Raw genomic sequence first — 40,527 nt, forward strand, 5'->3', positions numbered from 1 at the left:
AGCGAGTTGACCGCGTTGATGCAGGTCGCCCGCGACAAACTCGACGAGGGTCAGGAGGAACTCGACCTGGGGCTGGATGCGCTCGCCGGCCCCGGTGGCGGCCCGTCGGTGATCACCGCGAAGCGGTCCCGCTGGCTGATCGAGACGATCGCCATAGCGTGGTCCCGACTGGGGTTCGACGTTGTCGACGACGAGGCGTTCTTCCAACTGGTCCTCGGCCGACTCGTGGAGCCGACCTCGATGAGCGACACCGCCCGCGTCGTCAGCGAGATCGGCTTGACACCGGCGCACCGCAACACCTACGCCAATGCACTTACGCGTTGCACCACAAGTGATTACCGGAATCGGGTCGCGACGAAATGCTTCGAACACGCGGCGGCGACCGGCGGGCTGTCGCTGGTGCTCTACGACGTCACCACCTTGTACTTCGAGGCGGAGAAGGAAGACGAACTCCGCAAAGTCGGCTACTCGAAGGAGCGGCGGGTCGACCCGCAGATCGTGGTCGGCCTGCTCGTCGACCGGACCGGGTTTCCGCTGGAGATCGGCTGTTTCGAGGGAAACAAGGCCGAAACCCACACCATTGTGCCCATGATCCGGCAGTTCCAAGACCGCCATGACATTGCCGGTATCGAGATGGTGATCGCCGCCGACGCCGGGATGCTCTCCGCTGGCAACCTCACTGCCCTCGACGAGGCCGGGCTCAAGTTCATCGTAGGGTCCCGCGTCACGAAAGCCCCAGCCGATCTGGCGAACCATTTCCATTGGAACGGAGACTCTTTCGCCGACGGGCAGATCATCGACACTCCTCACCCCGAGGCACGCGAAGAGCGCCGTCAACGATGTGCGCCACCGCACCGAACCCATCTGGGACGCGGCCGGACACCCGAAGTCATGGCGGGCGGTCTGGCAGTACTCGAAACGCCGCGCCGTCCGCGACAACCAAACACTCAACGCGCAAGAAACTCGGGCCCGAGACGTCGTCGACGGCGGCAAGGCACCGAAGTCGACACGGTTCGTCCGTGTCCACCGCAAACGGTCGGAGCCTCGACACCGCAAGCATCGATCGGGCCCGGTCACTGATCGGGCTGAAGGGCTACGTCACCAATCTTCCCGCGTCGATCATGGGACCAGGCGAGGTCATCGCGAAGTACCACGATCTCTGGCAGGTCGAGCAGTCGTTCCGCATGTCGAAAACCGACCTGAGGGCGCGGCCGATGTTCCATCACACCCGCGACGCCATCGAAGCCCACCTCACCGTCGTGTTCACCGCACTTGCCGTTGCCCGCTACCTGCAGACCGAGACCGGGACCTCGATCCGCTCCCTGGTCCGGACCCTGCGTCCGCTGCAAGAAATCACCATGACCATCGCTGGCCACCCTCACATCGCCGCCGACCCACTCACCCCAGACGCAGTCCGCATCCTCACCACGCTGAACCTACCGACCCGCTGACCGGGGCACTAAACCTGTGCAGTCAGGTGGGCCCGTAGGTCACGCCGGTGAGCCGCTCGATCACGATCGCGACCCGGCCCAGTGTCCACACCCCGGTGGCGAAGCCATTCGCTTGGGGTCCCTTGAGTAATTCCTCTCGGATCACCTCGATCTGGGCGTCGTCGAGACGCGGCCGGCGTCCCGCCCGACCTGCGCCTTCGAGTGCCTCGCGACCTCCGGCTGTCCACTTCCTGTGCCAACGGGACGCGGTCTGCTGAGATATCTCCAACTCGACCGCGACATCGATCTGCCGCCGGCCCGCGGCGAACATCTCCGCGGCTCGCATGCGTCGGTCACGCAATGCGTCGAAATCTCGACGAGTACCGGGCTGCTTGACTTTCCGGGTGTCGGACTTCTCGCCGGAGTTGGTCTTCTTTCCTGCCACTCGTCAATGATCAAGCAGCGCGGCGCGAATCACGTGTATTGACACGCCCTATTACCGAAATATCAGTAATCATGTGTTTTATGGAATAGACAGTGCTCGCCTTGGGTTTTCGATCGTTATGCACTCGATCTCTTCATAGGAGAAACCCAGGCGGACCATCAGGGGAACCACATTCTTGATAATGTGCCCATACCCGGGCCCACCAAAACGGCGAAGGTCACTCTTCTGGGCAGTATCCTGCGAGATGAGAATGCGTTCGATGTGTCCCGCCTCGATCAATTTTCGCACATAGTAGAGACGGCGAGCATCATTTGGCCAGCGTGGATCCGCAGCCATGGAGGAATGCGAAGATTCTCTGCCGAAAAGGTCCAGTTCCAGATATGTCCCCAGCTCGGCAAAGTCGAGGAAAGATCGTTCCTCGAAAAATCGTGCATCTAGGTGAGCCATCACAATTCGGTCGGGGCGCACCCCTACGGTCATCGACTCCGTCACGGCCGTCGCGGGCGCATTTGCAGATCCTCCTGGATGAATGAGGAGCGGAGTTCCGGTTTGCATTTGCGCTCGGCTGGCCGCCCGCAGCACCTTCAGTTCGTCAGGATCGGTTGGCCACCCCAAGCCGATCTCGCCGATAACTCCGGACTTGACCGGCGTACCGTCGGCGCCAATCACAATGTCTTCGACGATTCTACGAGTTATTTCATCCTCGGCGGCGGCGGCGACAAAAGGCGTATGAAATCCCTTGCTGTAGTACCCCGCACCCATGACTATGTGTACGCCGGAGCGCCGCGAAAGTCGCGCCAATCCCTCTGGGTCGCGTCCTAACCCGATCGGGGTGGCATCCACAATTGCGCTTCCGCCCGCGGAGCGATAATCAGTCAGCTCGTCGGCGATGGTAATTTCGTCGGTCAGCTGCAGGTTTTCATTGTGCAGGATCGTCTTGCGAATTTCGTATCTGTTCTCGAGGGTGATCGGCGTCTGCATTCTCGAACGAGCGGTGGCCGACAGTTCTTCGCGCGGCGGTTGAACACCGAGGGATGCCGATGAGAGATCACATAGGAGATGCTCATGGGGTTGCGTATGCCCGATAAGTGATGAGTCAACCGGACCCAAGACAGTCATGATCTGCGGTGACATTTGATTATTCCTTACTGTGTCGAATTCAGCGACACCGGATTGCCGGCAATTGACTCCGATGGCTCACCTCGGGGTCGGTTGAACAACACATACGTACATCGCACGCCCACCTGAGTGGCTGAGGATTTTGGGCCACTCGGTGCCGTGCAGGTCAGGCCAGGATGCCGTCGGCAAGTGCCGACCTCCGCCGGAGCAGATGTCTACAGCAGGTGAGCAATCCAAAGCAGAGCCGCGACATCGCCAGGCGTCTAAGGAATCAGTTCTGCACAATGCGATTCTGGAAGAGTTCTCGCTCTGGTCATCCGGCAACTTTTGCAATCTTGCACCTGGAAAGGTTGAGGCGCTGCGGCGAGAATACCGGCGCCGATATCAGTGGCGGACGCCTCGGGTCGCCATTCTTTCGGTCGCGGGAAATTACGTGGACTTCTCAGCCGGCAAGGGCTTCCTGGGCGTATCGCAGGAATTCCTCGGGAGCTTGTCGAAGGTAGAAATGACTCCCTGTCGGCCGTCGCAGCTCGAACGTCGGCTGGGTCACGCGCATCCGCGCGACGATCTCCTCGTCAAGGAATGCGCTTTCGGACGCCCACAGTACGGTGATTGGTGCCTGAATCTGCTCCCAGCTTTCCCACAGGCGTGGATTTCCCTCGACCCACTCGGTCTGCACCATCCACAGGATCTCTGGATCAGCCCTATAGATGAACTTCCCGATCCAGTTCCGGCGATACTCGTGGCGGAGAGAAATCTGATGAAATTCATCGCGCCAGTCAGGGTGCGCTTCGCGGAGAGCGGCCAACACGCCATGTTCGGAATCGTAACTCGGCATACCCTGCATGCTGGCCTTGCACAGTAGCTGTGCTGTTTCTTGAGACAGTTCGGGACCAGCGTCGGAGAGCAGGACATGTCCGACCTGACCTGACCACATAGCAGCCAGCATAATCGCGACCCGAGCGCCTACCGAATGGCCCACGATTTGAATCTCGGCGATATTCAAATGCGCAAGCAAGGCGCTGAGGTCGTCAACGAAACTCTCCAGGGCATAGCCCTCTTTGCTCCAGTCGCTCAAGCCATGGCCTCGCAAATCGACACAGATTACACGCCGGGTTCTAGCCAGCTCTGCAGCGACCGAGTCCCAAACGTGAAGTTCCTTGCCGAGTCCATGGATGAGCAGCGTCGTATTTTCTGTCGAAGAATTCCAGTCGGTGTAATGCAATTTCAGGCCGTTGACCTCGACGAATGTGTCAGTGGGGGCGTTAGTGCACGTCATGAATTTCCTCACTTTGGTGATGTGTGTCACTTCAATCCGACGCAGGATAGCACCACCTGCCTGTCCTTCGTCCGCGCGTGTTTGTGGGCGGAGAGCTTGCTCTCCTCGCGCGAGGTTTGTGGCTTGTTTCGATCTGGAGGCCCATCGTCATCCCGCGTCCATCGGTCGACGGACCGGCCACACATCGGTGCGTTTTCAGCGGTCGGCGGCGCTGGATCGTGATGGCTGCGAGCCGCGGGGTGTGATCCGCGCTCGCGAGGCCGAGCGGATCGGCGGCGGATGACGGGCCGAGTGGTCTCGGTCGCAGAAGGTCGCGGCGCACGTTCACCGTGATCAGACGACCGCAAAGCGAATATTAGACTGTCGATTGACTTTTCGACCGTGGGGCGAGAAACTGAGATTCATCGCCCAAGGAGACGAGGAGGGGTTGTCCGTGATCACCGACAGTTCACGTGGGCTTGCCGAGTGGGCGCGACGGAGCCCACACCAGGTTTCGCAGGAAGTGAGCGTCCGATGACGAGCGACTTCAGGATCCACATTCGTGAGTGGTTGCGTGAGCACGGACCCCACGCGCCGCCGGACCCCCACGCCCTACCTGCAGGTGCAGACCTCGAGCCGGCCAAGGCCTGGCAGTTGGCGTGCTATGAGGCCGGACTGGTCGGCACAAACTGGCCGAAGGCGTACGGTGGCCACGGCCTCGGCGAGGCCGAGCGACGCATCGTCCTCGAGGAGTCGGCCCCCTACAACCTGGGGGAGGGGACCTTCACCGTTGCCGTGGGTATGGCGGGTCCGACGATTCTGGACATCGGCACCGAGGCCCAGAAGCTGCGCTACATCCGTCCGCTGCTGCGCGGCGACGAGCTGTGGTGCCAGCTGTACTCCGAGCCGGCGGCCGGATCCGACGTGGCGGGCATCCGCACGTCGGCCCGCCAGATGCCTGACGGGTCCTGGCGGATCAATGGACAGAAGGTCTGGACGTCGGGCGCGCAGCACGCCGACGTGGGCGTCATCATCACGCGCACGGACCCGAGCGTCCCCAAGCACCGCGGTCTGACGAAATTCATCATCGACATGCGCCAGCCGGGTATCGAAGTGCGGCCGCTACGTGTGGCCAGTGGCGAGACCCCCTTCAACGAGGTCTTCTTCGACGACGCGGTCGTCGAAGAAGACGCGGTGCTGGGTGAGGTCAACGGCGGCTGGGCCGCGGTTGTGGCGATGCTGCGCCACGAGCGCATGGCCATCGCCGAGCTGGGACTGCCGCAGAACCGATTGCTGTCACCCGCCAACCTGGCGCAGGAGGCGCGGCGTCGAGGACGCGGCGACGATCCGCGTGTCGTGGCGGAGATCGTCGACCTGTTCGTGCGCGAGAAGGCCCTGACCGCCGTCCTACTGCGCCTCGACGCGGAGCTGGAAGCGGGCATCGACAGTGGGCCGGTCGACTCGATCGCGAAGATCGCAGCGAACCAGCTCAACGAGCGGGCGGGCGAGTTGGCCATCGAACTGATGGGCCCGGAGGTCCTGACGCCCACGACCCCGGGCGTCACCGACCTGTTCCGGGTCCACCTGGACTCGATCGGTCACGCCATTGGCGGAGGCACCAGCCAGGTGCAGAAGAACATCATCGCCGAGCGTCGTCACCGACTCCCCAAGGATCCCAGCCCGGATCGCCGCACTCCTTTCAACGAACTCCCCTCCAGCCCGAAGGCCGCACCATGAACATGGTCCTGTCCGATGAGCAACGGACCCTTCAAGAGGTGTGCCGAGACTTCGCCGAGAAGCACGCCCCGCGTGATCAGGCGAGAGTCGCGCTGACCGACTACCGCAACACCGACCGCAAGTTGTGGTCGCGGATTGCCACCGAACTGGGCATCGCCGGTCTCCTGATCGACGAGGAATTCGGCGGTAGCTCTGCGACGATCGCGGACGTCGCCGTCGTGATGACAGAGTTCGGCCGTGGACTCGTGACCGGCCCGATGCTGAGCACGGGTGTCGTGGCACCGCTGCTCTTGCGTCACTACCCCGGTGATGTCGCCACACGGCTGTTGACCGGCATCGCCGCGGGCGACGTCGTCGTGGCGGTAGCGGGTCTCGACGCGCCGAACTTCGACGCGTCGGAGGGCGGCGTCTCCGGTACCGACGGCTCCGTGTTGCACGCCACGACCGCCGACACCCTGCTGATACGCGTGTCCGACGAGCTGGGCGAGGGCCTTTACGAGGTCGACGCGACGGCCGAGGGCGTGGCGATTGAGATCCAGGAGCCACTGTCAGCCACCCACCCGGTGGCGGTCGTGACCCTGGACGGCGTCGCCGCGACGCGTCTGGGTGACATCGAGCCCGCCCTCCGGGAAGCGCAGCCCGAGATCGACGTGGCGGTCGCCGCGGAGCAGGCGGGCGGCCTGGCCGCGTGTATCGACCTCGTCGCTTCCTACGCACGGGAGCGCTTCGCGTTCGGCATGCCCATCGGGACCTTCCAGGGTGTCAAGCACCCAATCGCCGAGATGACCGCGGACGCCGAGCTCGGTGACGCGCTCGTCCGGTGGGCCACCCAGACCGGCCGTGGCCAACTCATGGGAACCGCCGGCATGGTGGCCCGTCGGCACCTCGACAGCTCTTACGCGTCGGCGGCTCGGCGTGTGATCCAGCTGCACGGAGGCATCGGCTTCACCTGGGAGCACGACGCCCACCTCTTCTACCGCCACGCCCTCGCGTGCACCCACGCGTTCGGGTCGGCGGCCCAGCGGGACGCCGAGCTGACGTCCCGACTGCTGCCCTGATCCACCCACCGCACCCCCAACCCGCGCGGCCGGCCCGCTCGCCGGGCCCCGCCGAGTCACCTCATCAAAGGAGATACGAATGACCGCTGCAATCGTGGGACTGGGGGTCACCCAGCAGGGCCGCGTGCCCGGAGTGACCTCGTTGGAGCTGAGGCTGGAGGGCCTCCAGCTTGCGGTCGAGGACGCCGGCCTGAAGATGACCGACATCGAGGGCTACATCTACCAGCCGGGCATCGTGGAGATGGACGTCTTCGGCCTGGGCGGCTACGTGCCGAAGCTGCTGGGCACGCGGCCCCGCCTGGTCTGGCAGACCCAGAGTGGTGGAGTCAGCGCGATCCAGGCCCTGACCACTGCGGTCGGCCTCGTCGAACGTGGCGAGTGCGACTACGTCGCGGTCGGCTACGGCGACACTGCGCTCAGCGCGAACACCCTGGTGGGCGATGCCGGGATGTTCGCTGCGCACCGCGGCGACACCCCCGGCGTCTACGGCATGTACTCGCCCGGTGCGGACCACGCGCTCGCCGCGCGGCGGCACATGGCCGAGTTCGGGACGACGAAGGAGCAGCTCGGCGCCGTCTCCCTCAATGCTCGCGCCTACGCCAACATGCGTCCCGACGCCTACATGCACGGTCGCACGATGACGATGGACGACTACCTGGGCGCCCGTCCGATCGCCGACCCGCTCGGCAAGTTCGACTACTGCCTCGTGGCCGACGGCGGATGCGCCTTCATCGTCACGACGGAGGAGCGCGCCAAGGACTGCCCCGGTCCCACCGTGCTGATCGAGGGCCTCGGCTTCGGCCACTCGCTGCAGGACAGCTACGAGCAGGATGCCTACCTGACCTCCGGCATCACGCACGCGGCCAAGTCTGCGTTCGCCCGCGCCAAGATGTCGCCGAGCGATATCGACGTCGCGGAGATCTACGACTGCTTCACCATCACGGTGCTGATGGCCCTCGAAGGCCTCGGCTTCTGCGGGCGCGGCGAGTCCGGCCCGTTCGTCGCCGACGGCAACCTGTGGCTGGACGGGGTGATCCCGACCAACACCGCTGGCGGCGAGCTCTCCTGGAGCTACATGCAGGGCTTCACGCCGGTGGTCGAGGCCATCCGTCAGGTCCGCGGCGATGCCGGGCCGACCCAGGTTGCCGGTGCGGAGACGTGTGTCGTCACCGGGCATGGAGGAACCACTACTGATCAGGGATACATGGAGTACGGCGACGCCTGCATGATCCTGCGGAAGGGATGAACCAATGACCGCGACCGAGACTCTTGTGCCCAAGGCACGGCCGATGATCAACAAGATCAACAAGCCGTTCTGGGATGGCTGCCTCGAGAACCGTCTTCTGCTCCAGTTCTGCGCCTCGTGCGACCGCTACCAGTTCGTCCCGATCGAGGGATGCAGCCGCTGCAACGGGCCGGTCGAGTGGCGTGAGGCGTCGGGGCGGGGAACGCTGTACACCTACACCGTCATCCGGACGCTGTACCACCCCGCCTTCGCGGACGAGCTTCCATACAACGTGAGCGTCATCGCGCTGGAGGAGGGCCCGCAGATCCTCGCCAACGTCGTCGACATCGACAACGACGACCTGAAGGTCGGTATGGCTCTAGAGGTCGTGTTCGACAGCGTCGATCCGGACCTGACCGTCCCCCGGTTCAAGCGGGCCGGTTCATGAGCGCCGAGGCGACCCCGGCGGACGAGCACCTGCTCGTCGAGCGTAGGGGCTCCATCCTGCTTGTCACGCTGAACCGTCCGGAGGTCAAGAACGCGATCACGCGGGCGATGGCCGATCGGCTTCATGTCGTGACTCGAGAATTCCAGTCTGACAAGGACCTGCACGTCCTGGTCCTGACGGGCGCTGGCGACTCGGCGTTCTGCGCGGGCGCCGATCTCGGCGGCGACGCCGTCGGTGACAGTCCGACCAGCCTGCGCGACGCGTTTCCAGATCCCGGCAAGCGCTTCTTCTCCGATGTCACCAAGCCGGTCATCGCCGCGGTGAACGGCGTGTGCGTAGCCGGTGGTATGGAGTTAATGCTCGGTAGCGACATCCGTGTCGTCGCGGAGCGCGCCAAGTTCGGCGTCCCCGAGGCGCGGTGGGCGCTGATGCCGGTGGGCGGAGGCGTCGTGCGTCTGGCGCGGCAGTTGCCCTGGGCCAAGGCGATGGAGTTGCTACTTGTAGCCAACACCATGACCGCCAGCGAGGCGCTAGACCTCGGCCTGGTCAACCGCGTCGTCCCGACGGAGGACGTGCTATCCACCGCGTTGGAGCTTGCGGATCGGATTCAGCGCAACGGACCGCTCGCGGTCCGACGCATCAAGGAGGCGGTACTCCAGGCTTCCGGCGTACCGCTCTACGAAGCGCTGTACACCGAGCTCCTGTTGGGGTCGGAGGTCTTCCGGAGCAACGACGCTCAGGAAGGGCCCCAGGCGTTCATGGAGAAGCGCCAGCCTGTCTACCGCGGCGACTGACATGAGCAGCCCGCTAGCCACACGTGGTGCTCCGGTGTCCCCGAGAGTCTGCGGCCGGGTGGCGGGCCGCTCCGGCGTCGTGTCAAGGTGGTCAGCGTGAATCACGCTGACCACGCAGGTGCGACGATCCGTGAGGTCTGCCGTGGCTGACGTCCAGGATGCGACCACGCGCAAGGACCGCCGTCGGGGGCGTCGCCGGGATGAGATCCTCGCGGTGGCTGCCGCCAAGTTCACGAGTCAGGGTTACGAGGCGACGACACTGGAGCAGATCGCCGACGAGCTGGAGCTCGCGAAAGCGAGTCTCTATTACTACGTGAGCAACAAGGAGGAGCTACTCCTTCGGATCGCAATTCGGCATACCCAGGAGATCGCCGGGGCGGGGATGTCCGCGGCCGGAGAGACCGGTGAGGCACACGAGCGGCTGTGGCGCCTGATCGCGGCCCACGTCGAGGCGGCCTGCCTCCAGCCGCACACCGAGCTGCTCGACGTCAACTCGCGGATTCTGCGGCGACGAGCCGAAGACGGTCCCGGTGTGGAGCTGCGCGAGATCATCGGCGCCTACGACCGTTTCGTCCTGTCCCTCGTCGAGGAGGGTGTCGCGCGCGGCACGTTCGCGGCGGAGCCCCAGACAGCGAGCCCTATGATCATGGCCGCGGCCAATGCCATGGCCCGTTGGTCGGTCAGCCAGCGGGTAGTGAGCGCCGCAGACCGTGGCGTGTCGGCCGCGCAGTTGATCGTCGGTGGGTTGATGTCGCCGATGCTCCGTCCGCCCCCCTCGTAGCGACGACGACCCGTCGGGGCGCCTACTGGGGACTCACAGCCAGGGTGTGGGCATACTCGGAACAGTTGTTCGTGGTGCCCGTATGATGCTGATCATCACGATCCGCTGGCCGGGGCACCAAACCTGTGTACGTCAGGTCTGACCGCCCTTCGCACGAAGGCAACCCGCTTCAGCTCCGTCGGCGGCGCACCTCTATCTATTCGTCGAACCGTCTAGAGTCGAATGCGGGGGGTGTTGATCTTTGGTCGGCATCCGGCTTCTTGGGTTCCCTGCCGGCGAGTGGGAGAAACCCAGGGCGGTGACGTTCGAGTTGGGCGACTCGCGCGGTGGGGATATGCATGCATCGCTCGAGTCGAGCCCAGGGTTCGACTGCAAGTTGACCGACCGTCCGCCGGTTGACAAGATGACGGAGTAGTCGTCGAGGGCAGGAGGATCAGCAGTGACCGCTGGCGAAAGTAGTGGCTGGATCACCATCGCTGTTGCTTCTTCTCGCGTGCGGGTCGATGGATCGGCGACACGGCGGTCGGCGGATCGGTCGTGACCAAATCGGGGTCATTGGCCAGGGCCGCCCGCAGTAGCGACACGGCGCTCGAGGCAGAAGAGAATCGGAGCGAGAGTAGAGCGGACCGTAGGCGTGGTCGGCGGCGCGATGAGATCCTTGCGATCGCAGCGGAGAAGTTCGCCGTGAAGGGGTACGAGGCCACCAGCCTGGAAGAGATTGCCGACGAACTGGAACTCGCCAAGGCAAGCCTTTACCACTACGTCGAGAACAAAGAAGAGCTTCTCGTCCGGATTGCCCTACGTCACACCCAGGAGATCGCCGCTGCCGGCATGACCGCGGCTGGATCCGAGGGGCCTGCCAATGAACGGCTCTGGCGATTGGTCGCGGCGCACGTCGAGATCGCGTGCGCTCAGCCGCACACCGAGTTGCTGGACCTCAACTCGACACTACTCAGAAAGCCCGCCGACAGCGCGCCAGCGCGGGAGTTGCGTGCAACGATCGCAACTTACGATGCCTTCACTCGAAACCTGATAGGGGAGGGTATCGAGAGCGGAATCTTCGCTCCAGCGGATCTGAACGCTGCTGGATACATGGTGATGGCTGCCGCGAACTCTATGGCGCGCTGGTCAGTCCGTGACCGCGTCGCGAGTGCCCATGTTCGTGGAGTTGCGGCCGCGGAACTCTTGGTCGGCGGTTTGATGTCACCGATGCGCAGACCCGTCGGTGTGTAGGGTCTGGTTCGGGGCTATCCGTACAGCACCGGAGAGACAAGAATACTGCCTTGATGCCAGTCGGTGGTGACTACGTTCCCAGTGCCATCCACAGTCTCAACGGGCCGGACACTTGAGCCTCGGAACCCGAAGTGAAGTGGCGCCGTCCGAGAAGGGGCGATAAGTAGATGAGTAGCTGCACGAGCGGATCTGACCGACTGCCTGGGCATACCTCGCCGACCGGCGAGTCGCTGCGTGTGTCACACAGCGCCTGACGAAGTCCGCAGAGCGCTGAACAAGCAACAGGTGGTCGGCTACCGCATCTACCACTGCGAGCCAGCCTCGGCTGGAGAGGTTTCCTGATTGGTGTGATGCGCCGGTTGGTGGATGAGTCGACTCCTCGGCCGGTACCGAGTGCATTACGGGAAGTGCAAAAGTGCTGACTGCATCGCATTCCGTCCTCGATCCTCAAGGTCGAATCGATTGTAGGAAAACAAAGTTCACTCAAATCCCTTTCGTCGACAGTCATGAAGCTACGTCGGCGAGTTGGCCCCGCGCACTACAGGGCGGGTTGGCGTGAACCGTAGTCGGCGATAAAAACGCCCCGCAGAAAGATCGCCAAAGGAGCGGCTTTACTCGACATCGTTGAATGGCGAGGTGTGCCTGGATCGGACGGTCGTGTCGATGTCGAGGCGTGCTGTCGCGTCAGCTCGAAGCGGTCGAATGTCGAGCGGACGCGCCTCGTCCGCGTGCGCCGTAACGATCAGCGCCGTTGCGTACCTGACTCTGAAACGAGAATCTCCCGCTTCCCGGCCTGTTGACGATATGAGACTAAATGCTAATGTGTCTTACATGGAGGAGTTGCGTGAGGCGCCCAACGGGCTATCGAAAGAGCAGATTCGAAGGCGTCTGGAGGCAGCTGATCATCGTGTGCTGCTGATGAGTCTGTTCCATATGACAGGCGACGAAAAGTGGCTTCAAGAGCCCTATAGCCCTGTCCGGGATGCTCGCCTGGTGCCCGACCCGTCTGCCGGATTGTCGACTGAAGTTCGCGAAGAGATCCGAGACGCGATAGCGAAGCATCTCGTCGATCCTGAAGTCGGGACCGCGATCGATGACCCCGGCGACCAACTGATGGCGCGAATGATGTCAGTATGCACCGGGCAGGCTGTACCTCCCGAGTACGCCGACATGTTCCGCGAAGACATGGGTTTCCAACCTGATCGGCTGAATTCTCAGCTGGACCTTGATGACCCGGTTAGCCACGACGTTCTCGTCGTGGGTGCCGGGGTGAGCGGGCTCGTCCTCGGCGCAGCACTCAAACGTGCGGGCGTGCCTTTCACTATTGTCGACCGCAACAACGAGGTGGGTGGAACCTGGCTGGAGAACCGCTATCCGGGCGTCGGCGTCGACACTCCCAGCCACGCGTACTGCTATCGGGATGCGAAACGCCCTCAGTGGAGCCGATATTTCTCCCTTGGAGAGGAAGTCCAGAGCTACCTCGTGGCATGTTCACAGGAGTTCGGGCTGCGCGACAGAATTGAGTTCTCCACCACCCTCATAAGTGCGCAGTGGAACGACACGGACCGCCGCTGGCACGTCATTCTCGAAGGCCCGAGGGGTAGGGAGGAGCGAACCACCTCCGTCCTGGTCAGTGCCATCGGAATCTTCAACGCTCCGAGCACGCCAAACATCCCGGGCCTGGACCAGTTTGCAGGGAGCATCGTGCACTCAGCGCGATGGCCACAGAATCTAGACCTCACTGGTCGACGAGTGGCGGTGATCGGCACAGGTGCGTCGGCGGTTCAGATTGTTCCCCAGCTCTCGCAAGCAGTATCAGCCTTGCACATCTTCCAACGCAGTCCGCAGTGGATCAGGCCGATCGAAGGATATCGAGATAGGCTGCCGCAGGGAACCCAATGGCTCTTCAAGAACGTGCCCCACTACGAAGACTGGTTCCGATTCTCGATGTTCTGGCGCTACGGTGACGGTCTGCTTCCATCCCTGCGAAAGGACCCCGAGTGGCCGCACGCAGAGCGATCCGTCAACGTCAGGAATGACCGGCACCGACAGGAACTGACCGACTACATCGAAAAGAAGCTCAGCACGCGTCCCAATCTGATCGAGGCGTGTACACCCGCGTACCCGCCATACGGCAAGCGCATTCTCTTGGACACCGGTTGGTACGACACTCTTCTGGAAGACCACGTGCATCTTCTCGACACACCCATCGAGCGGGTTGATGCCGGAGGAGTCGTCACCGTGGACGGCGAGCGGCACGAAGTTGACGACATCGTGCTGGCTACCGGCTTTGACGTGACCAAGTTGGCTGCTTCCCTAAACGTCACTGGACGTGACGGACGCTCGCTCTCGAAGGTCTGGCACGGCGACAACCCAACTGGCTACCTGGGCATCACAGTGCCGGGATTCCCCAACTTCTTCTGCATGCTGGGTCCCAACACAGGGCTTGGTCATGGCGGAAGTGCTGTCTTCCAGAGCGAATCGCAAGCACGATACATTCTCGACTGCCTCACGCAACTGTCCTGTCGGGGTGTGGCGGCTCTAGACGTCAAGCAGGACGTCCACGACGAGTATGTCCGACGAGTCGACGAAGAGCACTCCCAACTGATTTGGACCAACCCGGCGATGTCGACCTACTACCGCAATTCACGTGGACGGGTAGTTACCGTCATGCCCTGGAGGATCGTCGACTATTGGCGTATGACGCACGATGTTTCGATGAGCGACTACGAGGTGATCCCATGGTGACCACGGCACGCCAGGGTGGACACATCGCGAGCAGTCACGCCGATGGGACAGCAACCATCGTCATCGATCGTCCCGAGGCTCGAAACGCTTTCACCTCCGAGCTGTACACGCAGCTCAAGGCAGCGGTTCGTCGTGCCGGCGACGATCCAACGGTGGACGTCGCGGTGATCACCGGAGCCGGGGGGAGCTTCTCGTCTGGCGCCGATTTGCATGCAGCCTTCACCGGTCTCGCCGAGGAGGGACCGTCGTCGGGTTACGCCTGGTGGGATGAGCTACCCTGGCCCACTTTGCTCGATTGTCCGATCCCGGTGATCGCCGCGGTCGAAGGACCGTGCATCGGCGCAGGGCTGTTGATCGCCCTCGCAGCCGACACCGTCGTGGCTGCCGATACGGCACAGTTTGCGTTCGCGGAGGCGCGGGTCGGGATCGCCGATCGCTGGGCTCCTGCTCTAATGGACGGGCGCGTACCGAGGCACATCGCTCGCGAGTTGCTGTTGACCGGACGTACCGTTGGCGCTGACGAAGCGTGCCGAATCGGGTTGGTGCACGAGGTTGTCAGCCACGATGCACTCGGAGAAGTCGTCGCTGAGAAGATCATCGCCTTCAGGCGCACCAGCCCCCATGCCCGAGCACTCTACAAACGTTACCTGGCTGATCTCGTGGACAGACCTACCGAGCCAGGAATCCGTGCTGCACTGGAGCATTCGGATGCCGCGGAGGGAATGCGTGCGGTCCTGGAACGACGAGTTCCCGCTTGGAGCCCGCGATGACCACTCCACTCACCCCGCTGGCGTTTCTTGAGCGATCGCGGCGAGTCTCGGGCACACGTACGGCTGTCGTAGACGGACCGCGAAGGTTCACCTACGCCGAGTTCGGCGAACGTTGTGACCGCGCAGCCGGTGGACTGCAGGGACTTGGCGTCGAACCTGGTGATCGCGTCGCCGTGCTGGCACCCAACTCCGTCATGGCCCTTGAAGCCCACTATGCGGTACCGCAGTGCGGGGGCGTCCTCGTCATGCTGAACACGCGGCTGTCCTCAAGCGAGCTCGGCGACCTTATCGATCACTCTGGCGCCCGAATTCTGCTCGTGGACAAAGAACTGAAAGAGCTCGGCGGTACCGCTGTGGAACATGCCGGCGGTGCGGTGGACATAGTTTCCAGTGACGACTACGAGCAGCTCGTCGCCACCGCAGAACCATACTCGAGACTGCCAGGAAGCGAGCTGGATCTACTCGCCATCAACTACACCAGCGGCACGACAGGTCGCCCGAAGGGCGTCATGTACAACCATCGCGGTGCGTACCTACAGGCACTCGCAATGAATGTGCACCACCAGTTCTCACCGCGCACCCGTTACCTGTGGACGCTACCGATGTTCCACTGCAATGGCTGGTGCATGACGTGGGCCGTGACTGCATCCGGAGGAACCCACATATGTATACGCAAACCGCGACCGGACACGGTCTGGGAAGCACTCCGATCAGAGGGCGTGACCAATCTCAGCGCGGCGCCAACAGTGCTGACGGATCTCGTCGATGACGTCACGGGAAGGCTCGACGATCGGGTACAAGTGTCAACCGGTGGTGCCCCGCCGTGGCCGGATCTCCTGGAGCGTCTCGAGCGAGCGGGGTTCGATGTCACTCACCTATACGGCCTGACAGAGTCCTATGGTCCTGCTGTCATCGGAGAATGGGCTGACGAGTGGGACGCACTGCCGGCCGATCAGCGTGCCCGTCTCAAGGCGCGTCAAGGTGTCGCAAATGTCGGCGGCACTCCCGTGCGGGTGGTGACCGATGATGAATCTGACGCCCCGGCCGACGGGATCACTGTCGGCGAAGTCTGGTTGCGAGGCAACAACGTCACATATGGGTACTACCGCGACCCTGAGAGCACCGCAGGAGCATTTGTCGATGGGTGGTTTCGAACCGGCGACCTCGGCGTAATGCATTCCGATGGATTTCTCGAACTCCGTGATCGGTCGAAGGACGTCATCATCTCGGGAGGAGAGAACATCGCTTCGATCGAGGTTGAGCAGGTGCTGGCCTCCCATCCCGGGGTGGCCGAGTGTGCCGTGGTCGCAGCGCCCGACGATCGCTGGGGAGAGATCCCTGTCGCCTACGTGGAAGCGACTGCCGGAATGGATCCCACTGCGGAAGAGCTGATCGGCTATGTGCGCGGTCGCCTTGCTCACTTCAAGGCACCCAAAGTGGTCTACTTTGCCGAAATCCCGAGAACGAGTACAGGAAAAGCGCGCAAGCATGAGCTTCGGCAAAAGTTGAAGGAGCAGGGGGCTCTGACCAACCCCTGAAGCACCGTGTTCCGGCTGCAGGCCCTGCGGGGATCCACTCGAACGCGGGTGATTGGGTTCAGGGAGACTCGACGCCCCGATCGGCACGGTCGCCACACCGCCGGCGCTCATCGGCTTCCGGGCCCTCGATTGCGGGATTCACCACAGGTGGGCGCGAGAATCGCCGACGGACTGGTAGACCTCCCATCGTGCTCGCCCGGCCTCCAGTGAGGACGCAATGACCGCGGACTGGACGCATCTGACGCAACGAGGTGCTCGAGCGGATCTCCACACCAATTGCCAGCGAGATCGCAGAGTCGATCGGTCATTCTCGACGTGACCTGCAAGTTGTCGAGAACCAGCGATTCGCTGAAACGTGCGGGCGTCGGGCCTGATGCGGTGCCCCGTGTGTTCTCGAGAATTGGGCTATGTCCAGCGAAAGGACAAGAGTCACAGGTATGCCCAGAGTCGGCTGCAGATCGCGAACAGGTGAAGTCGGAGTGTAGAAGGCAGGAGTCGCTCCGCCGCCGGCGAGCTTGGCCGGGCGGAGATTCGACCGCAGCACAGACGATCCGATCCTGTGCAGTCTGCCGCGCGACGGCCAATTGGTTAAAGTTGGCGGCCAGCGCCTCTGTCACGGTCCACACGGTGGCCGCCACCGGCCTACGTCCACCAGCTGAGTTACTGGTGGACCCTCTACTATGCTCGCATGGTGCAGTCCGAGCGAGCGATAACCCGTGTGGCATTGCTGGACGCCGCGAGGAGTCGTTGGCTCCGCGGCCAGCGGCTTGATCTCAATTCTCTTGCCGTGGAGCACGGGATCAGCCGCGCGACGGCATATCGTTGGTTCGGAAGTAACGACCGCTTGGCCGGAGAGGTAATCGCGTCGATGGTTGCGCGCGTCTTTCAGGAAAATCGCGAAGCAACGATCGGAAATGGCGCCGCGCGAGTAGTGGCGATTCTGCGCGGACAATTGTCGATCACCCAGGAATCGACTGCGATGAAGACGTATATCGAGCGTGATCCACGGACCGCACTCGAAGTACTGACCACACATAAGTATCCCGTTCAGCGGACCTTGATCCAGCTCATAGAAGGATTGATTGTCGAGGAAGTGGAGCGTGGGAATCTCGCACTCCGCATCGAACCGAGCACCCTGGCCTACGCCCTGACACGTCTGATGGAAGCGTTCGCGTATGCGGATGTAGTCACAGGCCGAACCGCAAGTCTCGAAGAATCCACCAATGTGTTCGCCAGCCTGTTGGCATAGGAGAATGATGCCTGATCCGATCAGTTGGGCACCTGCGCCCGCAGGCCGGGCAGCGTTCGTTGTGGAGGCGGTCCGGAATGCTCAGTTGGCGGGACGTGGCTCCGTCGCCGCGGGAGTACGCCGTCGGCGCAGACATACGTGGGAGGTTCTGTGAGGCGGGAGCCGCCACGGAAACGGATAGCGAGAGTCCGAACCGCAGACCGTGACGCTACGACTGGCAAGGGAAAGGCTGCGGGTTCTCAGCCGCGAAAAGTGCGGGCTTTGGCAACGGAGGCATCTCTCGTTCGCTCGGCGCGAGAGATTTTCGAACGCGACGGGTTCGTCAGCGCTCGTATTGTCGACATAGCTGAGAATGCGGGAGTGGCCTACGGCAGCTTCTACACCTATTTCGACTCGAAAGAGGAGATTTTCCGCGCTGTTGCTCTTGCTGTGGCAGAGGATATGTACAGCAACGCCTACCCTCACCAGGCCGATGACGGGCAGCAGACGACACTCAGTCGCATCGAGGACGCGAATCGTCGCTACCTACAGGCATATGCCCGAAACGCGAAGACGTGGGCAGTGATCCATCAGGTTGCGACGTTCGACGATTTCGCCCGCGAATTGTTGCGTGAGATTCGGCTCCGTTTTGTGGGCCGGGCCGCGCAAGCTCTGAGACGACGGCAGGAAGAAGGTCTGGCGCCGAGCGGCATCGATCCAGAACTCGCCGCCGATCTTCTCGGTGGGATGATCGAGAACTACGCCTACCTGCACCTTGCGTTGGACGATTCGGTCGCGCCGTCCGAGCTCGAGCGAGTTGTCGCAGAGACAACGCGAATCTGGGCGCGAGCCATCGAGCTTCGGCCCTGAGTTTCTTCGCCCACTGAGTTGCAGCCCCTCGCAGTGCAGGGCGTGCCGCCGGGGCGGACGAGGGCCGGCACGGCTCCGCGGACGCCATCGATCTTGTTCACGGCAAGCGCGGGACCTCTGGAGATCCTTCATCTTGGTCCAGGTCGTTGGTCGAGATTCGCGGCGCCCGGGCCGAGAAGCGAATGCGGCCCCCTTTGGGTATGCCAGTTCATTCCGAAGGCCTGAGTCCGTGTGCCTGCCGGTAAGGCGCTGACCAGCCGCGCGCCGCTTCTAAATGATTTTGACGTCAAAGTCATTGACATTGGCATCATCGAACCGCGACAATGTTGTCGACGGAGACTCCCGAGTCCGACCCGGGAACTGGACAGAAGAGCGACAGCCCTCCAGTCGAGTTGGTAGCGGGAGTAGTCCCGTCGCCGCCACTCGCGATTCGTTCGAGCGCCGTCGAGATGAACCGACATGTAATCCGTTCCGACCAATCCGATGCGGGGACAATCTCCATCCCTTCAAGCCCGGATTTGCGAAAGGCCCTTATCGAGATGCCATACATCGAAGAATTAGCGCCGGGCACGACTTTCGTCACGCCCGGACGGACCATCTATCTCCACGACATAACGAGCTTCGCGGAACTGACCGGAGACTGGCACGAAGTACACACGAACGAGTCCTGGGCAGCGTCATCGGTGCAGGGCAAGGTCGTCGCCCACGGGCTGCTTGTTCTCAGCTATGCAGCCGGACTGATGCAGCGCGGCGGCGTCTTTGACGACAAAGCCATCGCCTTTCTCGACCTGCAGTGGAAGATTCTCGAACCGGTGTTTCCAGGAGACACAATCTGGGTGACTGTTGAGGTCGCAGATTCGCGCCGGAGCGCGAGCAAGCCGGATCGGGGCGTTGCGACCTTGGCGCTGTCCGTTCGCAATCAGCATGATGCCGTGGTCGCGACAGCGAACTGGACGAACATGTTCCGGTCGCGGGATAACGTCGCCGACGGCACAGTGCAGCTGGGTGGCGACAATGAGTAGCGGTGAGGCAATCCAGATCGCTGCCGTCGGCGTTGGCGAGACCGAGTACGTGCGGCGAGGAGCGGCCCCGCTGGCCGAACTTGTGGTCGAAGCGTGTTCGCGGGCCCTCACCGATGCCGGTCTGTCGCCTTCAGACGTCGACGGCATCGTCACCGAGGCAAACTCGATGCCCCAACAGGCCCCCGCGGACATGGTGCAGACCGCGCTGGGAATCAAGGAACGCCGCTTCACCGCTCACTCTGGCGTATGGGGGGCTGGCATCGTCGGTGCCGCCCAAATGGCTCGGCTCGCGATTCAATCAGGTCAGGCCGACGTTGTTCTCACATACTTCGGTGTCGACTTCGGATCAAGCCCCGGCGGCCCGTACGCGTTGCACGCAGTCGACCCACTCAAAGCGTCACTCGAGATGCCGGTAGGCTGGTATGGGCAACCGCTGTACTTTGCATCGATCGCTCAGCGCTACGCCTACGAGTACGGACTGCGACCAGAACAGCTGGGAGAGTTGGCGATAGCCGCCCGGAAACACGCAGCCTTGACACCGGGCGCACTACGTCCACAGGCTCTCGACCTCGAGGGCTACCTTGCCAGCCCGATGATCGCCGAGCCACTCCGTGCTGCGGACTGCTGCCTCGTGAACGACGGTGCCGCTGCCGTCGTCTACACGAGCCTTGAGCGCGCCCGAGACTTGGCAAAGGACCCGGTCGTGGTGGCGGGGGTCGGAACCGCCTCGGCTCCGATCTCTCAGTCGTCGTACTTTACGCAGCACCGAAACTACCTCGGCACACCGGCGACACTATCGTCGCAGAAGGCTTTCGGGGAGGCCGGACTCAGCATCGACGAAGTCGACTTTGCCGAGATCTACGACTGCTTCACCATCACCGACATCATGCAGATCGAGGATCTCGGTTTCTGCGGCAAAGGCGAAGGCGCAGCCTTCGTCGAAGGTGGCCGTACTGGCCCAGGAGGTGCAATGCCGATCAATACTCACGGAGGCTCACTTGCTCACAGCTATCTATTGGGGGCAAACCACGTCGTCGAGGCGGTCCGACAGCTGCGCCATGAGCGCGGATCGGGACAAGTTGCGAAGGCAGAGGTCGGTCTGGTCGCCGGCCTGGGTGTTCCCGACCACACAACCCTACTCCTGACGGTGGACCGATGAACCAAATCGACTATTCCAGCCCGGACCTATTGCGCTTCCCGCCCCCGGCGTACAAGGCCAACGCAGAGAACTTCTGGATCGGACTCGGCGAGGGTGAGATTCGATTGCCGTACTGCCAAGCCTGTGACCGATGGACTTGGTATCCCGCGCCGCGCTGCACGACGTGCGGCCGCGCGTCTCTCGAATGGCGTTCAGCGCCAACGATTGGGTCGATCTTCTCCTATACGCGGGTTCGTCGGAACTTCCTGCCGACGGACGATGTTTCCGTTCCGTACGTTGTGGCCTTGGTTGAACTGGACGGAGTGGCAGATGTCCGTCTTGTGATGACGGTGCCCGAATCCAAGGAAAAGGAACTGCGAGTTGCAGCCCCGGTGAAAGTTGTGATCGACCGGTCAGGAGACCACCCGGTCATGTACGCCGAGTTGCTGACATAGCCATCTGCGACCAGTTCCGGGAAACGCGCTACCGCACCCTGCACGGAGACGTCGGAGGGGGACCGCTGCGTTCAACTGGTTGGGACCGCCGCACTGAGACCACAGCCACAGAAGGGTTTTCGAGACATGGGTCAGATCGACAGCATTGCACTTGCAGTCCAGGACGTGGACGTTGCCGCAGAAAACTTCGCCAGGATGTTCGATCTGGACTTCGGACCGATAAATACGGTGAGTGAGTATGGAGTGGTCACACGGTGGGCCGACTTTGGTGGCTGCTCACTCCAACTGCTCGCACCGCTTGGATCAGGTGGACCCATAGCCGACTTCCTGGACAAGCGCGGCGAAGGTCTCTTCGCGGTGACAACCCGTGTGGACGATCTCGAAGAGAGCCGTTCGCGGATGATCGAGAATGGGTTCGCCTCGGCCGATGGTGAGGTCATCAAGGCTGGGTTTGCCGACGAAGTGTTGTTGCGACCCTCGAAGAGTCATGGGGCGCTGTTCGTACTGAGACAGTGGAATTCAATCAGCGCGAAGGGGTAGACCCCTCACCGACCTCCAACTCTTGGGTTCACGCGTTCGCCGCAACACTCTCGATCTGAGAGGTTGCGGCGACCGTGTCTTTTCAGGGGATGTGGACTAGTTCGGTGATCATCTGGCCCAGATGATGGTCAATGCTGGGCTGTCGGTGCGGGAGGCCGCGAGAACGCTTGGGCCTTTGGCGGGCAGGGCGCGTCCGATCCTGCGGATTTAAGGTATCGTGCTGGGAGAGTCAAAGCGCGTGATCCTTCCTGTCCGAGAAGCAGGTGATCCGAACGATCTTCGACCAGAAAGCTTCAGTGAACAGCGCAGCCAAGGCCGCCGAAGTCCGCCACGGATTAGCTCGGCGAGTCCTGGTGGCAGACGGCATTGATTGCGCAGAATCTGCCCCCTACGGCATGGCGGAGGCCAAGAAGCGGTCCCTCGAACTCATCGCCCAGGGGCAGTCGATGCGAGAGGCCGCAGCCGAAGTCGGTGTTTACTACCGGACCGCGAAGGACTGGCGCGCAGGTATCCGCAGGTCGGGAAAGACCCGGATTCGCCCCGATGGCTTCGTGGTGAACTACGTGTCTGGAACGGGCTACAAAAATCCGGTGACCAAGCCGAACCGCGAACCTGCGCAGCGATCAGTGCTCGCTATCTGTCCCTTGCAGGACCGGCTCGACATCGCCGATGAACTGTTGACCGTGCAGACATTCTGCGGCGATCGCAGCACGGATCGGCAAGAGCAATCGACGGTGTCGCAGGATGCTCGGATGCACCGCGTCGGTGCCACTACGTGCCCTATCGAGCGAACGAGAAGGCCGCAGCAGCGCAGGCGCGGAGCAATGATCAGAACCTGTGGATCCTGGGAGGGGGTGCCTTCCCGGAAGGTGATCTGCAGGCAATCCGAATTCTGATCAAGACCAGAGCCGGCGGGAAGAGACGCCGTGATCACGGTAGTGGACAACTCCGACGACTCCGACGTGACCGAGAGTGGCGCCGGTTCCGGTCGATCGTTGCTCGACGAGATCGTCCGAGCAGGCGCCCCGAAAGATGCTCGACGCAGCGTTGCAGGCCGAGGTCGCCAACTTGGACATTCAGAATGTCATCGGGTTGGCGGGCCCACGCCGGAAGGATGCGAGAGGAGAACTCCTGCGCTCACCGATGTCGGGTTCGGTGCGCTCGTCATTCACTCGTGGCGCTTTGACCGCCATGGCACCGACAGAGGTCACGACCTCGCGTTTGGCGTGGTAGCAATTGCGGACCACCAGGCGGTGTCCGTGGACCTCACCGGCGTGTCGGGCGACATTCGCTGTCCGATCGTCGGGGACGAGGAGCCATACGGCGATGGCAGCAGATTCCCGTACCGCGCGAATGAGCGCAAACGGGTCGTAGATTCGTGTACCGCCGATCACCAGGTCGCGGACTCCGACGACGTAGTCGACTACTATGGACAAGACGTCGAACCGCGAGTGGTCTACCCACAGGTCTTGTAGGTTTCGGCCGGCCAGCCACCAAGAAGGTCGGCGGAGTGGGATTCACTTGAGCCAATCCAGAACGGTTCTACCGACCGGTGAGGAATGGGGCGCGACTCGACCACTGGACCAGTGCTCTTCGATCAGGGCACTCTGGGAGCGAGTGCCCTGATCGTGTTGCGGAGCTCAAATCTCACGAGTTGCCGTCGCCCTGCGTGGTAGCGGGAAGAGGCTCAGCTGAAGTTCACAGTGCAACTGAGATTCTCAACTGTCCGCTGCGTTCCTCCCGGCGATCCGTCCCAAGGTGACTGCGGATCCAATGTGGACACCTCCGAGACCCATCGCTGCGTTCATGGTTCCCGCGCAGTCTCCGGCGGCATACAGCCCTGGAATGACAGATCCGTTCTCACCGATCACCTGAAGATCCACATTCACGCGTGCGCCACCGTTCGTGTTGCCGATTCCGACAGTAATCGGCACGACCGCGAAGGGCGGCGTCTCGATACGTGCCCGATCGAACGGGAACGTAACGCGGCCGAAGTCAGGATCCCTGTCGGCGTCCGAAGTCATCAAGCTGTTCCACTTCTCGACGGTCTCGGTAACGGCTCCGGGATCACACCCGATCACTCGTTCAACCTGCTCCAAACTTGCAAGCTCCTTGGGTCGACCCGACAACTCGGAAATGTGCTGCCGGTTCCGTTCCGCAGCTGTGGCGTCGTAGAGGTAATACCCGATCTCGCCAGGCTGATTCCTCAGTGCGGCAACTCGTTCAAGGTAGGGCCCCGCCTCGTCGAAGAACCGTCGACCTTCGCCGCTAATGGCGATGCAGTCCTCCATGAAGCGTGAAGGTCCTTCGAGGTACTGGGGAATAAGGTCCATGTTGACGACGTCGGCGCCCACTTCCTGCATCATCAGGATTCCGCTGCCATCAGCAGTGTCGAGCCCGACGTATGGGGCGAAGGGGTCGTCCAGCGGACGGTACTTGCGGCGCATGTCGGGGTTGGCCGAGAACCCTCCTGCAGCCACGATCACGGCTTTTCGGGCGACTACTCGAATTTCGTTGTCGCCTGAAGAGACAACCACGCCGTCGACGCGACCCTGTGAATCGACAGTTAACTTCTTCGCCGAGCGGCGGAGGATTGCGGTGATCCCCAGGAATTCGAACTGACGCTCGAAGGCTGATCGAAACTGGGTCGGATCCTTCAGTGCAAGAAGTCTTGGTGTGGTGTGCTGGCGGGGGCGCGGGATGAGCCGCTGGAACTCGATCTCGATCTCGGCCAGAAACTTGTAGGAGTCCGCGGACTCGGACGCGTAGCGGTTAGCAAGATCGAGATCAAACTCGGGGTCGAACGACGGTACGAGCGACCTAACCTCTCGCTCCATGTCATCGACGAATCTTGATACGCTGTCATCCACGCCGAGCTCATCCTGAAATGGCGTTCCGGAAAGTGCGATGTAGCCGGTCGAGAATGCTCCGTTGCCGCCCAGTTCCCCGGTCGTTTCAACGACAATTACGCTCGCATTTTTCCGGGCCGCCTCGATTGCCGCGGATCCACCCGCCGGTCCAGCGCCAATGACCACTACGTCGGCAACAAAATTCTCGGATTGCATGGCATCTTCCTTTCTTCAAAATTGCAATGTGCAGGTTTGCCGTCGGGTGAGGGCTTCAGGCAAGCCGTTCGCAAAACGAATCATCGTTTCGACGCCGAGCGATGACGAACCGGACACTCCGGACGCTTTGGGCACATCGCCGAGCTTGCTGGTACGGGCGACGTCGCGCACGGCGTCCAATTTGTCTATGACCTGATCGTGCGATGGTGCGAGTATGTCTGCAGTTGCGCCTGTCCCGGCGGGCGCCCAGCGTGCCCTGGAACGACATAGAGGCCGCCATTGCTTATGAGACGGGGTCACGGTTTGTCACTTTAGCTGAGTCGAGACCGTCGGTCGAGGGTGACTTCCGGGAAGTCGAGAGCCGACGGATAGGGTGAGAGCGATTGTGTGCCATAACCAGATGAATAATTGACGAGGCAGGGAGGAGGCGGCGGGAGGCGATGGGGATGTTCCTCCGCCGGACTATGGTGCAGTCCGGTGGAGTTTGGTACCGTTCGAATGGGACGATAACTCAAGGCGTCTCAATCTAGCTGCCTCGAATGCAGGGGTCGCCGTACTTGACAACCAGGTGGTCGCTAGTCGACTGCGTTCGAGTGGTGGGAGGTGAAGTTCGTGGATCCGGAAGTTGCACGCCTGGTGGACATTCAGGCGATACGAGTTCTTTCGGCGTTGTACAACCGTGCCGTGGACGAGGGGGACGCAGACGCGTTTGCGTCCGTTTTCACGGAGGATGGGCGGTTTGAGACACTCGGGCCGAGCGGGCCGATCATCCGACAGGGTCGTGAGGCGCTGGAGGAGATGGCGACCCGTCCTCCACGCAATCAACTGCATACGACGACAGATGCGGTCGTGACGGTAGATGGTGATAAGGCACAGCAGGTGTGCTCACTCGCTTGCTTCAAGCGACCGGAGAGAGTCGGTGAGCTTCCTTCGATCGTGGTTGGTCATTATGAGGATGAGCTGGTCCGAACCCCCGCGGGGTGGAAGTTCACCCTTCGACGTGCGACGGCCTGGTTCTAGCCGGAACTTCGACCTCTGCTAACACGAGAGCTTCTGCCTCAAGTTATTATGAAAGGTTACAGAATGGATTCGAGCTTTCCCAAGGTTTTGCCTGTGGGTCGTGACCTCACTCCGCAGCAGAAAATTGCGCTTTCCGCCCGGATGATTTCTGATGCTGGTATGGCGTTGGACGTTGCCGGCCATATTACGGAGATGCGCGACGATGGAACGATGCTTTCCACGCCGTACGGGAAATGGTGGTTCGAGCTTCAGGCGTCGGACATGTTGGTTCTGGACTCCGACGGAAGTGTTCTCGAAGGAAATCTGGATGTCACCCCTGCGATTCACATTCACACCGAGATTCATCGTCGTCGTCCGGACGCTCGGGTCATCATCCACAACCATCCTCACTACTCGACTCTGCTCTCGTCTCTCCACATGATTCCGGAGATCATCGAGCAGCAGGCAGTGATTTTCGATGACGAAGTTGTGCTGTTCGATGAGTTCACCGGTGGAATCAACGACGTTGACAGTGGCCGTCATCTCGCAGATACGGTCGGTGACAAGGGCAACGTGGTGCTGCTTGCGAACCACGGCCTCTTGACTTTCGCCGAGACCCTGGAGGAAGCCACGTATCGGTTCTTCTCCTTCGAGCGTTCCTGCAAGTTCAACTACGAGGCAATGGCAAGTGGGCGTAAGCCGGTCACGGTTCCGGAGGCTCCGCGTAGGGAGATGAAGGAAATCATGAAGAAGTACAACCACTACTACTTCTGGAATGGCGCCGCCCGCCAGGTGCTCGCAAACGACGACTCGGTTCTGGGATGAGCGGACATTGTGTCACACGCGAGTGACAATGATTGGAATGCAATTGAATTCGGGTGATAGAGCCGAGGCATCCCGTGATGTACTCGTGGACGAGTTCTCGACTCCTGTCACTGTGTCGCTGAACGTTAATTTGTAAGGCGCGCCGAACGTCTTTGAGGCGCGCCTTCGGCCCCGCCGATCCTATGGACCCGACTCGCGGTTCCCTATGAGATCGCCGAGCGAGAGATCCACGGACCCGCGGGCGAGTGGGATCATTGGGGGTTCGAGTAATGACCGCGATGACCCGCGTTACTATACCGGCCACCGCTCCGGATCAGGGTGATGGCCGGAAAGTAGTTTCTGCACTGTGCTTCTCGGTGATGACCTTGGCCATACTGCAGGCGGCAGTGGTTCCGGTAGTCCCCACGATGGCGCGCCAGCTTGCGGTCGGCCCGACGGCGGTTGGATGGGTTGTCACCGCGAACTTGCTCGCAGCGGCGGTGGTAACCCCGGTTCTCAGCAGACTCGCAGATCAGCGTGGGTGTCGACCGGTCTTGATCGGAATGCTGATCGCGGTGGTCATCGGGTCGGTATTGTGTGTGCTATCCCCCTCCCTTCCCTTGCTGATCATCGGCCGAGTCATGCAGGGTGCGGGATTCGCGCTGTTTCCGATCGGGGTGGCGGTGGTGCGCGCGGTGCTCGATGAGCGCCGCGTCACCCGTGCCATCGGGCTGATGTCCGGAATCATGGCAGCTGGCGGGGGTCTGGGGATCGTTGCGGCCGGCGTGCTGGTCGTCGACGGCGGGGACTATCGCCGAGTGTTCTGGATGCTGTTGGTGCTCAGCCTGGTTGCCCTCATTGTCGTCTGGTGGGCGATCCCTGACACCAGGCGGCGTGATACGCACGGTAGGCGGTTCGACGCCGCGGGCACGGTACTGATCGCTGTCGCGTTGTGTGCACTGCTACTGGCTATCGCGGAAGGAAGTCGGTGGGGGACCTGGGTGATTCTCCCTCTCGGGATCGGCAGTTGTGGCTGCTTTTGTTGGTGGTACAGGTACGAAAAGCGCTGTGCCGATCCGCTCATCCCGCCTCGAGCACTCATCGACCGCGCAGTGACACCTGTGCACATCGCAGCAGTACTGGTCGGCGCCGCGATGTATGTCCAGTTTCTCGGGATCGCACAGTTTGTCCAGATCGATGCCGGCCTCGGTGGGTACGGGTTCGGGTACACCGTACTTGAAGCGAGCTTGATGTTCCTGCTGCCGGGATCGGTCGTGGGCGTTGTGACGGCGACGCTGAGTGGTCGTCTGATCTCCAGGTTCCGTGCCGATCTGGTTCTGGCCTCCATGTGTGGTGTCGGGCTGGTGGGTTTCACGCTTCTGGGTTTCACGCACGATCAGCCGTGGCAGATAGTGGTTGCGGCGGGGGTCATCAACGTCTTTGTGAGCGGCGCATACACCGCGCTGCCGTCGCTACTCATCGAGGCAGTACCGGCCGGTGACACTGCCGTCGTCAACGGTGTGAATGCGATTGCGCGCGTGGTCGGTAGTTCACTTGCCAGCGCGGTGGTCGCCTCGCTGCTCGCTGTGATGACTTTGGAGGGCTCCGATGTGCCCTCTGAGTCGGCATTTACCCTTTCGTTCGTGCTCGGAGGTGCAGCGGCTGCGGGGGCGGGGGTGTGCGGGTTGCTTGCGCACACAAGGGCGGAGGGCTGAAGTCGTCACCTATTGACGGGATGCGGTTGGGCGGTTCGCCATTCGACGCGTGGCGCTGCGTCTTGTTCGTGATGATCGTGTCGGAGTCCGAGCTCGGCACCGAGTAATCCAGTACGCCATACACCTGCTTGACCAAGTTGGAGATACGACTGTGGAGCTGATCGGTGTGATCGGTGGTGGCGCCATGGGTGCCGGCATCACCGAGGTGTGCGCCAAGGCAGGGAGCGACGTCCTGGTGCTTGAGACAAAGCAGGAGTACGCCGATGCCGCGCAGCAGCGCATAACCTCGTCCGGCTCCCGTGCTGTCGCCAGGGGCAAGAGCACCCAGGAGGATGCTTCCGCCGCGGTCGCCCGCGTACGCCTCACCCTGGACATTGAGGAGTTCGCGGATCGTGACCTCGTCATCGAAGCTGCCCCGGAGACCGCCATCGCGGTCACCGACTACGCGAAAAACACCCTGCGCAAGACCACCGTCCAGGCCGGTGACAGCGCCGGTTTCATCGTGAACGCGCTCCTCGTCCCGTACCTGCGCCAGGCAGTGCGCATGCTTGAGTCGGGTTACGGCCTGCGCCGAGGACATCGACGAGGCGATGAAGGGCGGCTGCGGCTACCCGGTGGGCCCAGTCAGCCTCCTCGACACCGTCGGCCTCGACGTCGCGCTTGCGGCAGCGGAGTCGCTGTACGCCGAGTTCGCCGAGCCGCACCAAGCTCCGCCGGCGCTGCTGCGCCGCATGGTCGACGCAGGCCGACTCGGCCGCAAGACTGGTCGCGGCTTCTACACCTACTTGTAGGCGCTAAGCGTTCGGTCGAAGGGCTGAGTGCGAGGGCCTCCAAAGACCTCGATCGCTGCATTCACCAAGACATCGGCGATGGAACTTTCAGCATTTGGCATCACCATCAACGCCATCTCTCCGAACGTCACCACGCGGATGACTGTATCGATCTCCGACGGGAGGCCGAGCTCGCCGACTCGATCTCACGGTTCGTCGATCCGTCCGATATCGCCGCCGCGGCCTGCTCGCGTCTGACGAAGTTGGATACATCGTCGGCGTTTGTCGTTCTGGTCGATGGCGGCGTTGCGAAGTGAGAAAACTAACCCAACCGTAGGAGAACAATCGTGAACATCCTCAACATGTTTCGTCTCGACGGACACGTGGCGATCGTCACCGGGGCTTCCTCCGGGCTCGGGGTCGCATTCGCCGCAGCCCTTGCCGAGGCAGGGGCGGACGTCGTACTTGCTGCGCGTCGCGCCGACAAGCTCGAAGATACAGCTGAACTTGTACGTTCAACTGGTCGTCGCGCGCTGGTCGTCGCGACCGACATCGCCGATCCGGACCAGTGCCAGGAACTGATCAGCGTTGCGATCTCCGAGTTCGGGCGGGTCGATGTTCTCGTGAACAATGCCGGTGTTGGTACCGCGGTTCCGGCGACGCGTGAGGCCCCCGACGAGTTCCGTTCGGTGATCGACATCAACCTCAATGGTTCGTATTGGACGGCACAGGCCTGTGGCAAGGTGATGAAGCCGGGTAGCTCCATCATTAACATCTCCAGCGTTCTTGGCCTCACCACTGCAGGACTTCCACAGGCAGCGTACAGCGCCAGCAAGGCTGGCCTCGTCGGTCTGACCCGCGATCTCGCGCAACAGTGGGGTGGGCGCAAGGGGATCCGGGTCAACGCCATCGCCCCGGGATTCTTCGCCTCCGAGATGACGGACCAGTACGCCGACGGGTACCTGGACGCCCTCGCACCGAGAATGATCCTCGGGCGTCTGGGGGATCCGGTCGAACTCGCCGCCGCTCTGATCTGGCTGGCGTCGGACGCCGCTGGATATGTAACCGGCCAAACGATCGTGGTCGACGGAGGTGTGACAATCTCCTGAAGCAGAGCGCGGAGCTCTTCAGGTCTGCGTGGACCTGCTCGATGATCGCGTGCCCGCGGTGGACCTTGTCCGCGGCCACGGTGTCCATGACGGCCGGGTCGGTGGTGGTGAAGAACGCGTGGAACCGCCAGGTGTCGAATAACGTGCCCTGACCGTCGGTGTGCTGGGGGTTCAGGTTGGGGATGCGGCGCCCAGCCGGCCCGGTGTCCGGTCGGAGGCGAGCCGGGTGAAGGCGGTGAAGTCGATCTCGGCGCGGGAGGTCCACCGGCCGGTCTGTTCGTCGTAGAGGGCGTCGGGGTATTCGATCGGGGTCCACGCATTCTCGTCGATGGCGGTGATCGACGATTTCATCGTCGCGGTCATCCGCACGGTGACCGAGACGTCGGCGCCGGCGCCCACCAACACAGACCCCGGTGACATCTGCGGGCGCAGGTGGCGGACGGTCGCGAGGGCGTCGCTGACCATCCGGGATGCCCGCCGCGGGTATCTGCAGCCACCGCGGCGCAGACGTTGTCCGACGATCGCCGCGGCCTTCACCGGGCGGTATGGGATAGTCGCACCCTGGAGATGCCCTTCGTGTTGATTGAACTGGTTCTGTGAGGAGTCCAATTCTTTCAGAACGCAAGGGCATCTCGCCGTTTCGGCTCACCTTCCCTGACACCACATCGGAGGATCCAGGCTTGAGCACTGCGTCGTTCACGTCACGTCACGTCTCGGCGGTTGGCTATGTGCGCTCCGCGATGAGGCATTGATGAGGTCGCGTTGGTGAGTGTCGAGGGTGTCGCGGTGTGTGCGCCGATGCCGGATAGCGATCGCGCATTAGGTGCTTCTCTGTCGACGGGTGCGGGTGAGGGGACCATCCGGTCATACGTTCGCGGACGATGACTCTGTGTTGCGCTCCCCTGGAGTCGCTCGACGAACGCCGACCGGAGAAGGTCACGAGCACGTCGGGCGGCCAAAGGCTATGAGACTAATAAATTTATTGACTCATTTGCGGAATGGTTGCATGGTTTCCTGCGCTGCGCGCCAAGACGCAGCGACTAGTGGCAAACGGACTGAGATTTCGTGACGAATAGGTCTGGGGTGCAGGGGTAAAACCCTTGTCCATCCAGATGGCGTCGTTGTTCGTCCTGTCGTTTGACATCGGAGCGTGCGTGTATATGCGGTGTGGTGATCGATGGGTGACAGGTGAGACCAATCCTGTTAGAGTCGCATTTCATCCGAATGTGATGCGTGCCATAGTGCATGACCGTCAGATTCGGGGAGTGCGTGCGTCCGGTCTGGTGCGGAGTAGGCATCGACCATCGGCTGTGGCCGGGCACGCGCTGTCGGTGCCAGTCAGCAGGTGTGGTTCGTCGAGTTAGTCGTCCCCGTCGACTGCGAACGCTTCCAGCGGTGGCAGCCGCAGCGAAGCATGTCGTTGAATAGGAAAGGCAAGAACGGTGAGTTCTCGATTGAAGGGTTGCCGCGCGAGCGCACGCGGACGTTTTGCGTGGTTGATGGCGCTGCCTCTGGTCATGGTTGTCGCCTGTTCCGGAGCTGGAGGGGAGCCGCGCGGCGCTGCGAATGCGTATGAGTACGACCCCAACGATGTGTGCACCGTGGACAGGGTCGATCCCGCCAGCACGTTGACGGTAGACACTAGGGTCCCGACGGCGTCGCTGGATCCAACGACGACTGTCGGGACGTTTCAGGGCGTCGAGGAGGCGTCGGTGGTCTACGACACGCTGACACGATACGACTTCTCCACAGGTCTGTACGAGCCGTTCGTAGCAGAGTCCTTGACCCCGAACGGCGATTTCACTGAGTGGAGTATGAAACTTCGCCCCGGGATCAAGTTCGGAAATGGTGATCCGCTGACCAGCAAGGACGTGGAGTACTCCATGGGGCGGTGGGCGACAGCTACGTCGCCGACCAAGGCCTACTTGGCCCCCGTGGAGTCGGTGAAGGTGGTCGACGACCTCACCGTGGACTTCGTCCTGAACCGACCCTGGGCCGGGTTCCCGTGGATTCTGTCCAGCTTGCCGGGAATGGTGGTGAACCAGAAAGTGGTCGAGGCTTCCGGAGATGGCTTTGCGAGAAACCCGGTGGGCGCTGGTGTAGGTCCTTACGAGCCGGTGAAGTTCGCGCCGAACGAGGAGGTCGTGATGAGGGCCAAGACCGACTATTGGGGCGGTCCGGTCTGCAACGGCACCCTGCGTTTCATCTCCGTTCCCGGCGCGAAAGCCAAACTCGAGGCGTTCCAGAAGGGCGAGACGGACGTCGTGACGGTGTTCGATGACCCCACGGTCTCCGCGGATCTGAGTGAACTCAAGGGCGTCAACACGCTGAATTATGAGCGGGCCGGTACCGGCTTGGGGATGAACGCTCGTCCAGGGCGGCTATTCAGCGATGTGAGGCTGCGCCAGGCAGTGGTGGCAGCGTTGGATCCGACCCAGATCAACCAGCGTGCGTTCGGCGGTGACGCAACCATGGCCAGCACTTTCACGGCCCCAGAGATGAAGATCTGGGGCGGCGTGGAGGGCCTTGGGTACGACCCCCAGAAGGCGAAGCAGTTGGTGGACGAGGCTGTGCGCGACGGCGCCAACGTGCATGTCAATTTCCTGGTCAGCGATAGGACAAACCAGGAGATGGCGCTAGTTGTTGAGGCGATGCTGGACAGAGTTGGGTTCCAAGTCGACGTTGAAACCGCAGCCTTTGCTGCCTTCACCGAACGGCAGTTGGCGGGCGAGTTCGATCTATTGCCGATGAACTACGCGGTCGGTGAAGATGCGCCGCTCCTCGCACTGACGACTTTTTTGAGCACCAACAAGGTCAGCAACTACTGGAATGTCGATGATGCCCAGATCGATGAGGCGGTTAACGAGGTGTACCTCGCCCAAAACCCGGACGAGACGGCTGCTGCAATGGGCAAACTTCAGCAGCGGTGGAACGAACTCTCTCCCACGGTTCCCCTCTGGGTCCAAAACGTGAAGAGGGGCTTCACGAACAAGGTCCACGGTCTGGCATTGGGCCCAGAGGGACGCTTGTCGTTCGAGAAGGCGTATACCACGAACTAACCACCGACACTGCACATTCTGATCGATAAGAGGATGCGCGCGGTGGGCACCGCTTGGCGGCACGCGCCCTTCAGCCACAAGCGCTCACAAACCTAGCCCACTGCGGGTGCAGCAGCACACCGCGTTACCCGGAGGAGCGCAAACGATGCAAGTAATTGCCAAGAAGTCCGCGCGCTTGGTGCTGGTGATGTTCATTGTCACCACCGCAACGTACTTTCTTCTGCAACTGTTGCCGGGCGATCCCGCACGCACCGTCGTCGGCGCAGAAGGTACAGCGGAGCAGTACGAGCAGGTGCGGCGTGAGTTGGGGCTCGACAAGCCAATTCTGGAACGCTACGTCAACTGGCTAGGGAGTCTCGCCCGAGGTGACTTGGGGAACTCGCTGGTCCCACCGACACTAAACGTCTCCGAAATGATCCAGACGCGACTCCCAGTGACAATCGAACTTGCTGTGCTGGCGATCCTCATCGCGCTGGTTCTGGCGATCCCGGTCGCGTTGGCCTCCGCCTACCGGGCCGGCGGCTCCTTCGACCGAATCGCAAGCACCATCGCGTTCGCTCTTATTTCTCTGCCGAGTTTCGTGCTGGCAATTTTCCTGGTGTTTCTGCTGGTCTTCTACCCACAGCTGGTACAGCCTGTCGTCGTTGGGGCGCTCCTGTGCGTCGTCGGCTGGCTAGCGCGACGTACCACACGAGTATCACGGGAGTATCCGCCCGGGAAGTACCGGACGCGATACCTGGTAAGTGGATTGGGTGGCGCGGCCGGGGTGGCCCTCGTCGCGCTGATCCTGTCGGTTGCATGGCCGGACTTCCCCCGTCAGGGATTCGCTCGCATATCCGAAGCCGGGATCGTCGCGAACCTGAATTCGCTGTTTCTACCCGCTCTCGCGTTAGCTCTAACAGAGGCCGCTGTCTTGATGAAAGTCCTGTACGGGGACCTAACACAAACACTCAAGGAGGACTTCGTACTCTCGGCGAAGGCCAAGGGCATGCCCGCTCCCAGAGTTCTGTTCCGAGATGCGCTGAGGCCGTCATCCTTCTCCCTGATCACGGTGGCAGGGGTGGCTCTCGGACGGCTCTTGGGTGGCACCGTGATCATTGAGACGATCTTCAACCTCCCCGGGATGGGCTCGATGCTTGTTCAGGCCATCCTCGGCAAGGACTACCCGGTCGTTCTCGGCGGCGTTCTGGTGCTCGCCTTGGGTTACGTCGCCCTGAACGCTGTCGTTGACATTTCTTACACCTACCTGGACCCGAGGTTGCGCCGTGGCCGTGTCTGACAATCAATCAAAGATCGATCTCGTTGCCACTATCGGTGACGCAGCCCCGGACGGACCGGTTCTCGCCCCGCTCGGAGAGATGGTCGACGTCGACGGTCCCGTACCCTCTCCTAGGCCAGCAAATCGTCGGTTAGTCATCGGAATCGGAACACTGCTACCGGGCCTCGTCGCCCTAGCTGTCGGGATGGGTATCGTCGGCGCCGCACAAGCGGGACTACGCACCGCAGCCTGCTTCATCGCTCTGGCCTTGCTTTACATCGGGCTGAGCAACCTGGGCCGGCATTGGCGCGGCGAGCGATTCGACCTGGCCCTATGGCTGTCTGCCTTGTGGATCGGTGCGATCGTCCTGGCGGCGTTCCTGGCCGACTGGATTCCTTTCTCCGAGTACAAAGACATCTCGCAGACTCTGACCACTCCGATCCTGCTGCGGCCGGACCTCATTTCTGCTCACCCGTTAGGTACTGACAGTCAAGGCCTCGACATCCTTGGCGGCATCGTGCACGGTGCGCGGGTCTCACTAGTCGTTTCTATCGGAGCCACGGCAACCGGCATGGTCATCGGTGGCGGCCTAGGCATGGCAGCTGGCTACTTCCGCGGCAAAGTCGACGCCGCCGCGGGTTTGCTGGTCGACTCGACGCTGGCCTTTCCACCGCTCATCCTGTTACTCGCACTTGCTTCCTTCCTCACTCCCAGTGTCCGAAACATGACGCTCGTCCTGGCGGTTCTGAGCGTCCCACTTTTCGTCCGCATCAGCCGTGCCAGCACGATGTCGTTCGCCCAGCGCGAATTCGTGCTCGCGGCAAGGGTCCTCGGGGTGAGAGACCGACGAATCCTTGCACGAGACATCCTTCCCAACGTTGCGCTTCCCCTAGTCTCGTACGCCTTCATCGTCATCGGAGCCCTAATCGTTGCGGAGGCTTCTCTCAGCTTCCTCGGATTGAGCATTCCGCGACCGGAGCCAACATGGGGAAACATGATCGCGGCCGGCCAAGAAGATATCAGGGAGAACCCCCATCTCGTGATAATCCCCAGCCTCGCACTATTTTTCACCGTGTTCTCACTCAACCGTGTCGGTGAGAGAGCACGGCAACTTTGGGACCCAAGAAACAGTCGATTGTGAAGGGGGAGGTATCCATGACAACCACGAGCGTTCGCGATTCACTGCTGACGGTGGAGAACCTTCGGACCACATTCGATACGCCGCGAGGCCAACTCACCGCAGTCGATGGCGTGTCCTTCGACCTTGGTCGCGCTGAGACTCTAGGCATCGTCGGTGAATCGGGGTCAGGCAAGTCCGTCCTCGTCCGATCGATCATGAATCTGCTGGGAGTCAACGCCACAGTGGCCGAAGAGAGCAAGGTGATGTTCGACGGTCGGGACGTGCACCGACTATCTCGCTGGGAAGCCAGGCACTTCTGGGGCACGGAAATAGCAATGGTGTTTCAGGATCCCATGACATCGCTCAACCCGGTCAAGCGGATCGGTGTCCAACTGACGGAGTCTATGAGGTTCCATCTCGGCCTGAACCGTCGCGAAGCGACCGAACGCGCTCTGGAGCTTCTTGATCAAGTCAGGATCCCTGAGCCCCGGAGGCGGATGGAGCAGTATCCTCACGAGCTGTCCGGTGGGATGCGACAGCGCGTGATGATTGCAATTGCGCTTGCTTGTAAGCCGCGGCTACTGGTCGCTGACGAGCCGACTACCGCACTCGACGTCACCGTCCAAAAGCAGATTCTGGATCTCCTGACTCGCCTACAGGGCGAACTCGGCATGGCGATGATCCTGATCACTCATGACTTGGGCGTTGTCTCAGGGCACACAGATCGAGTCGCGGTCATGTATGCCGGCCAATTGGTGGAAGTGGCCGACACCGACGAACTCTTCAGGGCTGTCCAGCACCCATATACCGGTGCGCTGCTCAACTCGATTCCCAAGATTGAGCACCCTAGTCACACAAGGCTTGAGGTGATCAACGGATGGCCGCCAGACCTAATTCGAGGCGTCCCTGGCTGCCGATTCGCTCCGCGCTGCCGGTCCGCGCAAGCTGCCTGTCTAGAGGAGGCTCCTGGCCTGCGATCAGCAGGCGAGCGGGAACATATGGCACGGTGCTTCTTCCCACTGGGTAGCGAAGGCTCCCACAAGGCGATGGCGACAAACCTCCGGGCGGGTCAAACCGCCGCAGGCCTTGATCTGACGACGGGAGCAAGATAGTGGCAGGATCAGGAAAGGCACATCTGCGGAACAGAAGCGATGTTCTGCTGCGTGTGGAAGACCTCGTCGTTGAGTTCAATACGGGACCTGGCCAAGTCGTACACGCAGTCTCGAACATTAGCCTAGACGTCCTCAAGGGGGAAACCGTCGGCGTGGTCGGCGAATCTGGCTGTGGCAAGTCGACCCTGGGCAGGGCGATTCTCCAGCTGCCGAAACCGACATCTGGATCAGTCACCTACGGAGATACCGATCTCACAAAACTGGGGGAGGAGGAGATGCGTCGGACACGCCGCGATCTCCAGATGATCCTCCAGGACCCTATCTCTTCGCTCAACCCACGACGCAAGGTGAGGGACGCCGTGGCTGAGGGACTTCAGGTCTGGGGAACCGACAAGAGACAAGTCTCCGGGAAAGTCGACGAAGTGATCACCGCTGTCGGGCTGCGACCGGAGGTCGTCGGCAGCGGTCGCCCGAGCCAGTTCTCGGGCGGGCAGTGCCAACGGATCTGTATCGCCCGAGCGCTCATCCTTGACCCCAAGATGATCATCTGCGACGAACCTGTGTCGGCGCTGGATGTCTCCGTGCAGGCTCAGATCATCAATCTGCTTGATGACATGAAGGAGCGTTACGGACTGACGCTCATCTTCATCGCGCATGACCTTGCCGTGGTCAAGAATATCAGCGACCGAGTGGTTGTGATGTACCTGGGAAAGATCTGCGAGGTGGGCGGCCCAGACGACTTGTTCGCACGCCCAATGCACCACTACACGAAACTGCTGATGGATTCGATTCCGCAGCCACAAACCGGAGTGGGGGATGCGCACAAATGGTCGCAGGACAATTCAGCGGCTGTCGATCTTCCTTCTCCTATGTCCCCGCCATCGGGATGTCGATTCCGCACGCGCTGCCCGGCCGCCACGTCCCTATGCGCAGAGAAGGAGCCGCAGCTGCAACAAGTTGGGCCGGACCACTTCGTCGCGTGTCACTTCCCGAGGGGAAGCGATGGGCGGGATGCGGCACTGATTCCCGACTGACCTTTGGACTCGAATTTCTACCCTGTCGTCGTATACCGCCACGTTACTGCGATCCTCCCGAACGAGTAACGCCTGCGAGCCTTTCAGGCTGGTTGGATGGGCGGGCCGGATCGCTGCGATGCAGCAGATGACATGAGCACCTACGCACTCTGCATCGACCCGCCACAGGGTGTCGTTCACCGATTGTCGACCTTTCTCGGCACTACGATGGGCGCAGCGGTGCGGTGGAGCTCCAACCAGCGGGCGAGACACCGGTTTGCGATCTGTCAACCAAGGCGGACGGTCCGCGACAGTGGCTCGATTGCGTACCGGCGCGGAATCGAATCTGACATGTGCTCAGTAATCGGCGATTTTTCGTTCACTCGCAGATGACCACGACCGGGAGCTAAGGCGTGCGGGTGGTGGCGATGGTGTTGACCTGTCGACCCAACCGTTCGTCGAAGCAGAACGACAGATTGGATGAGATCTATTGGCGTGAATGACTTTTCGTCTTGGATCTTCCATTTCGGGGCCGACCAGGCTTGATGACAACGAGATACCGAGGTCGATCCGAGGCGGAGGATTAATCGCCATCAGAGTCTCTTTGTGATGAACTGGTCGGGAATATGGCCCGACCGCCGATATTCTGCAGTATCAGTCACCTGGCGTTTCTGCCCTCACGCTCGCGGTGAAGCCTTCGAAGGAGGGACACTGTCGATGAATACACCGCCAAACTAGAAACAGTGAACGTTTCAATCAAGTGAAAGGTACCTACGTATGACAGGCAGGTTGGCCGGAAAAGTAGCATTGGTGACGGGTGCAGCCCGCGGCCAAGGCCGCGCTCATACCGTGCGATTCGCTTCTGAGGGCGCCGACGTGATCGCCATCGATCTTGCTGGCCCCTGCCGGCACATGTCCCATATGCATCTGCCACACCGGAGGACCTTGAGGAGACCCGACGCGAGGTGGAAAAGTACGGTCGCCGTATCATCCCGGCTCAGGCCGACATCCGCGATCAGGCTATGCTCCGGAAAGCGGTTGACGAGGCAGTAGCGACATTCGGACGCCTGGACGCAGTCGTGGCAAACGCAGGAATCTGCACCCCCGCCACATGGGATGAGGAAACCCCGGACATTTTCGATGCGACGATGGACATCAACGTCAAGGGTGTCTGGAACACGGTGATTGTGTCAGCGAACCATCTAATCGAGTCTGGAGGGGGATCGATCATTCTGATCAGTTCGTACGCCGGAAAGAAGGTTCAGCCTTTCATGGTTGCTTATACCACCAGCAAGCACGCGGTGACCGGGATGACCCGTGCCTTTGCCGCCGAACTTGGACGGCACGACATACGGGAACAGTATCCATCCAGGTGCCGTAGCAACGCCGATGGGGGATGAAAACACGGTGGCGGCACTGGGGAAGGCGGCGGGCACCCACCCGAGACTGGGCGCGATGGGCACAGCGTTCATGAACCAGGGTTATGCGCAGCCAGGCGAGATCGCCGCTGTCGCTGCCTTCCTCGCATCTGACGAAGCCAAGTTCATCTCAAGCGAGCACCTCGGCGTAGACGGCGGCGCCCACCACTTCTGAAGGCCCGCAGGTGACCTGAGTCCTTCCCTCATGATGACGGTAGCGACAGCAACCTAGCAGTCGAGGTGAGTCGGCTGGTTGCGTCGAGACAAGAGTGTCTGCGGCCGCCTCTGGTCAGGTTCCGCCGACGAACGCAGACCCGCGGGCATCATTCGTGCCCGCCCTCGCGCACTGCAGCCGGGAGCTTCCTCGACGACACCGCGGCACGCGCAAACGCGCTACCTGAGCCGACGTGAATGGCGATTCGGCGCTCGCACACCCGAGCCTGCCGACTCGCAGTATGTGGCGGTGATCCGAAATGGGCGCTTTGCAAGCGAATTCAGACGGTGTCAAACCTCACTGTCCTGCTAGGGCGACGCGAGTCAACGGCCTTCTCTCTCAAGCTTGGACCGGTTCGCCGAGGGCTCAAGACGGGTCAGCGCCGAGGGAACATGATCATGCACGCTGCGTGGTTCTACGTGACTCCTGAGATGCTCGAGCGGTAGATGTGCGGGTAGTAAGCCTTAACCTGCTCCGCAACTACCCATGCATACCTGATGATTCAATGCCGCAACGGAACCACGGAAAGTATGCGAGATCTACCCCTTGCAAATTAAAGTGCTTGTGACGTACATCTCAGTCGTCGACCACTTTGGTGAGTCTTGACTTCGGGTGCGTGTGCGGTGTCACATATTTGGTGCCCCGAGCGTTCTGGCCCGGATGGCAATCCTCCCAGTGTGGCAAGGAGCAGCATGGCTCGCAATCAAGTGTTCGGAGAGGACCACGGTCTCGGTGTCGAGGTGGTCGACGAGTCCACTCAGGTGGCCGAAACGACCGTCGACGCCGTTCGGCAGGCCAAGGTCGTTGCCGTTCAAAATCGTGGGATCGGCTACTGGATCATTGCGACAGCGGCTCTGGTGATGCTTGCCGAGCAGTCGGCGTTCGGTTTCACGCTGTACAGTCCGGTCCTCGGTAGCATCGCCGCGGAGTACCAGACCGGCAACGTCGTGTGGGTCATGACGACGGTGATGCTCGCGGGCGCAGTGGCGGTTCCGTTCTTGTGCAAACTTGCCGACGTGTACGGGAAGAAGCGG

At 61.8% G+C, this 40,527-nt stretch carries 33 protein-coding genes and 7 pseudogenes; 32 read left to right on the forward strand and 8 right to left on the reverse strand.

Annotation, left to right across the window (positions count from 1 at the left end; translation table 11 throughout):
- Positions 1–207 (reverse strand): hypothetical protein (locus ACFTZB_RS11715; RefSeq protein WP_378431756.1); only part of this gene is annotated, 207 nt, incomplete at its 3' end.
- A gap of 33 nt (positions 208–240) precedes the next feature.
- Here ACFTZB_RS11715 and ACFTZB_RS11720 point away from each other — a divergent pair.
- Both ACFTZB_RS11720 and ACFTZB_RS11725 read left to right on the forward strand, forming a co-directional pair.
- Positions 241–747 (forward strand): annotated as a pseudogene (locus tag ACFTZB_RS11720) (IS1634 family transposase); the annotation flags it as partial.
- A 92-nt stretch (positions 748–839) separates the two neighbouring features.
- Entirely contained in the window at positions 840–1,451 is a 612-nt protein-coding gene (locus tag ACFTZB_RS11725) for a transposase (RefSeq protein ID WP_378431758.1), read from the forward strand.
- A 22-nt stretch (positions 1,452–1,473) separates the two neighbouring features.
- Here the strand turns inward: ACFTZB_RS11725 and ACFTZB_RS11730 are convergent, their stop codons facing one another.
- From ACFTZB_RS11730 to ACFTZB_RS11740, 3 genes are all read right to left on the reverse strand, one after another.
- Positions 1,474–1,875 carry a helix-turn-helix domain-containing protein gene (locus ACFTZB_RS11730; protein WP_378431760.1) on the reverse strand — a complete coding sequence of 134 codons (402 nt, stop codon included), beginning with the start codon at positions 1,873–1,875 and terminating at the stop codon, positions 1,474–1,476.
- Positions 1,876–1,953: 78 nt separating this feature from the next.
- Positions 1,954–3,009, reverse strand: coding sequence for a phosphotriesterase (locus ACFTZB_RS11735; RefSeq protein WP_378431762.1), 1,056 nt, complete (start codon positions 3,007–3,009; stop codon positions 1,954–1,956).
- Between the two features lie 427 nt (positions 3,010–3,436).
- Positions 3,437–4,303 carry an alpha/beta fold hydrolase gene (locus ACFTZB_RS11740; protein WP_378431763.1) on the reverse strand — a complete coding sequence of 289 codons (867 nt, stop codon included), beginning with the start codon at positions 4,301–4,303 and terminating at the stop codon, positions 3,437–3,439.
- Positions 4,304–4,786: 483 nt separating this feature from the next.
- Here ACFTZB_RS11740 and ACFTZB_RS11745 point away from each other — a divergent pair, with 483 nt between their 5' ends.
- From ACFTZB_RS11745 to ACFTZB_RS11830, 18 genes and pseudogenes are all read left to right on the forward strand, one after another.
- A complete protein-coding gene (locus tag ACFTZB_RS11745) occupies positions 4,787–5,989 on the forward strand; it encodes an acyl-CoA dehydrogenase family protein (RefSeq protein WP_378431764.1) in 1,203 nt (400 codons plus the stop codon).
- Positions 5,986–7,047, forward strand: coding sequence for an acyl-CoA dehydrogenase family protein (locus ACFTZB_RS11750; RefSeq protein WP_378431765.1), 1,062 nt, complete (start codon positions 5,986–5,988; stop codon positions 7,045–7,047). The genes ACFTZB_RS11745 and ACFTZB_RS11750 overlap by 4 nt, the downstream gene beginning before the upstream one ends.
- A gap of 79 nt (positions 7,048–7,126) precedes the next feature.
- On the forward strand, positions 7,127–8,293 hold the full coding sequence (locus ACFTZB_RS11755; RefSeq protein ID WP_276144384.1) for a thiolase family protein: 1,167 nt from the start codon (positions 7,127–7,129) through the stop codon (positions 8,291–8,293).
- Between the two features lie 4 nt (positions 8,294–8,297).
- Complete coding sequence (locus ACFTZB_RS11760; protein ID WP_276144383.1) at positions 8,298–8,720, forward strand: Zn-ribbon domain-containing OB-fold protein; 423 nt, start codon at positions 8,298–8,300, stop codon at positions 8,718–8,720.
- Positions 8,717–9,514 carry an enoyl-CoA hydratase-related protein gene (locus tag ACFTZB_RS11765; protein WP_276144382.1) on the forward strand — a complete coding sequence of 266 codons (798 nt, stop codon included), beginning with the start codon at positions 8,717–8,719 and terminating at the stop codon, positions 9,512–9,514. Before ACFTZB_RS11760 ends, ACFTZB_RS11765 begins: the two co-directional genes overlap by 4 nt.
- 142 nt (positions 9,515–9,656) lie before the next feature.
- Positions 9,657–10,295: a TetR/AcrR family transcriptional regulator gene (locus tag ACFTZB_RS11770; RefSeq protein WP_276144381.1), complete on the forward strand. Its 639-nt coding sequence runs from the start codon at positions 9,657–9,659 to the stop codon at positions 10,293–10,295.
- 537 nt (positions 10,296–10,832) lie between these two features.
- Positions 10,833–11,528: a TetR/AcrR family transcriptional regulator gene (locus tag ACFTZB_RS11775; protein ID WP_378431768.1), complete on the forward strand. Its 696-nt coding sequence runs from the start codon at positions 10,833–10,835 to the stop codon at positions 11,526–11,528.
- A gap of 831 nt (positions 11,529–12,359) precedes the next feature.
- Positions 12,360–14,276 carry a flavin-containing monooxygenase gene (locus ACFTZB_RS11780; RefSeq protein ID WP_378431770.1) on the forward strand — a complete coding sequence of 639 codons (1,917 nt, stop codon included), beginning with the start codon at positions 12,360–12,362 and terminating at the stop codon, positions 14,274–14,276.
- The gene (locus ACFTZB_RS11785) at positions 14,270–15,046 is read left to right on the forward strand and encodes an enoyl-CoA hydratase/isomerase family protein (RefSeq protein WP_378431772.1); all 777 of its coding nucleotides are present in this window, start codon (positions 14,270–14,272) and stop codon (positions 15,044–15,046) included. Before ACFTZB_RS11780 ends, ACFTZB_RS11785 begins: the two co-directional genes overlap by 7 nt.
- Positions 15,043–16,584, forward strand: coding sequence for an AMP-binding protein (locus ACFTZB_RS11790; protein WP_378431773.1), 1,542 nt, complete (start codon positions 15,043–15,045; stop codon positions 16,582–16,584). Before ACFTZB_RS11785 ends, ACFTZB_RS11790 begins: the two co-directional genes overlap by 4 nt.
- A 688-nt stretch (positions 16,585–17,272) precedes the next feature.
- Positions 17,273–17,833: a QsdR family transcriptional regulator gene (locus tag ACFTZB_RS11795; RefSeq protein ID WP_378431774.1), complete on the forward strand. Its 561-nt coding sequence runs from the start codon at positions 17,273–17,275 to the stop codon at positions 17,831–17,833.
- A 252-nt stretch (positions 17,834–18,085) separates the two neighbouring features.
- The gene (locus ACFTZB_RS11800) at positions 18,086–18,682 is read left to right on the forward strand and encodes a TetR/AcrR family transcriptional regulator (RefSeq protein WP_378431775.1); all 597 of its coding nucleotides are present in this window, start codon (positions 18,086–18,088) and stop codon (positions 18,680–18,682) included.
- A gap of 539 nt (positions 18,683–19,221) precedes the next feature.
- Positions 19,222–19,704 (forward strand): MaoC/PaaZ C-terminal domain-containing protein, encoded by a 483-nt coding sequence (locus ACFTZB_RS11805; RefSeq protein ID WP_378431777.1) that lies wholly within the window; start codon positions 19,222–19,224, stop codon positions 19,702–19,704.
- The gene (locus tag ACFTZB_RS11810; RefSeq protein WP_378431778.1) at positions 19,697–20,863 is read left to right on the forward strand and encodes a thiolase family protein; all 1,167 of its coding nucleotides are present in this window, start codon (positions 19,697–19,699) and stop codon (positions 20,861–20,863) included. Before ACFTZB_RS11805 ends, ACFTZB_RS11810 begins: the two co-directional genes overlap by 8 nt.
- Positions 20,860–21,297, forward strand: coding sequence for a Zn-ribbon domain-containing OB-fold protein (locus ACFTZB_RS11815; protein WP_378431779.1), 438 nt, complete (start codon positions 20,860–20,862; stop codon positions 21,295–21,297). The genes ACFTZB_RS11810 and ACFTZB_RS11815 overlap by 4 nt, the downstream gene beginning before the upstream one ends.
- 126 nt (positions 21,298–21,423) lie before the next feature.
- A complete protein-coding gene (locus ACFTZB_RS11820; protein ID WP_378431781.1) occupies positions 21,424–21,837 on the forward strand; it encodes a VOC family protein in 414 nt (137 codons plus the stop codon).
- 263 nt (positions 21,838–22,100) lie between these two features.
- Positions 22,101–22,733 (forward strand): helix-turn-helix domain-containing protein, encoded by a 633-nt coding sequence (locus ACFTZB_RS11825; protein ID WP_378431782.1) that lies wholly within the window; start codon positions 22,101–22,103, stop codon positions 22,731–22,733.
- 30 nt (positions 22,734–22,763) lie between these two features.
- Positions 22,764–22,902, forward strand: a pseudogene (locus ACFTZB_RS11830) (IS256 family transposase); the annotation flags it as partial.
- Positions 22,903–22,917: 15 nt separating this feature from the next.
- Here ACFTZB_RS11830 and ACFTZB_RS11835 read toward each other — a convergent pair.
- The 3 genes and pseudogenes from ACFTZB_RS11835 to ACFTZB_RS11845 form a co-directional block, all read right to left on the reverse strand.
- Positions 22,918–23,099: pseudogene (locus tag ACFTZB_RS11835) on the reverse strand (IS256 family transposase); the annotation flags it as partial.
- A gap of 456 nt (positions 23,100–23,555) precedes the next feature.
- Positions 23,556–24,902, reverse strand: coding sequence for an FAD-dependent oxidoreductase (locus ACFTZB_RS11840; RefSeq protein ID WP_378431783.1), 1,347 nt, complete (start codon positions 24,900–24,902; stop codon positions 23,556–23,558).
- Positions 24,903–24,917: 15 nt separating this feature from the next.
- Complete coding sequence (locus ACFTZB_RS11845) at positions 24,918–25,073, reverse strand: hypothetical protein (protein ID WP_378431784.1); 156 nt, start codon at positions 25,071–25,073, stop codon at positions 24,918–24,920.
- A 441-nt stretch (positions 25,074–25,514) separates the two neighbouring features.
- On the opposite strand from ACFTZB_RS11845, the gene ACFTZB_RS11850 reads away from it, so the two are divergent.
- The 5 genes and pseudogenes from ACFTZB_RS11850 (at position 25,515) to ACFTZB_RS11870 (ending at position 30,299) form a co-directional block, all read left to right on the forward strand.
- Positions 25,515–25,922 (forward strand): nuclear transport factor 2 family protein, encoded by a 408-nt coding sequence (locus ACFTZB_RS11850; protein WP_378431786.1) that lies wholly within the window; start codon positions 25,515–25,517, stop codon positions 25,920–25,922.
- Positions 25,923–25,985: 63 nt separating this feature from the next.
- Positions 25,986–26,726 (forward strand): class II aldolase/adducin family protein, encoded by a 741-nt coding sequence (locus tag ACFTZB_RS11855; RefSeq protein ID WP_378431788.1) that lies wholly within the window; start codon positions 25,986–25,988, stop codon positions 26,724–26,726.
- Positions 26,727–26,995: 269 nt separating this feature from the next.
- Positions 26,996–28,420 carry an MFS transporter gene (locus tag ACFTZB_RS11860; RefSeq protein WP_378431789.1) on the forward strand — a complete coding sequence of 475 codons (1,425 nt, stop codon included), beginning with the start codon at positions 26,996–26,998 and terminating at the stop codon, positions 28,418–28,420.
- Positions 28,421–28,571: 151 nt separating this feature from the next.
- Positions 28,572–29,211, forward strand: a pseudogene (locus ACFTZB_RS11865) (3-hydroxyacyl-CoA dehydrogenase family protein).
- A 341-nt stretch (positions 29,212–29,552) separates the two neighbouring features.
- Positions 29,553–30,299, forward strand: coding sequence for an SDR family NAD(P)-dependent oxidoreductase (locus ACFTZB_RS11870; RefSeq protein ID WP_378431798.1), 747 nt, complete (start codon positions 29,553–29,555; stop codon positions 30,297–30,299).
- 4 nt (positions 30,300–30,303) lie between these two features.
- Here ACFTZB_RS11870 and ACFTZB_RS11875 read toward each other — a convergent pair.
- Positions 30,304–30,833, reverse strand: a pseudogene (locus ACFTZB_RS11875) (IS1380 family transposase); the annotation flags it as partial.
- Positions 30,834–31,900: 1,067 nt separating this feature from the next.
- Here ACFTZB_RS11875 and ACFTZB_RS11880 point away from each other — a divergent pair.
- From ACFTZB_RS11880 to ACFTZB_RS11910, 7 genes and pseudogenes are all read left to right on the forward strand, one after another.
- A complete protein-coding gene (locus tag ACFTZB_RS11880) occupies positions 31,901–33,358 on the forward strand; it encodes an ABC transporter substrate-binding protein (RefSeq protein ID WP_378431790.1) in 1,458 nt (485 codons plus the stop codon).
- A gap of 145 nt (positions 33,359–33,503) precedes the next feature.
- Positions 33,504–34,637, forward strand: a complete 1,134-nt coding sequence (locus ACFTZB_RS11885; RefSeq protein ID WP_378431792.1) for an ABC transporter permease — start codon at positions 33,504–33,506, stop codon at positions 34,635–34,637.
- A complete protein-coding gene (locus ACFTZB_RS11890; RefSeq protein WP_378431794.1) occupies positions 34,624–35,757 on the forward strand; it encodes an ABC transporter permease in 1,134 nt (377 codons plus the stop codon). Before ACFTZB_RS11885 ends, ACFTZB_RS11890 begins: the two co-directional genes overlap by 14 nt.
- A gap of 14 nt (positions 35,758–35,771) precedes the next feature.
- The gene (locus ACFTZB_RS11895; protein ID WP_378431796.1) at positions 35,772–36,848 is read left to right on the forward strand and encodes an ABC transporter ATP-binding protein; all 1,077 of its coding nucleotides are present in this window, start codon (positions 35,772–35,774) and stop codon (positions 36,846–36,848) included.
- On the forward strand, positions 36,848–37,882 hold the full coding sequence (locus ACFTZB_RS11900) for an ABC transporter ATP-binding protein (protein WP_378431797.1): 1,035 nt from the start codon (positions 36,848–36,850) through the stop codon (positions 37,880–37,882). Before ACFTZB_RS11895 ends, ACFTZB_RS11900 begins: the two co-directional genes overlap by 1 nt.
- Before the next feature lie 756 nt (positions 37,883–38,638).
- Positions 38,639–39,454, forward strand: a pseudogene (locus ACFTZB_RS11905) (mycofactocin-coupled SDR family oxidoreductase).
- Positions 39,455–40,185: 731 nt separating this feature from the next.
- A pseudogene (locus ACFTZB_RS11910) lies at positions 40,186–40,527 on the forward strand (hypothetical protein); the annotation flags it as partial.

The organism is Rhodococcus sp. NPDC057014 (assembly GCF_042673295.1).
GTDB lineage: Bacteria > Actinomycetota > Actinomycetes > Mycobacteriales > Mycobacteriaceae > Rhodococcus_F.

Bases quoted from the DNA above. Each gene is read 5' to 3' on its own strand.
- ACFTZB_RS11735 (WP_378431762.1), bottom strand. From the start codon at position 3,009: ATGTCACCGCAGATCATGACTGTCTTGGGTCCGGTTGACTCATCACTT.
- ACFTZB_RS11760 (WP_276144383.1), top strand. From the start codon at position 8,298: ATGACCGCGACCGAGACTCTTGTGCCCAAGGCACGGCCGATGATCAAC.
- ACFTZB_RS11855 (WP_378431788.1), top strand. From the start codon at position 25,986: ATGGATTCGAGCTTTCCCAAGGTTTTGCCTGTGGGTCGTGACCTCACT.
- ACFTZB_RS11725 (WP_378431758.1), top strand. From the start codon at position 840: ATGTGCGCCACCGCACCGAACCCATCTGGGACGCGGCCGGACACCCGA.
- ACFTZB_RS11895 (WP_378431796.1), top strand. From the start codon at position 35,772: ATGACAACCACGAGCGTTCGCGATTCACTGCTGACGGTGGAGAACCTT.
- ACFTZB_RS11815 (WP_378431779.1), top strand. From the start codon at position 20,860: ATGAACCAAATCGACTATTCCAGCCCGGACCTATTGCGCTTCCCGCCC.
- ACFTZB_RS11840 (WP_378431783.1), bottom strand. From the start codon at position 24,902: ATGCAATCCGAGAATTTTGTTGCCGACGTAGTGGTCATTGGCGCTGGA.
- ACFTZB_RS11885 (WP_378431792.1), top strand. From the start codon at position 33,504: ATGCAAGTAATTGCCAAGAAGTCCGCGCGCTTGGTGCTGGTGATGTTC.
- ACFTZB_RS11805 (WP_378431777.1), top strand. From the start codon at position 19,222: ATGCCATACATCGAAGAATTAGCGCCGGGCACGACTTTCGTCACGCCC.
- ACFTZB_RS11745 (WP_378431764.1), top strand. From the start codon at position 4,787: ATGACGAGCGACTTCAGGATCCACATTCGTGAGTGGTTGCGTGAGCAC.
- ACFTZB_RS11790 (WP_378431773.1), top strand. From the start codon at position 15,043: ATGACCACTCCACTCACCCCGCTGGCGTTTCTTGAGCGATCGCGGCGA.
- ACFTZB_RS11785 (WP_378431772.1), top strand. From the start codon at position 14,270: ATGGTGACCACGGCACGCCAGGGTGGACACATCGCGAGCAGTCACGCC.
- ACFTZB_RS11820 (WP_378431781.1), top strand. From the start codon at position 21,424: ATGGGTCAGATCGACAGCATTGCACTTGCAGTCCAGGACGTGGACGTT.
- ACFTZB_RS11780 (WP_378431770.1), top strand. From the start codon at position 12,360: ATGGAGGAGTTGCGTGAGGCGCCCAACGGGCTATCGAAAGAGCAGATT.
- ACFTZB_RS11860 (WP_378431789.1), top strand. From the start codon at position 26,996: ATGACCGCGATGACCCGCGTTACTATACCGGCCACCGCTCCGGATCAG.
- ACFTZB_RS11810 (WP_378431778.1), top strand. From the start codon at position 19,697: ATGAGTAGCGGTGAGGCAATCCAGATCGCTGCCGTCGGCGTTGGCGAG.
- ACFTZB_RS11750 (WP_378431765.1), top strand. From the start codon at position 5,986: ATGAACATGGTCCTGTCCGATGAGCAACGGACCCTTCAAGAGGTGTGC.
- ACFTZB_RS11870 (WP_378431798.1), top strand. From the start codon at position 29,553: ATGTTTCGTCTCGACGGACACGTGGCGATCGTCACCGGGGCTTCCTCC.
- ACFTZB_RS11795 (WP_378431774.1), top strand. From the start codon at position 17,273: ATGGTGCAGTCCGAGCGAGCGATAACCCGTGTGGCATTGCTGGACGCC.
- ACFTZB_RS11755 (WP_276144384.1), top strand. From the start codon at position 7,127: ATGACCGCTGCAATCGTGGGACTGGGGGTCACCCAGCAGGGCCGCGTG.
- ACFTZB_RS11765 (WP_276144382.1), top strand. From the start codon at position 8,717: ATGAGCGCCGAGGCGACCCCGGCGGACGAGCACCTGCTCGTCGAGCGT.